38 protein-coding genes are annotated in these 42,589 nt (G+C 40.6%); 18 read left to right on the top strand and 20 right to left on the bottom strand.

Going from position 1 to position 42,589, the window contains the following annotated elements; genetic code table 11:
* Window positions 1-58: 58 nt before the first annotated feature.
* The 6 genes from Q0037_RS02665 to Q0037_RS02640 all read left to right on the top strand — a co-directional run bounded on the left by Q0037_RS02665 (window position 59) and on the right by Q0037_RS02640 (window position 3,651).
* Window positions 59-1,087: a cytochrome c oxidase subunit 3 gene (locus tag Q0037_RS02665; RefSeq protein WP_297515049.1), complete on the top strand. Its 1,029-nt coding sequence runs from the start codon at window positions 59-61 to the stop codon at window positions 1,085-1,087.
* Window positions 1,088-1,104: 17 nt separating this feature from the next.
* Entirely contained in the window at window positions 1,105-1,455 is a 351-nt protein-coding gene (locus Q0037_RS02660) for a cytochrome C oxidase subunit IV family protein (RefSeq protein ID WP_287784528.1), read from the top strand.
* A 74-nt stretch (window positions 1,456-1,529) separates the two neighbouring features.
* Window positions 1,530-2,186: a hypothetical protein gene (locus Q0037_RS02655; RefSeq protein WP_297515045.1), complete on the top strand. Its 657-nt coding sequence runs from the start codon at window positions 1,530-1,532 to the stop codon at window positions 2,184-2,186.
* Between the two features lies 1 nt (window position 2,187).
* Entirely contained in the window at window positions 2,188-2,880 is a 693-nt protein-coding gene (locus tag Q0037_RS02650; protein ID WP_297515043.1) for an SCO family protein, read from the top strand.
* A 2-nt stretch (window positions 2,881-2,882) separates the two neighbouring features.
* Window positions 2,883-3,428, top strand: coding sequence for a DUF420 domain-containing protein (locus Q0037_RS02645; protein ID WP_297515041.1), 546 nt, complete (start codon window positions 2,883-2,885; stop codon window positions 3,426-3,428).
* Between the two features lie 64 nt (window positions 3,429-3,492).
* A complete protein-coding gene (locus tag Q0037_RS02640; RefSeq protein ID WP_367274072.1) occupies window positions 3,493-3,651 on the top strand; it encodes a FeoB-associated Cys-rich membrane protein in 159 nt (52 codons plus the stop codon).
* On the opposite strand, the gene Q0037_RS02635 is transcribed toward Q0037_RS02640, so the two are convergent.
* Complete coding sequence (locus tag Q0037_RS02635; RefSeq protein WP_297515034.1) at window positions 3,648-5,036, bottom strand: DUF4403 family protein; 1,389 nt, start codon at window positions 5,034-5,036, stop codon at window positions 3,648-3,650. The two genes, Q0037_RS02640 and Q0037_RS02635, sit on opposite strands and share 4 nt — an antisense overlap.
* A 129-nt stretch (window positions 5,037-5,165) precedes the next feature.
* Between Q0037_RS02635 and Q0037_RS02630 the strand changes: the two genes are divergently transcribed.
* From Q0037_RS02630 to tsaB, 3 genes are read left to right on the top strand one after another with little or no spacing between them, the layout of a single operon-like run.
* Complete coding sequence (locus tag Q0037_RS02630) at window positions 5,166-6,608, top strand: TolC family protein (RefSeq protein ID WP_297515031.1); 1,443 nt, start codon at window positions 5,166-5,168, stop codon at window positions 6,606-6,608.
* Between the two features lie 5 nt (window positions 6,609-6,613).
* On the top strand, window positions 6,614-7,903 hold the full coding sequence (locus Q0037_RS02625; protein WP_297515029.1) for an efflux RND transporter periplasmic adaptor subunit: 1,290 nt from the start codon (window positions 6,614-6,616) through the stop codon (window positions 7,901-7,903).
* 6 nt (window positions 7,904-7,909) lie between these two features.
* On the top strand, window positions 7,910-8,569 hold the full coding sequence (gene tsaB, locus Q0037_RS02620; protein ID WP_297515026.1) for a tRNA (adenosine(37)-N6)-threonylcarbamoyltransferase complex dimerization subunit type 1 TsaB: 660 nt from the start codon (window positions 7,910-7,912) through the stop codon (window positions 8,567-8,569).
* Here tsaB and Q0037_RS02615 read toward each other — a convergent pair.
* The 10 genes from Q0037_RS02615 to Q0037_RS02570 form a co-directional block, all read right to left on the bottom strand.
* Window positions 8,566-9,396 (bottom strand): mechanosensitive ion channel domain-containing protein, encoded by an 831-nt coding sequence (locus Q0037_RS02615; RefSeq protein WP_297515023.1) that lies wholly within the window; start codon window positions 9,394-9,396, stop codon window positions 8,566-8,568. The genes tsaB and Q0037_RS02615 overlap by 4 nt on opposite strands.
* Window positions 9,397-9,400: 4 nt before the next feature.
* The gene (locus tag Q0037_RS02610) at window positions 9,401-10,237 is read right to left on the bottom strand and encodes a pseudouridine synthase (RefSeq protein WP_297515020.1); all 837 of its coding nucleotides are present in this window, start codon (window positions 10,235-10,237) and stop codon (window positions 9,401-9,403) included.
* Between the two features lie 52 nt (window positions 10,238-10,289).
* A complete protein-coding gene (gene murI, locus Q0037_RS02605) occupies window positions 10,290-11,069 on the bottom strand; it encodes a glutamate racemase (RefSeq protein WP_297515018.1) in 780 nt (259 codons plus the stop codon).
* Between the two features lie 60 nt (window positions 11,070-11,129).
* Window positions 11,130-11,627, bottom strand: a complete 498-nt coding sequence (locus Q0037_RS02600; RefSeq protein ID WP_297515054.1) for an OmpH family outer membrane protein — start codon at window positions 11,625-11,627, stop codon at window positions 11,130-11,132.
* Window positions 11,628-11,660: 33 nt separating this feature from the next.
* Window positions 11,661-12,671 (bottom strand): OmpH family outer membrane protein, encoded by a 1,011-nt coding sequence (locus Q0037_RS02595; protein WP_297515015.1) that lies wholly within the window; start codon window positions 12,669-12,671, stop codon window positions 11,661-11,663.
* A 34-nt stretch (window positions 12,672-12,705) separates the two neighbouring features.
* Window positions 12,706-15,360 carry an outer membrane protein assembly factor BamA gene (gene bamA, locus Q0037_RS02590; protein ID WP_297515012.1) on the bottom strand — a complete coding sequence of 885 codons (2,655 nt, stop codon included), beginning with the start codon at window positions 15,358-15,360 and terminating at the stop codon, window positions 12,706-12,708.
* A gap of 1 nt (window position 15,361) precedes the next feature.
* Entirely contained in the window at window positions 15,362-16,108 is a 747-nt protein-coding gene (locus Q0037_RS02585) for an isoprenyl transferase (RefSeq protein ID WP_297515010.1), read from the bottom strand.
* A 2-nt stretch (window positions 16,109-16,110) separates the two neighbouring features.
* Window positions 16,111-16,791 carry a DUF6089 family protein gene (locus Q0037_RS02580; protein WP_297515007.1) on the bottom strand — a complete coding sequence of 227 codons (681 nt, stop codon included), beginning with the start codon at window positions 16,789-16,791 and terminating at the stop codon, window positions 16,111-16,113.
* A 161-nt stretch (window positions 16,792-16,952) separates the two neighbouring features.
* A complete protein-coding gene (locus Q0037_RS02575) occupies window positions 16,953-17,837 on the bottom strand; it encodes an NAD kinase (protein WP_297515004.1) in 885 nt (294 codons plus the stop codon).
* A 4-nt stretch (window positions 17,838-17,841) separates the two neighbouring features.
* Window positions 17,842-18,504 carry a CBS domain-containing protein gene (locus tag Q0037_RS02570; RefSeq protein WP_297515051.1) on the bottom strand — a complete coding sequence of 221 codons (663 nt, stop codon included), beginning with the start codon at window positions 18,502-18,504 and terminating at the stop codon, window positions 17,842-17,844.
* Window positions 18,505-18,596: 92 nt separating this feature from the next.
* Here Q0037_RS02570 and Q0037_RS02565 point away from each other — a divergent pair, with 92 nt between their 5' ends.
* Window positions 18,597-19,310 carry a pyridoxine 5'-phosphate synthase gene (locus tag Q0037_RS02565; protein WP_297515000.1) on the top strand — a complete coding sequence of 238 codons (714 nt, stop codon included), beginning with the start codon at window positions 18,597-18,599 and terminating at the stop codon, window positions 19,308-19,310.
* 9 nt (window positions 19,311-19,319) lie between these two features.
* Window positions 19,320-20,093 carry an alpha/beta fold hydrolase gene (locus Q0037_RS02560; protein WP_297514997.1) on the top strand — a complete coding sequence of 258 codons (774 nt, stop codon included), beginning with the start codon at window positions 19,320-19,322 and terminating at the stop codon, window positions 20,091-20,093.
* A 47-nt stretch (window positions 20,094-20,140) separates the two neighbouring features.
* Here Q0037_RS02560 and Q0037_RS02555 read toward each other — a convergent pair whose 3' ends face one another.
* Window positions 20,141-21,034 (bottom strand): T9SS type A sorting domain-containing protein, encoded by an 894-nt coding sequence (locus tag Q0037_RS02555; protein WP_297514995.1) that lies wholly within the window; start codon window positions 21,032-21,034, stop codon window positions 20,141-20,143.
* Window positions 21,035-21,129: 95 nt separating this feature from the next.
* Between Q0037_RS02555 and Q0037_RS02550 the strand changes: the two genes are divergently transcribed.
* The 4 genes from Q0037_RS02550 to clpX all read left to right on the top strand — a co-directional run bounded on the left by Q0037_RS02550 (window position 21,130) and on the right by clpX (window position 25,206).
* Window positions 21,130-21,477, top strand: coding sequence for a phage holin family protein (locus Q0037_RS02550; protein WP_297514992.1), 348 nt, complete (start codon window positions 21,130-21,132; stop codon window positions 21,475-21,477).
* A gap of 94 nt (window positions 21,478-21,571) precedes the next feature.
* Entirely contained in the window at window positions 21,572-22,906 is a 1,335-nt protein-coding gene (gene tig, locus Q0037_RS02545; RefSeq protein WP_297514989.1) for a trigger factor, read from the top strand.
* Window positions 22,907-23,236: 330 nt separating this feature from the next.
* Window positions 23,237-23,893, top strand: a complete 657-nt coding sequence (clpP, locus tag Q0037_RS02540) for an ATP-dependent Clp endopeptidase proteolytic subunit ClpP (protein ID WP_297514986.1) — start codon at window positions 23,237-23,239, stop codon at window positions 23,891-23,893.
* Window positions 23,894-23,976: 83 nt separating this feature from the next.
* Window positions 23,977-25,206 carry an ATP-dependent Clp protease ATP-binding subunit ClpX gene (clpX, locus tag Q0037_RS02535; protein ID WP_297514984.1) on the top strand — a complete coding sequence of 410 codons (1,230 nt, stop codon included), beginning with the start codon at window positions 23,977-23,979 and terminating at the stop codon, window positions 25,204-25,206.
* 51 nt (window positions 25,207-25,257) lie between these two features.
* On the opposite strand, the gene Q0037_RS02530 is transcribed toward clpX, so the two are convergent.
* Both Q0037_RS02530 and Q0037_RS02525 read right to left on the bottom strand, forming a co-directional pair.
* On the bottom strand, window positions 25,258-27,471 hold the full coding sequence (locus Q0037_RS02530) for a TonB-dependent receptor (RefSeq protein WP_297514982.1): 2,214 nt from the start codon (window positions 27,469-27,471) through the stop codon (window positions 25,258-25,260).
* A gap of 209 nt (window positions 27,472-27,680) precedes the next feature.
* Complete coding sequence (locus tag Q0037_RS02525) at window positions 27,681-29,210, bottom strand: GH3 auxin-responsive promoter family protein (protein ID WP_297514979.1); 1,530 nt, start codon at window positions 29,208-29,210, stop codon at window positions 27,681-27,683.
* A gap of 208 nt (window positions 29,211-29,418) precedes the next feature.
* On the opposite strand from Q0037_RS02525, the gene Q0037_RS02520 reads away from it, so the two are divergent.
* Entirely contained in the window at window positions 29,419-30,213 is a 795-nt protein-coding gene (locus Q0037_RS02520; RefSeq protein ID WP_297514976.1) for a DUF2797 domain-containing protein, read from the top strand.
* Window positions 30,214-30,267: 54 nt separating this feature from the next.
* Here the strand turns inward: Q0037_RS02520 and Q0037_RS02515 are convergent, their stop codons facing one another.
* From Q0037_RS02515 to sppA, 3 genes are all read right to left on the bottom strand, one after another.
* Window positions 30,268-30,846 (bottom strand): porin family protein, encoded by a 579-nt coding sequence (locus Q0037_RS02515; protein WP_297514973.1) that lies wholly within the window; start codon window positions 30,844-30,846, stop codon window positions 30,268-30,270.
* 32 nt (window positions 30,847-30,878) lie between these two features.
* Entirely contained in the window at window positions 30,879-33,452 is a 2,574-nt protein-coding gene (locus Q0037_RS02510; RefSeq protein ID WP_297514970.1) for an AsmA-like C-terminal region-containing protein, read from the bottom strand.
* Window positions 33,453-33,592: 140 nt separating this feature from the next.
* Window positions 33,593-35,350, bottom strand: coding sequence for a signal peptide peptidase SppA (sppA, locus tag Q0037_RS02505; RefSeq protein WP_297514967.1), 1,758 nt, complete (start codon window positions 35,348-35,350; stop codon window positions 33,593-33,595).
* A 135-nt stretch (window positions 35,351-35,485) separates the two neighbouring features.
* On the opposite strand from sppA, the gene folK reads away from it, so the two are divergent.
* Window positions 35,486-36,622 carry a 2-amino-4-hydroxy-6-hydroxymethyldihydropteridine diphosphokinase gene (gene folK, locus Q0037_RS02500; protein WP_297514964.1) on the top strand — a complete coding sequence of 379 codons (1,137 nt, stop codon included), beginning with the start codon at window positions 35,486-35,488 and terminating at the stop codon, window positions 36,620-36,622.
* Here folK and Q0037_RS02495 read toward each other — a convergent pair.
* From Q0037_RS02495 to Q0037_RS02485, 3 genes are read right to left on the bottom strand one after another with little or no spacing between them, the layout of a single operon-like run.
* Entirely contained in the window at window positions 36,611-38,635 is a 2,025-nt protein-coding gene (locus Q0037_RS02495) for a T9SS type B sorting domain-containing protein (RefSeq protein WP_297514961.1), read from the bottom strand. The genes folK and Q0037_RS02495 overlap by 12 nt on opposite strands.
* Window positions 38,636-38,639: 4 nt before the next feature.
* Entirely contained in the window at window positions 38,640-39,170 is a 531-nt protein-coding gene (locus Q0037_RS02490; RefSeq protein WP_297514959.1) for an RNA methyltransferase, read from the bottom strand.
* 56 nt (window positions 39,171-39,226) lie between these two features.
* A complete protein-coding gene (locus tag Q0037_RS02485) occupies window positions 39,227-39,694 on the bottom strand; it encodes a DUF1573 domain-containing protein (RefSeq protein WP_297514956.1) in 468 nt (155 codons plus the stop codon).
* A gap of 146 nt (window positions 39,695-39,840) precedes the next feature.
* Here Q0037_RS02485 and mutS point away from each other — a divergent pair, with 146 nt between their 5' ends.
* A complete protein-coding gene (gene mutS, locus Q0037_RS02480) occupies window positions 39,841-42,441 on the top strand; it encodes a DNA mismatch repair protein MutS (protein ID WP_297514952.1) in 2,601 nt (866 codons plus the stop codon).
* Window positions 42,442-42,589: the final 148 nt, after the last annotated feature.

The raw sequence follows: 42,589 nt of genomic DNA, 5'->3' as shown, positions 1-42,589 counted from the left end.
TATTTCTTTAAATAAGAAAAAAATGTAAATTTGGAAACTTTTTAACTATTACGTATTTATGGGATCGACAGTTACTACAAACAATGGTGTAGCTAATGTTTGGAATGGCGGAGGCGCCGAGCCGTTAGGAGCGAGTTATGGAAAAATGATGATGTGGTTTTTCATCCTTTCTGATGCATTAACCTTCTCTGGATTCGTTGCGTCTTACGGTTTTTCAAGATTTAAATTTATTGAAACATGGCCAATTGCGGATGAGGTATTTACCCACTTCCCGTTCATGCACGGTGTATCCATGCCGATGTATTATGTGGCTTTCATGACTTTTGTGCTTATTTTCTCTTCCGTAACTATGGTTTTGGCAGTAGATGCTGGACACCAAATGAAACAAGGTAAAGTAGCTATTTACATGTTTTTAACCATTATCGGAGGTTTAATCTTCGTGGGATCTCAAGCTTGGGAATGGAAAAACTTTATCAAAGGAGAATACGGTGCTATCGAAACCAAAGGAGGAAGTATTCTACAGTTTGTCAATGCCGAAGGGAAGCAAATTAAATTAGCTGATTTTGCCGCTACTTTACCTGAAGAGCGCGAGCAATTAACGCGTAGCCGAGCTACTTGGTTTATGTCTGAACCTTCTTTACCAACGTATTCTGTCAATGAAGTAATTGAAGGCTTTAAAAAGAATCCAGATATCTTAATTCGCACGGAAGTAATTTATTCAAATGAAACCGCGAAGCACTCTGTTGGAGCTCACCCAACTTTAAATAAAATTAAGCATAAAACTATTTTGACGCGTGAAGAGTCGTTAAGACGAATTAATGAGGCAAAAATAGTTATTGAAGGGGCTAATTTACACCGCAATGAATACGGAAGTAAATTGTTTGCTGATTTCTTCTTCTTTATCACCGGTTTCCACGGATTCCACGTATTCTCTGGGGTTGTCATCAATATCATTATTTTTATCAATGTATTGTTGGGCACCTACGAACGAAGAAGAACTTATGAAATGGTTGAAAAAGTTGGTTTATACTGGCACTTTGTAGACTTAGTTTGGGTATTCGTATTTACCTTCTTCTATTTAGTATAATTAATTAAAAGCGAATCATGGCACACGAGCATACATCAAATACAAAACGCATCTGGGTTGTTTTCGGTATTCTTTCCATTATTACCATTGTCGAAGTATGGTTAGGGATTGAAAAGCCAAAATCATTATTCCACTCGAACTTTTTATCCATGAATTTATTGAATTGGATTTTCATCATCTTAACCCTTGTAAAGGCATACTATATTGTGTGGGCTTTCATGCACATGGAAGGTGAAACAAAAGCTTTGCGAAGAGCGGTAGTTTGGACAGGTATTTTTTTGATTCTCTATTTAACATTCATTCTCTTAACTGAAGGATTCTATGTATTCACTGTGTTTAGAGATGCAACGATTAAATGGAATTTTTAACAGCATATTAATTACAGTTGAAGGTACGCAATAGCGTACCTTTTTTTTAATTTTGTAAGCAATTTGTTTAGCTCATGAAAAAGAATTTAGTGCTCTTCGTCCTTTTTGTTTTGCCCATCGTGGCTTACTTGTTCTTTGCCTCAGGCGTCAACAGTTTTGCGAAGTTGCCTACAATTACCCCTACTATTCCTGATCTTAACGAATGGAAAACCTCAGACGGTAAAACGGTCACCTTAAACAATAAAATCACTATTTTAGGTTTTATCGGTTATGATGTCGAACATCATAAAGGCGGTTTTTTCAATTTATACGAAAAAATATATGCCCGTAATAAAGAGTTTAAGGACTTCCAAATGGTGATGGTCTTTCCAGAAGGTACCGAGGCTGAGGTGTCCAAGTTGCAAACCAGTTTAAAGAAGTTAGGGCCTCAGCAAAATTGGTGGTTTGTTTTTGGATCTCCTGAATCGATAAAAAGCTACTACAGTAAATTGCAATTGATGGGTAGCCTTAATGAAAAATTAGGTACTCCCAATGTGTATATTGTAGATAAGAAACGCAATTTAAGAGGGCGAAAAGGGAAAAATAAAAAAGGCGAGGAGGAATACCAAGAAGGCTACAACACGTTTAAAGTTTCCGACCTTTATAATAACATGATCGATGATGTAAAAGTTATTCTTGCAGAATACCGTTTAGCTCTTAAAAAGAATAACAAAGCCAATCGAAAAATCTAGTATGAAGAATAAATCGTATATCGGGATATCGTTTATTGTTTTGATTTTCGGGATAATTTTTATACCAAAAATCGTTAATCGCATTCAAAAAGGAGAGACCGTTCAAAACGACCGAATGAGTTTGTCCAATGAAATCAAAGATGAGGCTGCCAAAAAAACCTTGGTTGTGATGGGGCAAGTCCCCCAATTTTCACTAACAAATCAAGACAATAAAAACATAACACAGGATTCATACAAAGGGAAAGTGTATGTTTTGGAATTCTTTTTCGCAAGCTGTCCCAGTATTTGCCCAGTCATGAACAAAAATATGCTGAAATTACAACAGCTATATGGTAAGAATCCTGATTTTGCCATTGCTTCGATTACCATTGATCCCGATAAAGATACTTCGGAAGTTTTGAAAGAACATGCACAATCCTTAGGTATCACCATGAAAAATTGGCATTTTTTAACGGGAGATAAAGCAACCATTTTTGATTTGTCCAACAAAGGGTTCAACATTTATGCGGGTGAATCCAAAGACAAAGTCAATGGCGGTTTTGAGCATTCGGGTTTGTTTGCTTTGGTCGATAAAAAAGGAAATATTCGATGCCGTCGAGATAACCAAGGGAATCCAATACTATATTACGATGGTTTGGAAGCTCCCGGCATTAAAGCAATCAGTGAAGATATACAACGATTATTAAACGAATAACTATGGATGTTAAACCTACTTTAGAAACAAAATTTAAAACTCCAATCATTGTAGTTTCAATTCTTATCCCCATTGTTGTAGCGATATTGTTTTCTTTTAAGTTGAAGGACTTTGGAATCAATGTAGAACCGCTTTCTTTTTTACCTCCCATTTATGCGGGAATCAATGCGGTTACTGCAGTGTTGTTGATATGGGCGGTGATCGCGATAAAAAATGGAAATCGCAAGACACACGAGCGTTTGATGACTGCCGCAATTGCTTGCTCCGTCGTGTTTTTGGTGATGTATGTTGCCTACCACCTTACTTCCGAATCGACTAAGTTTGGCGGCGAAGGGGCCATTCGCTATGTTTACTTCTTTATCTTGATAAGCCATATCGTTCTGTCGGTAGCGATTATTCCTTTGGTCTTGTTTACCTACGTTCGTGCCTTATCTCAACAGTTTGATCGCCACCGAAAATTAGCTAAAATCACTTTTCCATTGTGGTTGTATGTGGCGGTGACCGGCGTTATTGTATATGTAATGATTGCTCCGTATTATGCGCATTAATCGGATATTTCCCATACTTTTTCTGCTCCTATTCGCATCTTCAAAAGCCATAGGTCAATGTGCCATGTGCCGAGCATCTCTAGAAAGTTCAGGAAATGTGGTCAAAGCCGAAGCGGTCAATGACGGTATCGTATACCTCATGGTGTTCCCTTACATCCTTGTGGCTGTAGTGGGGTATGTGGTATACAGTATGTTTCGCCGAAAAAAGGTCAAAACGACTTAATCCATTCCGTCTACCCGAACATTCATTTTTCCACTTCCATTGATAAAAGCAATGATAAAATCGTCGGTGAGTTCTATCTTATCAAAGTCCAACTCAAGAATCGATCCATTCACAAACACGCCTTTCATGGGCGAATAGTTGTTTAGGTAAGGCAAAAGATTCTTTTTTCCCTCCTCCATGTTAGGTTGTATCGAGTACCGGCATTGCGCTTGTATTTTGCGTAAAATGTATCCTTGCAACAACCAATTTGCAGTTTTGGTTAGAATCCCTTTCGTGTTTAACACATAGTCCATATCTTCAAAGTAAATTTCTTTGGAAACCGCATCATATTTGGGTATACCACTCAAATAAATCGTCCCGTTGAGACTGCCCGCTAAGTCCAGTGCAATAATCATACGTCCGTCTTTGCCCCATAATTCAACATTTTGAACTGTGATCACACGTGAACCTGACTTAAATTCTTGCCCTTTAAAATTAGTAGTCATAACTTTTGACGCATTGTCATAGGTTGTAATCGCGGCAATACTGACCACGGTTTTTTCCCCCACAGTACGCGCCGATTTAAATCCGATGCTTTCGCGATCAATCCCTTTCTTCGGTTGCTGTCCCACCCAGGTCGTCATGCCGCATTTTAATCCCAAGTTCATGGTAATTTTCGTTTTATCCAACACGGCATCGGTAACTTGAACTTCGTTGGGTTGTAATTTAAACCAAGCTTGGTACGTTTCACTCGTGAGGATGGGATTGCTAAGGGTTTCCAACACATTCAGGACATAGGGTTTAAAATCACAGGATTTGGTAATGGCTTCGTCGATTTTCAGGGCTATTTTTTTCTTAAACAACGATAAAGCAGGACTAATCAAATACGTAATCGGAACCTTTTTACCTGCCACAGTCATCGTGGGACTCTCTTGCCAGGTGATGTCCTCAATTACCGATTGAGTGGTCAATTTCCAGTTGGAAAGTTGCATTTGACTGCTCAGGGTTATAACGCCGGTTAAATCAAATTCTTTGGTGTCATTTAATCCTAGAAAATCAGTACCATATTTGTATTTGACCCAAATCTTTAGGGGAAGCACCGATTTGATTTTTCCCTGATTTTCTTGTAAGCGAATAGGTGCCGTTTTCCAAATCTTCATTTGAATGTTGTCGTCTTGTAAATTAGGGTCTTCATACACCAGTTCGGCAAGGGTTTTATTCAGTTGTTTTTCAATTTCAGTAAGCGTGACTTCTAAGGGCATGCTCACCATTGAACTCGTTGTTTTGTAAGCAAAGTCAGGATTATTGGTGCGAACAGGTTTTTCTGCTAAAATTTTTTGGGGACCCGAGCAAGAGGCTGTAACCAGACTTAAAATAAGCGTCAATAAGAGGCAGCGTAGTTTCATGAAAAACAAAATTAATTTGGATGTGAATGTAACAAAAAAAGCGGAATGACGTCTGATAGGCAAACAAAATTGGATAGGAATTAAAGCAGTTCTTCTACTTTTGCTGTTCCAAGAAATCTACAGAGGTTTATGAATAAATGGATTTTAAAAACCGGGCTATGGGTGTTATTGTGTTGCGCCTTTGAAGGGTGGGGACAAACCAAAACCTGGACGCTTCGTGAGTGTGTTGATTATGCACTAAAGAATAACATCTCTATCAAACAATCGGAACTGGATTTACAAAATGGACGTGTCGCTAAAAAAGACGCGATTGGTAATTTTTTACCTACCCTAAATGCCAGTGCTTCACATTCGTGGAATATTGGTTTGAATCAAAATATCACAACGGGTTTGTTGGAAAATCAAACCATTCAATTTACGTCGGCTGGACTTAATTCAAGTGTGGCGATTTATAATGGTTTGCAAAATATGAATCAATTGAAGCGTGCCCGATTAACCATTTTGGCCGCACAATATCAGTTGAATAAAATGCAGGACGATGTGGCATTGAACGTGGCTAATTCCTATTTGCAAATCCTTTTTAACAAAGAAAATTTAAAAGTGCAACAGGAGCAATTGGCCAATGATGAAAAACAGTTGCTGCGCGCGAGTGAAATGGTTAAATCGGGGATGATTCCTCGAGGCGACCTACTCGATGCAGAAGCGACCGTGGCTGCCGACCGCCAACGGGTAATTGCAGCACAAAACACCTTGTTTTTATCCAAGTTAAGTTTGGCGCAATTGCTGCAATTGGATGATTTTCGCAATTTTGATATTGCTGAGGTAAACTATGAGCCGTCGTTGAGTCCAACACTCGCAGAAAGCCCAGAAACTATTGTCAAAAAAGCTTTGGGGGAACGCGTGGAATTAAAAATTGCACGTACCAATTTAGAAGCTGCCGAACGCGATTTAAAGATTTCCAAAGGGGCCCTACAACCTAGTATCAACGGTTTTTATAGTTTCAGTACCCGTGCTTCCAATCAACGTCGTATTTCCAATTTTGTAGTTGATCCCAACAATCCTACCAATACCATCGGATTTGTGCCGAGTACTGGGGAAGCGGTAGTGGCTCCCAATTTTATTCCAATTCAAGGAAATCCATTGCCCTATTTTGATCAGTTTAGCCAATTTAAAGGGAATAGTTTTGGCGTTCAAATGACGATTCCCATCTTAAATGGATTCCGGTCTTCCAATGCGGTGACAAGGGCACGAATCGCTTTAGAACGCGCCCGAACCAATGAAAAACAAACTTCCCTCGACTTGGAGCGAACTGTTTATACAGCCATCACGGATGCCAAGGGAGCTTTGCAAGCGTATGAATCGGCGCAAACGGCCTTGAATGCACGAAAATTGGCCTTTGAATATGCAAAAGAGCGCTTTAATGTCGGACTTTCTAATAGTTTTGAATTGAGTCAAGCGCAAACCTTATTTACCAATGCGCAATCCGATTTGGTGCGTACCAAGTATGACTATATTTTTAAAGTTAAAGTTGTCGAATTTTATTTTGGAATTCCCATCGTGGAGAAATTATAACAATCATGAGTAGAAAAAAAATTTTTTTGTGGGGTGGTATTGTCTTTGGAGTAATCATTGTATTGATGGTTTTGTCCTCCAAAGGTGTTTTTGGAAGCCGTGAAGAATTGAAAGAAGTGGAAGTAGCCAAAGTAGATGAAATAACGATTATCGAAACCGTATCGGCTACTGGAAAAATACAACCCGAAATAGAAGTAAAAGTTTCTTCTCAAGTGTCAGGAGAAATCATTGCTTTACCCGTAAAAGAGGGGCAAATTGTAAAAAAAGGGGATTTGTTGGTCAAAATTAACCCCGATATTTATACTTCTGGGTTAAACCGTACCGTTTCTAATTATGCAGGAACCAAAGCGGGGTTGTCGCAGGCAGATGCTTCTTTTAAAGAGGCTCAAGCCAGTTATGAGCGCAGCAAATCCTTGTTTGAAAAAGGAATTATTTCTCGCGCGGATTGGGATAAAGCGATTGCGGCGTTTGAAGTAGCCAAAGCCAACAAACAATCGGCGTATTACAACGTTCAGAGTGCTAATGCATCAGTAGTTGAAGCCAAAGATAACTTAGGCCGTACCACTATTTATGCACCCGCCGATGGAACAATTTCGGTACTCAATGTTGAGTTGGGGGAAAAGATTTTAGGAACCCAACAAATGGCAGGAACCGAATTGCTTCGTGTGGCCAATTTGAATAACATGGAAGTAGAAGTGGATGTTAATGAAAATGATATCGTTAAGGTCAACATCGGAGATGAAACCAATATCCAAGTGGATGCGTATTTGAAAAAAGAATTTAAAGGTGTTGTCACTAGTATATCAAACTCAGCCAGTACCGGAACGACCGCAGATCAAGTGACCAATTTCAAAGTAAAAGTACGTATTCTAAAAGAGTCGTATGAAGACTTATTAGAAGGCAAACCCGCTACGTATTCTCCTTTTCGACCGGGAATGACAGCGACTGTTGATATTATTACCAAACGTAAAGAAAAAATTATAGGCGTACCGATTAGTGCGGTTGTAGTTAAATCAGATACACTACCCAAATCTATTCTGGATGTTCCCGAAGATGAGGAAGCTGCCAAAACGGAAAAAGTAAAATCGAAGTCGGATAAAAAGCTGGAATGTGTTTTCGTTAAGGTAAAAGACAAAGCGCGAATCCGTGTGGTTAAAACCGGCATTCAAGACGATACCAATATTGAAATTCTTACGGGATTGAAAAAAGGTGATGAAGTCATTATAGGGCCCTACAATACCGTTTCCAAGGACTTAAATTCGGGCGACAAAGTGAAGCTTAAATCAAAAGCCTAATTCCTCATGGGCTTATTGTTATGTTTGGAAACCGCTACCCGAAATTGTTCGGTAGCCTTAGTCCGAAACGGTCATGTAATCGCTTTGCGAGAACACGCTGAAGAAGGCTATACCCATGCTGAAAAGCTCCATGTCTTTATAGAAGAAGTGCTCCAAGAAGCGAGCGTCTTGGTATCCGAATTGGATGCCATTGCCGTGAGTAAAGGCCCCGGGTCGTATACTGGACTTCGTATCGGTGTTTCGGCCGCCAAAGGTTTGTGTTACGCCTTGCAAATTCCATTGATTAGCGTGTCTACTTTACAAATTCTCGCTCATGCTACTCCAGTAAATGAAGGTTATATCATTCCTCTTATCGATGCGCGTCGCATGGAAGTATATACTGCGGTTTTTGATGCGTATGAGAAACCGTTAAGTGCTGTAGAAGCGATGATTTTAAGTGAAACATCTTTTGATGCATGGCCAGGTCCTTGTACGTTTGTAGGCGATTGTTTGCCCAAAGCCAAAACCGTACTTACCCAGTCGCGTTTTCAATTTTTGGAAACCATTACATTTCCTTCTGCTCAAACCATGGCTGAACTCGCAGCAACCCTTTACCAAGAAAAACAGTTCGAAGATGTGGCGTATTTTGAACCGTTTTACCTTAAAAACTTTATGGTAAATTCCTAAGCTGGATTTTCACGAACAAAAGGCTGAATGGTAATATTTTGCGCGTCAAAAGCCGCTTTACATTGCTCAAGGATATCGGAACACACTTCTCCAAAATTATCATTAAGGGTCCAAGGACGAATTCCTAAGTGAATTGCACTATCGGATAAGTCTTTAACAATCACTTCTGGAGCTGGATCTTTTAGCACTTTTGGATGATTTTGCATGACTTGTAAAACGGTTTCTTTGGCTGCTTTGATGTTGGTTTCATACGAAAGCGAAAACACTAAGTCTGCTCTTCTTTTTCCCGCAATCGAAAAATTAGTAATAATTCCGTTGGATAAAATTCCATTGGGAATCATTATGGTTTGGTTATTTCCCGAAATAAGTTTGGTAACAAATATTTGTATTTCGGTCACCATGCCACTTACGCCTTGTGCTTCAATCACATCGCCTACGCGAAAAGGTTTAAATAGAATGATCAGTACACCCCCCGCTAAATTAGCCAATGACCCTTGAAGGGACATTCCAATAGCTAAGCCAGCTGCTCCTAGAATGGCAACAAAAGAGGTGGTTTCAATGCCAAGGCGGGAAATAAAGGTTACAAAAAGCAAGGCCCGCAGTCCCCACAAAAGGCAACTCGATAGAAACTCAGCCAAAGTGACTTCCATTTCTTTTCGGGCCATGATTTTTTTGGCCAAACGGGTTATAAAACGAATTGCATAGAGTCCTAAAACCAATACAACTAAGGACGAAACTAGGCGAGGGGCATAGTCAATCAGTACGTTGTAAAATTCAATAGAGTAATCTTTTACAGATGAAACATAAAGTGCTCCCACTGTACGCATGGTATTAAATGTTTTTTAGGTTGATAATCTCCTGTTCGGTAAGGGGGCGGAAAAATCCACGGGGTAAGTTCTTTTTTGTTAATCCTGCAAACGAAACGCGATCCACTTTGAGAACATCGTATTTTAAGGCTTCAAAAAGCGAACGCACCACTTTTACATTGGCTGTGCGGAGTTGGATACCGATTTCAGTTTTGGGTTGGTTTTCTATATAACTAATCTCATCCACATGTACACGGTGGCCTTCCAAAGTAATGCCTTTAGCGATCGATTCTAAATCTTCATACTTAAGGTTACGGTCCAAACTCACTTGGTAGATTTTGGTCGCTTTGGGTTGGGGTTTAGAAAACTTTAATATGATATCACTATCATTGGTCAACAATAACAATCCTGTCGTGTTTTTGTCCATACGTCCCACAGGTTGTAATTTAGCGCGGGATACTCCTTTTAAAAGTTCCAAAACATTGCGTGAGTTTGTGTTATCATCCCCTGAGGTCGTGAAGTTTTTGGGTTTATTGATGAGGAAATACTCTTTTTTTTCAGGACTAACTTCAGTGCCATCAAAATTTACTACATCACCGGGTTTTACTTTGTGTCCCATTTCAGTAATCACTTCTCCATTTACTTTCACATTGCCAGAGCGGATATAAATATCAGCATCTCTACGGGAGCAAATCCCTGAGTTGGAAATGTATCGATTTAGGCGGATCTCATCGGGATTGCTTTTGGGGGCCGGCGCTGCTTTTTTAGGTGCAGCCGTTTTTCGTGGGGGTTTTGATTCCCGATTAAATTTTGAATTTGAAGACGGTTTTTTACCAGATCGGTTAGAATTCGAACGTTGCATGCACTTACTTTTTGGCAAAGATACTTCTTTTCCCGCGTTATGAGGGTACGGATTAAAAATCAGTGGGTATTACGGGGTATTTATGTTGTAAAATACCTTCCAACACCTGTGGATGGGTATTGGTATAAAAACGTTGTGTTGATGGGGTAGAAGGATTACGTAAGCCCACAATTTGTTCTAAAACCCGTTGCGTTTGACGCGCTACAGCCTCTCCCGAGTCGATAATAGTAATATGTGGGGGTAAAATCTTTTGAATTTGCGGAATTAAATAGGGGTAATGACTGCATCCTAAAACCAAGTAGTCGATGTTGGCGGCCATCATCGGACTTAAATATTGATGTAAAAGGTGTTCCATTACGGGGCTATCGATTTGACCATTTTCAATAAGTTCTACTAATCCGTGTCCAATTTGCTCCACAAAAACCACATCTCGGTACTGTTGCATGCTTTGGTGAAATAAAGCACTATTTAAGGTGCCTTGTGTAGCAAGAATTCCAATTTTATGGGTTTGAGAATGTAACGCTGCAGGTTTGATGGCGGGTTCAATACCAATAAAAGGAACGTTGTAGCTAGCACGCAATTCCTGAATCGCATTGGTGGTCGCGGTGTTGCAAGCCACGACGATGATTTTACAATTATGGTCAAGTAAGAATTCGGTGTTCTTGCGACTCAAAGCGATGATTTCAGCTTTGGATTTAATGCCATAAGGAGCATTTTTACTATCGGCTAGGTACAGTGTGTCCTCGTGTGGTAAAAGTTGGTGAATGGCTTTCCAAATGGACGTTCCCCCAATTCCCGAGTCAAAAAGGCCGATAGGTTGATTATTCTCCATACACAAAGGTATAAAAAAACCCGAAGGGTTATCTTCGGGTTATATTGTAAAAAGACTGGATTAAAACCCTAAATCTTTTTTTACGTCAGCAGTAATGTCTGGACCATCAGCCAAAAGCAAGCTGGATACATCCATAACATATTGGTATCCTTTTGCCTTTCCTACTTTTGAAATAGAAGCTTTGATTTTATCCACTAACGGTTTCATCAACTCTCCTTCTTTCTTTTGCAAATCGTTTTGTGCATTTTCTTGAAAATCGCTAATGCGTTTTCCCATATCTTGCATTTCTTGTTGACGCGTTTGGTTTACAGCATCCGATACAGTACCCACTTCAGCTTCATATTTTTTGGCTTTTGCTTGATACTCTTCCACTAAGGTTTTGTATTCTTTACTGTAGTTTTCGCCCAACTTTTCCAATTGTTTACGGGCTTCGATCATTGCAGGCATTTTCGACGTAATATCATTGACATCCACATGAGCGGTTTTGGCCTGTGCTTGAGCAGTTTGCATTCCTAATACAGCGACTACGGCTAAAAGGGCATTTTTGAATAATTTCATCATTTTGAATTTAATTTAGTGAACAATTTTATTTTAAGGTTTTGCAGTTTTAACACTGTCTTTCGCTTTTTTAGCAGCTTCACGTGCTTCTAACTGTTGTTTGCGTTTTTCTTCGGCTGCTTTTTTACGCTCATCAATAATTCTTTTACGCTCTTCCAAAGATTTGTTGCGTGCTTCATCGCGTTTTTCTTTATCAGCGGCCGCAGCTTCTATTTTTTCTTCTTTTTTCTGTGCGGCATTAGTGTCTTGAGCAGCAGTTGGTTTGGCTGTATCAGAAACTGTGCCATTTTTTTTATTGTTTTTTTCTTCTAATTGTTGTTTGCGCTTTTCATCCGCTTCTTTTTTGCGGGCTTCCGCTGCTGCTTTCTTGTCTTCAATCAATTTCAATCGAGCCGCTTTACGTTCTTCCATTTGTTTTTGACGTTCCGTCATTTCGGGATTGTCAGCCATCATGTCTTCCAATTTTTCTTTGGCCTCTTCCTCCTTTAACTGTTTTTTCGACATTTGTTGGCGACGTTCAGCTCGGGTTAATACACTGATTACTCTATCGCTTAAGTCGTGCTTTTTGGCCGCAAACAGCATTGTTAGGTCCGATGATTTATCAAATACATAGTCATATTTTCGGGCTTCTGCCAAATCTTGAACGGCGTTAAAAACTTGATCCTGTATGGGTTTTACCAATGTTGCCTTCTGCACAATTAAATCCCCGTTAGGACCAAAACGTTTTTGTTGGTAGTCAATTAATTCTTTTTCTTGAAAAGCAATTTCTTCTTCACGCTCATCAATTAGTTCTTTTGTCAATAAGACGCGTTCTGTTTTTAAGGCTTCTTTTAACTTGGCAATGTCATTTTTTTTGGTTTCAATTTCTTGCTTCCACTTTTCAGCTTTTTGTTCCAATTGATTTTTTGCTTCAGCATACGAAGGGACTTTATCCAGGATATATTCCATATCGATATAGCCCACTTTGATTCCACGGGATTGTGCAGAAATGAGTTGTGTGGCGGATAAAAGCACCCAAAAAAGAAGCGAAAACTGTTTTTTCATAACCGTTTGTGTTAGCATAGCCTAAGCAAATATACTAAAATTGTTGTCCAATAATAAAATGGGTCTGCCAACCTCCTTTTTGTGTGGTTCCTGGAATAAAATCGAATCCTTGGGCAAAGTCAATTCCCAATAATCCGAAGGCAGGCATGAACACACGAATACCGAATCCGGCCGACCGTTGTATAGCAAACGGATTAAAGCTTCTAAAATTGTTGAAAGAGGCACCTCCTTCTAAAAAAGTTAGTGCATAAATCGATGCAGCAGCTTTCAATGTGATGGGATAACGTAACTCCAACGTGAATTTATTGTAAATACTTCCACCAACATTGGACGATAATGATTGATTTGGATACCCTCGCAACTGGATAATCTCACGGCCATCAAGTGCAAAGTTGGCCAAACCATCTCCCCCAACAAAGAAACGTTCAAAAGGAACAACCCCGCGTTCTTGGTTGTAAGCCCCCAAGAAACCAAACTCAGTTAAACTGCGCAACACTAAGTTGCCTTGAAGTTTGGTATAGGCATCGGCTTTGAATTTGATTTTGTAGTATTCCAACCAGTTAAAACGCTTTTGATCTACTTTAGCTTGATCGACATCGGCTTCTTGGAAGGTATCTACACGAGTGTATAGTCCTGTATTCGGATTCTGGGTCACAAAATCACCAATGGCAGGAAGTACATTGACATTAGGATCCGCTGTCATGGTATTGGGATCAAAACGTTTCTTATATTCCGCTTGATTCGGCAGGTTTCCATAATCAACTCCATTCCACAAAGAGTAAGGAGGAGAAAACTTGGCATTGATACTAAATTCTGCTCCGCGTACAGGATAAATTGGATTGATAGCCTTGTTGTTCCGCGTTAGTCCAACACTAATACCAAAATTTCGAGAAGTTCCGTTACCAAATGTGAAAAGTCCGGTATTGTAATTATTTAAGTTGTAATACTGAAAACTCAAATTGCTGGAAAGGATGAAAAAGTCATCAGGAATGGTAAGTCGTTTGGCCAATCCAATAGTTACCGAGGTTATATCGAAACTTCGCGAGCGGTCAATGCTATTAAATGAACCTGAGAAGAGATACTGTTTACTTTGTGAAACAGAAGCTGAGAAGCTCACCGGTTTTTTTCCGCCAAACCAAGGCTCAGAGAAGGAAAAACTGTAGGTTCTAAAGAAGGTACTCGCTTGTAAACGAAGGGCTAATTTTTGACCGTCACCCATGGGTAAGGGTTTGTATGCCGATTTTTTAAAAATATTGGCTATAGAGAAATTGTTGAATGAAAGTCCTAACGTTCCAATAAATCCACCACCACCATAACCGCCTTGGAGCTCGATTTGACTCGATCCACGTTCGACCAAATTATATTCAATATCTACTGTTCCTGCTGTGGGGTCAACGTTTTTGAATTTTGGGTCGATGGCTTCTGGGTCAAAGAATCCCAATTGTCCAATTTCACGAACGGTACGAACTAAATCTTCTTTACTGTATTTTTCACCGGGTTTGGTGCGTAATTCGCGATAAATAACCTTATCATTCGTTTTGTCATTACCCACAACAGTAATTTTGTTAAAGTAGGCTATAGGTCCTTCCACAACGCGAATTTCAAAATCAATGGAGTCTTTTTCCGTTTTTACCTCTACGGCATTGATCGTAGAAAAGAGATATCCATTATTTTGATACAAATTGGTAATATCATCGCCGTCGGGTTTGCCTTTGTCAGAAATGCGTTTTTCCAATAGCACACCATTGTAGGTGTCTCCTTTTTTAATGCCCAACATGCCGGCCAATGCCTGGTCAGAGTACACCGAATTTCCTAGGAATTTGATGTTGCCAAAATAGTATTTTCGTCCCTCTTCAACTTTAATATTCAGCGCAAGTTTTTGCTTTTTAGTATCTAGCCAAACAGAATCCGAAACGATTCGAGCATCACGATAACCTTTCTCTTTATATTTTTCGACAATCGCCACTAAATCTTCATTGAATTTACTGCGAATAAATTTAGAGGCTTTGAAAATTCGGATGGGGTTTTGTTGCTTAGTACCTTTCATGGCTTTGCGCAACTTTTTATCAGAAAACTTCTCATTTCCTTCAAAAGTAATCCGGTTAATTTTGATTTTTTCCCCTTTATCAATACCCACAATCATATTCACTTGGTTGACTGTAGAGTCGACAGGTGAGGTTTTAACGGAAACTTTTGTATTAAAATACCCTTCTTTTTTGTACTTGTTTTCAAGGTAGTTTCGAGTGGTAGTAATCAAGTTCTCGTTTACAATTTTTCCTTTTGTCAACGCATTTTCTTTGATTAAGTCTTCGATTTTATTCTTCTTAACACCGTTAATTCGAACGTCATTCAGCTTTGGAAGTTCCGTAATGTTCAACTCCAAATCGATAGTGTCTCCCCGAATTTCACTGGCATAGAAATCAATATCACTAAAAAGGCCTAATTTTCCAAGTTTTTTAATGGCATTACTAATTTGTTCCCCAGGCACTGTAATTTCTTGCCCTTTCTCTAAACCAGCAAAGGTTACCACCGTAAGTTCGTTGTAACTAATTTTTCCGGTAACATTTACTTTACCTAAAATATATTTTTTTCCTTGATCGAAAGGAATTCGTTCGGTGTTCTGGGCATTAAGGGATTGAAACACTCCTAATAGTAGGATAGCGGTCCATAATAAGTAGCTATTTTTCATATTAGGAAGGGTTAATCTGTTCGCTGGTTTTTCCAAATCTGCGTTCTCTTTTTTGATAATTGATAATGGCTTCATACAAATGCTCGTCCGTGAAGTCAGGCCACAATACATCGGTAAAAAATAACTCTGCGTAAGCAATTTGCCACAACAAGAAATTACTGATTCTGTGCTCGCCACTGGTTCTAATTAATAAGTCAACATCGGGTAAATCATGGGTGTAAAGATGTTGATTAATAATGGATTCGTCAATAGCCTCAATTGAAATTATACTATTTTTAACTTTGTCACTGATGTTTTTAACAACTTGAATTAACTCCTCTCGAGAGCCATAACTTAAGGCTAAGGTGAGGGTCATATGGTTGTTGTTTTTGGTTTTATCCATCACTTCCATTAACTCACTGCGCGTGCCTTTGGGTAATAAATCAAGGCATCCGACCGCATTAAGTCGAATGTTGTTGGATTGTAACGTTTTGAGTTCGGTTTTAAGCGATTTAACCAAAAGTTTCATTAACGTTTCTACTTCTATTTTGGGGCGGTTCCAATTTTCGGTTGAAAAAGCATACAACGTAAGGTTTTGTATCCCTAAGCGCGCACAGGTTTCTACGGTAGTTTTAACCGATTTGGTGCCACGCTCATGGCCAAAAGTGCGTAACATACCTTGTTTTTTTGCCCACCTTCCGTTGCCGTCCATGATGATGGCAATATGCTTGGGTAGATTGTCGGTATTTACGTGTTGTAGTAAACTCATAGTTAGTCTGCACAAAAGCAGGGTTTATTTCCAAAGGTATACGTAAGGGTTACTCCCGTAAACAGATACCAATCATTACTTTCTAAATTGCCATAACGAAGCGCCGCATATCGATCGTTTTTGGGTTGACTTCCATCAAGGTTGTCAGAAAACGTGTAACGTGCACCCACTTCAACGCCGAAAATCCAATGGTCAGCAATATTCGTTTTTATACCCACCACCATGGGAATCGCAAGCGTTGAACTGCTCTTGTCGGTTCGGGTTTCGCGATTAACGGTATACAATTCATCATAAAAGGTATACGTTAGTCCCGTAAAAACATAGGGCGTAAACTGGCGGTCCATTTCGTGTAAGTCGAAATCAAAAAAATTGAATTCCATCCCTACGGCCAATTCGCGCACTGAATTTTCAAAACGATTCCCTCTTCGTTGCCGTCCAGGGACATCGGAGTCCAAATCGTTGGCACTAATTTTTCCCCAATTGAATGCGAAGCGGTAGGAATGACGCGGACTTCTATTCCACTTATACAAAAAACCAAAAACGGGTTCGTTTGGGTTGATATAATTTGTTTTACCTACCTCTCCAATGTAATTTGCTCCCCCTGCAAAAACGCCAACTTCATGAATTTGCGCTTGTAATCCAGAAAAAGTCAATACCAATAACGCGATATATATTCGTTTCATTCAATGGAAAATAGCGTGCAAATATAATAATTATCAGTAGTAGATAAACATCCCTTTTGAATAATAAAAATTATATTTTATACGGTTAAACCTTCTTTTATGAACTATTCACTGTTCGAAGGGTTTAACGGTAAAAGAAAGGGTGTAGTGTAATATAGGTGTTAATTTCGTTTATCTTCTCCCCAAAGAAGTTTGTTGCGAAGGGTTTTTAAGAAGCTTTCCTCTTGAATTTCGACCATTTTAATGCAAAAATCATTTTTTCGTATGGTTAGAACATGATCTTTAGTGAGCGTAATTAAACGGGAATCTAGGGAAACTAAAAATTGATCTTCTCTTCCTGAAACCCGCAAGCGAATGGTGGTGTGGTCGGGAATTACTAAGGGTCTTGCATTAAGATTGTGTGGGGCAATAGGGGTGATCACCCAGCAATTGGCATTGGGTGTCAATACGGGTCCTCCACAGCTCAACGAATATCCTGTCGTGCCTGTAGGTGTAGCCACAATGAGTCCGTCAGCCCAATAGGAGGTAAGATATTCATTGTCCAAATGAGTTTCAATGGTAATCATCGAAGTGGTGTCTTTACGGCTTACCGTTACTTCGTTCATGGCGAAATTGAGGGCTGGGATTTGTCCTTCGTCAGGAGTAATTTGAAGTGCCAACAAGGTCCGTTCAGAAATGGTATAGTGTTTTTCCAATACCAATTGTAAAAAAGCGTTGATGTTTTCCTTTTGTACTTTGGCCAAAAATCCCAAACGACCGGCATTTATGCCTAAAATCGGAATGCCCAAATCACGAACAAAAGTGGCGGCACGCAAAATTGTTCCGTCCCCACCAATACTAATCATTAAATCAAATCCCGACTTTAAATCTTCATAAGATGAAAAGGTTTTATAGGTTTTTTTAAGTAATTCTTGCTCATACAAAATTTTCAGAAAATCAGCTTCAATGACCAAATCGACTTGATTTTCATTTAAAAAAAGAAAAATATCACGAATGATAGGACGGGTATCGTTTTGATAGTACTGTCCAAAGATGGCGATTCTCATAAGATTAGATGTTCAGAAAGCGATCCAAATATTCAGAACGTTCTTTCAAGTTATTCAAAAACATATCATCGTGATGCTCAGAAACAATACTATAGTTGTAACGTCTGAACGTTTGTATGATATCGTTCATAGGACCTATGGCAATTTTCACCGTGATTTCTACTTGGTCTCCTATTACATCCGAAATGAAAGCGCCGAGCATTTTGGCATTATTGCTTTCAACGATTTGGGCAATTTGACTCATTGCATAATCGTTTATTCCTTTTTGCACGACGATAATTCCCCCCTGCTCTTTTAAAAAAGGCGTTTCATGGAAAAATTTAATGATATCTTCCAGTTCATAATACCCTAAATACTGGTTGTTTTCATCGTCCAATACAGGAACAATATTGGTGTGATTTTTCGCAAATACCTCCAAAACATCTAGCCACATCATACTTTTGCGCGCAAAAAATCCTTCCAAAACATAGCGGTAATCTGAAAGTGGCTTGTCCATGTCAAAGGTTTCTACATCTTCTGCAGAAATACAACCTACGTAAACACCTTCCTGGAGTACAGGGAAATTGGAAAAAGGAACCTCCAAAAAAAAGTCTTGCGCGTTAGCAACGGTTTGTAAACTGCCTAAGGCAGCATGATCGTTGGTGATGTAATCATTGATGGCAGTCATACGGGAAGGATATTTCATGCAAAATAATCAATTTTTTCGTTCGGGTGTGCCGATTTTAACTTGTATTTTTGCATTATTAATCCACAATAAAAATGACTAAACTAAGTGTCAATATTAACAAAATAGCAACTTTACGCAATGCCCGTGGTGGAAATGTTCCCAATGTAGTTGAAGCGGCTGTAGCTATTCAGCGTTTTGGAGCCCAAGGGATAACCATTCACCCCAGACCCGATGAACGTCATATTCGGTACCAAGATGCACGCGATTTACGCGATGTCGTTATTACAGAATTTAATATAGAAGGTAATCCACAACATAATTTTATCGACTTGGTTCTTGAATGCCAACCCGAACAAGTAACCTTAGTGCCCGATGCCATTGGAGCAATTACTTCTTCAGCGGGTTGGGATACGGTGCGTCATCAATCGTATTTGCAAGAGGTGATAGCCCTCTTTAAAGCGCAAGGAATTCGTACTTCAATTTTTGTAGATCCCAACATTAAAATGATCGAAGGAGCCAAAGCAACGGGAACCGATCGTATTGAATTGTATACAGAAAATTTTGCCCACCAATACGCTTTGGGGAATGAACACGCCATTGCTCCCTATGCAGCAGCAGCGCAACGAGCAGTAGATTTGGAATTGGGTGTGAATGCGGGTCACGATTTAAGTTTGGATAACATTCAGTTTTTTAAACAAAATATACCCGGTTTGTTGGAGGTATCTATTGGTCACGCCCTTATTTCAGAAGCGTTGTACTTAGGACTTGAAAATGTGGTAAATATGTATTTGCAAAAATTGAAATAAACCATAAAGATGGCACCAATCTTACATTCAAGAATTGAAGGTGAAGGCTTTCCTTTGTTGATTATCCATGGATTTATGGGAATGTCTGACAATTGGAAGTCGTTTGCGCCTCAATATGCATCGCTGGGCTATCAAGTACATGTGTTGGATTTGCGCAATCACGGAAAAAGTTTTCATTCGCACGAGTTCAATTATGACCTTATGGTTCATGATGTGCTCAACTACATGCAAAGTTACCAACTCTCACAATGTGACATCATTGGCCATTCCATGGGTGGTAAAGTCGCCATGTTGTTGGCAGTGAAGCATGCCCATTTAATTCGAAAAATGGTAGTGGCGGATATCGGGCCTAAATACTACGCGCCCCACCATCAAGATATTTTGACGGGTCTTAACGCTGTCGATTTTTCCATTCAACCCGATCGGGCACAGGTAGAGGAAATGTTGTATCCCTTTATCCCAGATTATGGTACACGACAATTTTTAATGAAAAATGTATATTGGAAAACTCCAGGCCAACTGGCTTTTCGTTTTAATCTCGAGGCTTTCAATGTTCATATTAAAGAGGTGGGAAAAGCATTGCCCGAAAACACCCTATTTAATGGAAAGGTTTTGTTTATTCGTGGCGGTCGATCGCAATATGTCTTAGATGCTGATTGGGAAGCGATTTTGAAACACTTTCCATACGCTCAATTGCAAACGATACCCAATGCAGGACACTGGTTGCACGCCGAAGATCCTCAATCATTTTTTTCACAAACTACATCTTTTTTGCAAGCATAAAAAAAAGGCTTCTGTTGGGAAGCCTTTTATTATTTATCAAAACTAGATTAGTTTTTGATTAATTTTTTTACTGCTAATCCTTCAGCAGAAGAAATGTTTAAGAAATAAACACCTGCATTTAAGTCGCTTACATTGATTGATGTAGACGATGTAGCTTCTGCGTTGAAAGATTTCACAATTCTTCCATTAATATCAGTGATTTCAACTTTGTCAATCAAAATAGCTTCGTCTGAAGAGATATTCACGATGCTGTTAGATGGATTTGGATACAAATTGAATTTGTTCGCCAAAAACTCACTGTTAGATAATGTACCAGTAACAGTGATGTTGTCTAAAAACATTACATATTGGTCATCTCCGTCATTTTGGAAGGCAATACGGAAAGATGTTCCCGCTAAACTAGCTGGAAGCGGAACTTGTCTGTAATTACCTGTATTCAATTCATTATTAACATCAATTAATAATGAAGTGAAATTTGCCACAGCACTACCTCCAGTAGGAGAAATCAAAACGCGGTAGTCTTCTAAGAAGCTAGAATTACCCAAACTAACGGCAGCCCAATTAAGACTTAAACCAGTAGTTCCCGCTGGGACAGTGATGATTGGTGACACAAGCCAGTCATTAGCAACGCCGATAGGGTTATACCAAGAATTACTTGCAATGATATTGCCATCCATTCCTGTAGCGGCTGTAGGATAACCTGCATAATCAGGATTAGCACCTTGAATATCAGCAAGCGATAATACAGTCCAAGCATCCTGAACTAGGAAAGATAGAGGTTCGCCACTAGTTCCGTCAGGTCCCACAGGGGTTCTGTTGTCTAGGTTGTATAGAATCCATCCGCTAACCCCAGGACCGTTACCGTCCCAATTTTCTTGGAAAATTTGTGCTGATCCCATTGAACCAGCCAATAATGTTAAAGAAAGTAATAGTTTTTTCATGTACATAAATTTATTAATTACAAAGCAAATCTAAGTAATTTTATTTTATCACACAATTTTTTTACCTTTAAACCCAATAATTAAGTATCGTTTTTATGAAGAAACTTCTTGTGCGTGTGATAGTTACCGCTCTATTAGTTATGATTATCCCTTATTTTTTGAAGGGGATTGTTGTTGATGCCTTCACCACAGCCTTGACTGTAGCGCTGGTTTTAGGGGTTTTAAACCTTTTTGTCAAGCCTATTTTTGTGCTTTTTACCTTGCCAATTACCGTATTTAGTTTGGGATTATTTTTGTTAGTTATCAACGGGATGATGATCATGCTTTGTGATTATTTTGTCGATGGATTTGACGTAAAAAATATCGGTTGGGCCATGCTTTTTAGTGTAGTACTTTCGCTCTCGCAGTCACTAGTTTACAAGTTGACCGAACTCAAAAAATAAGACTTTAAAAATCAATAAAATAAAACTTGGACGGGTTGCAGAAAAATTATACTTTTGCAACCCGATTTTATATACTAAAAATTAGTACCATCTTATGAATATTACAAGAAATAATGTGGACGCTTTGAATGCAGTTGTAACTGTAGAAGTGAACAAAAGCGATTATGCAGACAAAGTACAGGAAGTGTTAACCAACTACCGCAAAAATGCAAGCATCCCCGGATTCCGCAAAGGGGCTGTTCCGATGACTTTAATCCAAAAACAATACGGAAAAGCGGTATTGTTGGACGAAGTAAATAAATTGTTGCAAGAGAGTTTGAACAACTATTTAGTAGAAGAAAAATTGGACATCCTTGGGAATCCACTACCTAAAGTTACTGAAGATTTCAATTGGGATACTGACGATTTTAAATTCGAATTCGAATTGGGTCTTGCGCCCGAATTTACGGTAGATTTAGGAGCTAAAACTAGCGTAGTAAAATACAATGTAGTGGCTGATCAGACTATGCTAAACGGTCAAATCGCGCGCATCCAAAAACAATATGGGAAAGTAATTGCCAAAGATAAAGTGGAAGAAGGAAACGATGTAGCGGGAATTTTTGCCAATGAAGAGCGCGGCATCAACAACCGTACAACATTAGACCTTGAAGATTTAGCCGATAAAAAAGCCATCAAATCTATTTTAGGGAAAAAAGTAGGCGATGTAGTCACCTTAAAAACCAAAGGGCTTTTCAACGACGATCATAAATTAATGGACGTACTCAACATTGGTCACGATGATGTCCACGGTTTGGATATCGAAGTTACTTTCACCATCGATGAAGTAATCGGTTACGAGCCCGCTACCTTAGATCAAGAATTGTTTGATCGTTTGTTCGGACCCAAAGCGGTGACTTCAGTAGACGAACTGAAAGCGAAAATCAAAGAAGATGCTGAGCGTCAATTTGCCCAACAAGCCGACCAAAAGTTTCTAAACGATGTGACGGAGTTCTTGGTAGAATCAACTAAATTCGATTTGCCTGCTGAATTCTTGAAAAAGTGGATTCAAACCACGGGCGAAAACCCAATCTCTGCCGAAGAAGCCGTAACAGAATACGAGCGCTCTGAAAAAGGATTGCGTTACCAACTCATCGAAAGTAAAATCATGAAGGACAACAACCTACAAATTACGTTCGACGAATTAAAAGACTATACCTCAGGATTGATCAAACAACAAATGGCCCAATTCGGTCAAATGGATCCTTCCGACGAGGATGTACAAGGCATCGTGGCCCGCGTAATGTCCAACCAAGATGAAGTGCGTCGCTTGTCCGAACAAGTGATGAACCAAAAAATGTTGGATTTGTTCAAAAACAGCGTGAAGGCCAAAACCAAAGAAGTAAACTACGAAGACTTCGTGAAAGCGATGTACGGCGAGTTGAAACACTAATTCAAATAATATTGCTATATTTGAGCGTCAAAGTCTCCTCGATTTTGACGCTTTTTTTTAAATACGTTCTTACGGTTTTTTAGGCAGCTCTTCCGGCTTTTGTTTCGGTTCCGTCGAGCCGCTCGGTTCTTGTTCGGCCCCTCAGGCGCTTCCTTCGGTCGCGCTGCGGTTCCCACAACAACACGACCGCCACTTCCGGGGACCTTCACGACAATCCGGGCTGTATTTCCTTTAAACCGTCACTTTGGCATTTCTATGAAAAGCGGTACAACCTTTGTACTCCTTTTTGCATCTAGTAAAAAAGAATATTAATTCATTTCATCACAACCTATGAATTTCGGAAAAGAATTTAAAAAATTTGCGACGAAAAAGCACGGGGTCAACAGCCTTTATTACGACAAAATCGTAGCCGGTATGACACCCTATATTATTGAAGAACGTCAATTAAACGTTTCGCAACTCGATGTGTTCTCTCGTTTGATGATGGACCGCATCATCTTTTTGGGCACGGGCGTTGACGATTATGTGGCCAACATTATCCAAGCGCAATTACTCTTCTTGGAAAGCGTCGATGCTTCCAAAGACATCCAAATCTACATCAACTCGCCAGGCGGTAGCGTATATGCCGGATTAGGAATTTATGATACCATGCAATACGTCAAACCCGATGTGGCCACCATTTGTACCGGTATGGCCGCGTCTATGGGGGCCGTATTATTGTGTGCCGGTGCCGAAGGAAAACGCTCGGCGTTACCGCATTCTCGTGTCATGATTCACCAACCTTCAGGCGGAGCACAAGGGGTAGCCACCGATATGGAAATCAATTTGAAAGAGATGTTGAAATTGAAAGACGAATTGTACCAAATTATCGCCAATCATTCGGGACAAACGTTTGATAAAGTATACAAAGACTCCGAACGTGACTACTGGATGATTGCCGACGAGGCCAAAGAATACGGTATGATCGACGAAGTATTACGCAGATAATTTTAAATATGCTACTTTGAAACTGAGCCACGAAGCCTCAACCGCTCAGTAGTTCAGTTTCTCAGTAGCTCAGCAGCTTACTTATGGCTAAAGAAGTTTTAGAATGTTCCTTTTGCGGACGTAAAAAACCCGAAACCAATTTGTTGATTGCCGGTATTAGCGCGCACATCTGTGACCGCTGTATCGAGCAAGCGCATGGCATCGTATTGGAAGAAATTCGAACGGGAGCAAGCGCCAAATCGGCCGCCGACTTGGTATTGAAACACCCCAAAGAAATTCGCTCCTTTTTGGACCAGTATGTCATTGGTCAGGAACAAACCAAAAAAGTACTTTCCGTAGCGGTTTACAACCACTACAAACGGTTAATGCAACCCCACGCCGCCGATGAAGTTGAAATCGAAAAGTCGAATATCATCATGGTCGGCCAAACAGGTACGGGAAAAACTTTAGTAGCCAAGACCATTGCCCGTATGTTGGATGTGCCTTTAGCTATTGTAGATGCCACCGTTTTAACCGAAGCCGGTTATGTGGGTGAAGACGTGGAAAGTATTCTCACGCGTTTGCTTCAAGCCGCCGACTACGATGTGGCCAAAGCCGAGCGCGGGATTGTTTTCATTGACGAAATTGATAAAATTGCACGAAAAAGCGACAATCCTTCCATCACTCGCGACGTGTCGGGTGAAGGGGTGCAGCAAGCCTTACTCAAATTGTTGGAAGGAACCGTGGTCAACGTTCCCCCCAAAGGTGGACGAAAACACCCCGATCAAAAATTTGTGGAAGTCAATACCCAAAACATCCTGTTTATCGCGGGCGGTGCTTTTGACGGTATCGAACGCGTGATTTCAAAACGTTTAAATCGACAAGCCGTTGGGTACAGCAACCAAAAGAAAGAAGCGGTAGATAAGGATAATTTGTTGCAATACATCATCCCAAAAGATTTGAAAGATTTTGGTTTAATTCCCGAAATCATTGGTCGTTTACCGGTATTAACCCACATGGACCCACTCGATAAAGCAACGTTACGTGCGATTCTCACCGAACCCAAAAATGCCTTAATCAAACAGTATGAAAAATTGTTTGCCATGGATCATGTTGCCTTAACGGTGACCCATGAAGCACTCGATTATATTGTAGAAAAAGCATTGGAATACAAATTGGGTGCCCGAGGATTACGCTCCCTCTGTGAAGCCATCCTCACCGACGCCATGTACGAATTGCCCGGCTCCGACGAGCGAAATCTAGAAATAGACCAAGCGTATGCCGAGCAAGCTTTGAATAAAAATTTACTGAAACGATTAGAAATTGCTTCCTAATACAACAAAACCCGATCGACAGATCGGGTTTTTTATGCACTAACCTCAAATTTATTTCAATAAGCCGCCTCCAGCATTTACTTTCTCCGTTTGAATATCGGTGTTTTCTTTCTCAAGTTTTAGATTACCGAAATTGTACGTCAACGAAATCCGGAAAACGCGCGAGTCAATCTTTTCTCGGAATCGTGTATCCAAATTTTCACCAGCTACCAAAGCAATGATGTTATTTTGATTGAATACATCCATCGCATGGAGGCCGACTTTTAGTTTTTTATCCATAAACTCCTTGTGGAACGAAATGTCAAATTGCTGAATGGGTTTGGTAATGCGGTAGATTTCCCAGTTTCCATTGCCCGGCAAAATGAAATAATTCATCACATTCTTAATGCCCCAAGGCAAAATAATTTGTGCCTGTGCCCCATAATTGAACAGCCCCTCCGTCCCGTAAGGCAGGGAAACTCCTCGTAATTCCGACTTGATGTAGTTTACATTCACAAAAATGTAATTCATTTGGTCCATGTTGTTCATGCGTTTTTGAAATTCTTCTTTTCCTTTAAAAAAATAATCCAACGGAATAGGAAAACTTGCAAAAGCACTGAAGGTTCTAAACTCCTCAAACTGACGGAAAGTGGCATTGCTAATAGGTGTAGTGGCGTTGGGGTCGGCGCTGAAAACAAATAAATTGTTGTCTTTACTAATCGTATAATTGGCGCCTAATTGTACAAATTGGAAGGCCGTAAATTTCAATTCAAAATTATCCAAAAACGTCGGATTCAACAACGGATTCCCTTGCGAAGCATTAAACTGGTCAAAATTGGAGCTGTTGTTTGGATTTAAGGAGAAATAATTCGGTTGATTGATTTTTTTAGCATACGAGGCCGAAACATTCAATTGGTCCGTGAAAGCATAAAGCGCATTTACATTGGGGAACAGATTTCGATTGGTGAACGTTACTTTCTGCGCTAAAGTGTTCGTCAAACGTTCAATATGAAAGTTTTCATAGCGTAATCCAGCGGTCAGACTCAATTTTTTAAATTGTTGGCGCGCTTCTACATAAAAGGCCAAATTATCCTCGCGATAGTCGAAGGTGATGACTTTGGGGGTTGTGCTGTTTAAAAAGTAATTGCCATCTTGTACCACCGACAAATAATTGTATTTACCTCCCGTGGAAAGGGTCAACTTCCATTTGGGGATAGGAAACACAAAGTCGTATTTCAAATAATGATTGTCCAAGTGGAAAACCGAATTACTCATGTTAGTAAACGTGTTTGACGATGCCAAATCAAAAGCAGAAGCCGACGATATGGGTTTTTGATCCAAGAAATTAGAGTAAGCTGTAATATCAAAAGAGGATCCAATGGTGTCTAATTTTTGTTTAAACTGTACACTCAACTCGTGATTGTAACTCTCGTTTTTGGACAAACCATTGTTGCGGTAATCAATATTTTCGCCCAACGTGCTGTTTTCAAAACGACTGCGTTCATTGGCGGCATTTACATTGTAATTTAACAACAAATTTGAACGCTCATTAAAACGGTAATTGGTGCCCCCACGGAAATAAAAGTTTCGGTAAATGTTTACCCCAAAATTTTCTTGATCCAAAAATTTATCAGGCGTAAAAGCGGTAAAGGTTTGGGTGATACGACGGCGATTTTCACCTTCAATATAGTTGTAGCCCGTCATGGTTTGCCAACTCAATTTACCGGATTTCCCATTTACCAAAACTTGTGGGCTCGGTTTTTGGTATTTGTTGAAGTTGTAATTGATGTTGATACTGGCATTGATTCCCGCTTTGCGCTTGGCATTGGTTACAATATTAATGATTGAACCACTCGCATTGGCGTCATAAGAAGCGCCGGGATTGTAAATCAATTCTACTTTTTCAATGGCATTGGCGGGGAGTGAACTCAGGTAGTTTTGCAAATCGGTTCCCGCCAATGAGGTGGGCGCACCATCGATAAAAATTCGGACTCCACGTCCGTTCAGCGAAATTTCTCCCGTAGGCGATGTAATCACACCGGGTAATTTTTTGATCGCATCCAAACTGCTGCCGCTACTGACCATCGGGTTGTCTTTGATGGAAACCGTCGTTTTATCAGATTCGACTTTAATGTACTTCCGTTTTTGCGAAATGGTCACTTCGTCAAGCGTAGTAACTGTTGTTTTGACCGAATCGTTGGCTTGGGTTTTTTCTGGGTTGTTTGGTGCTTGCGCAATGGCGCTTAATCCTACTAAAAGCATTAGGGCGAAACAAGTTGATTTCATGATTGTGATTGATTGATGATTAATGGTAAGACTCTCTTGTCGTAAATTTGTTACATATCAATCACAAAAAAATGGTAAGCAGAAAGTTTTTTAGCTGGGGGATTGTAGCGGTTGAACTTCGATAGTGACACAACGTCGGCCATAACATTTCATCCGTTTTGGGCCACACGCTACAAAGCTTAACGCCAAAAGAAATAAAACGACTTTTCTCATAAGAAGTGCGATGTTTGTTGCAACACCAAAAGTTGTTCCAAATAATCACGTTGGTTGGATAAACGAGGTATCTTATTTTGTCCCCCCAATTTATTGCGTTCTTTCAACCAATCGTAGAATAAATTCTCCCGTGCCACATTTACTTTCAAGGGGTTTAAGGTCATATTGTTGTATCGTTTGGCTTCGTAATCGGAGTTTAACGATTGCAAAGTCTCGTCTAAAAGCCTTGCAAATGCCTCTATCGATTCGGGTTTTTGGGCAAATTCGATCATCCATTCATGTGCGCCTTTTTCTTTTCCTTGCATAAAAATGGGTGCCACGGTATAATCTTTAATCTCACATTGTAACCGTTTACAGGTTGCAGCCAAAGCGCGATCGGTGTTTTCCACCATTATTTCTTCGCCAAATACATTGATGAAATGCTTGGTACGTCCCGAAACGCGAATACGATACGGGTTTAAAGAAGTAAAGCGCACAGTGTCCCCAATCATATAGCGACACAAACCCGAGTTGGTAGTGATGACCACGGCGTAGTTTTTGTCGCGTTCTACTTCGGCCAACCGAACGATTTTCTCTTCCGAAGTGCCAAAAGTGTCCATTGGAATGAATTCATAAAAAATGCCGTAATCCAACATCAACAATAAATCACTGGAATAATTTTGATCTTGAATGGCAAAAAAACCCTCGCTAGCATTGTAAATTTCGTAATACTTGAATTCTGTCTTCGGTATAATTTTTTGGTATTGTTCACGATACGGTTCAAAACTGACCCCGCCGTGAAAATACACCTCCAAATTAGGCCAGAGTTCCAATAAATTGGTTTTTCCTTCTTCCTGCAACATACGGTTGATCAAGACAAGCATCCAAGAAGGAACTCCAGCAAAACTGGTGACATTTTCATTTTTGGTTTCTTGAATAATGGCTGCCAATTTGGTTTCCCATTCGCTCATCAACGAAGTTTTATTGCTTGGGGTACTGCTAAATTCGGCCCAAAGCGGCATGTTTTCAATGAGTATCGCCGAAAGGTCTCCAAAATAGGTGTTGTTGTTGGCATAGATTTGCGAACTACCTCCGAGACGTAAACTTTTTCCCAAAAACAACTCCGAATCGGGATTATTATGCAAGTACATCGCCAGTAAATCTTTGCTCCCTTTGTAATGACAATCTTCTAAGGCTTCGTTACTTACGGGGATGAATTTACTTTTGGCATTAGTCGTTCCGCTCGATTTGGCAAACCACTTAATCGGAGAATGCCAAAAAATGTTTTGATACCCTTTGCGGGTTTCTTCAATCATCGGTTCCAAATCCTCATAGCTGGATACCGGCACCCGATCAATGAAGGTTTGGTAACTTTTAACCGATGCAAAATCATATTTTTTACCAATCACCGTTTCCTCACAATTCCGGATGAGGTTCAATAATAAATCTTCTTGAACTTCATTGGGGTATTTTAAAAACAACTCAATTTGGTGAATCCGTTGTTTTAACACCCAAGAGGCGATGGAATTGATAATGGGAAATGGCATAAAAAAAGGTTTAAAATCATTGGATTGCAGGGGATAGAAAAACGTACTCGTTTAGAATCAACCGCTAATTTTATGATTAGTATAGCTAGTTAAAAGTACTAAAAATTGCTTTTGCGCCCAAAGAAATGGTGAAAAAAGATGAAATTTTATCCCCAAAACATTGTAGTTCTTTTATCTTTACGTTGAAATAATATCTAAGCGACTGACGATGTCTTACGAAGGTGTATTGACCAAAATGCAAACCGAATTTCAAGATCCCATTCAATACTATTTGGTTTTTGAAAACAGTTTTTTACACATGAACCAATTATTGGGGAAGCCTCTCGCAATACACCATACGGGCTACCAATGTTTGCATTGTAGTAAAGCCAAGAAAATTTTTCGACAAGGATTTTGTTACGATTGTTTTATGCAGAGTCCGTCGGCAGGCGATTGGATTATGAAGCCCGAATTGAGTACCGCCCATTTGGATATTGAAGACCGGGATTTGGCTTACGAAAAACGAATCCAATTACAACCCCACATTGTTTATTTGGCCCTTTCGAGTGAGGTCAAAGTGGGTGTTACCCGCAAATCGCAAGTGCCTACGCGCTGGATAGATCAAGGAGCGGTTCAAGCGCTCCCCATAGTGGAAGTGCCTAATCGCTATTTGGCAGGAATTACCGAAGTAGCGTTGAAACAGTATTTCGCCGATAAAACCAATTGGCAACGGATGTTGAAGAATGAGGTGCCCGCCGCCGATTTGCCCAACATACTAGCAACACTTGCCGAAAAACTTCCCGAAGAAGTGCTCCCTTATTTTGCTCAAAATGCCAACAATCTATGGGAATTACACTATCCCGTACTTCAATATCCTTCAAAAGTAGTGAGCCTCAATTTGGATAAATCGCCTCTCTATGAGGGAAAACTTATAGGAATTAAAGGGCAATACCTGATTTTTGAAGATCAAACGGTGTTTAATGTGCGCACCTATGAAGGCTATGTGGTAAAAATTGAAGTATAAAAAAACGACCAAGGTGTACTTGGCCGTTGTATTTATAAGGTATGAGCCTCAATTTTATAGTCGTACAACACACCCTAAGTTAAGACTTCCTGCAACATTTCGAACATCAAACCTTGGGTCTTTTGAAATATCTGTCATTCCAGAAAAAGCCTGATAATCAATTAGTAATCCTGTTCGTTTGTTTAAGAAGATTTTGTATCCAATACCAAACGAAAGTCCGATTTGAGTCCCTTCAACTTTTTCAGAAAAATCTTCACCATCGGCTTTCGCTGAGGTCAATACCCCGCCCGTCAATCCAAAGTTCAAATTCCAAGCCCGACTGGATCCAAAGTGCCAATTGGCATTCACTGGGATTTGTATATAATTTAATTTTTCATCAAAGCCAAAAACTTCAACCCCCATGGTTTGCGATTGCAATCCTGTTCGAATACTCCAACGATTGTTAAAATAAAAATCGCCTAGTACTCCAATTTGCACCGTGTTTAAGGTGTTTGTACTGGTAGAATTATCCGAGCTATATGTTGACGAATGATACCCGATATAAGGGGTAAGTTCAACATCGCCGCGAACGCGTTTTTGGGCAGTGGCGCACAATCCTGTGGCGAGTACTGCGATAAGAATGATTTTTTTCATGGTAACGTATTAGAGATATTACTGCGAAGATACTATTTCTTTTTCCCCAACAAGCCTTTTAACAAATCTCCCGCTTTATTTTTTACCGTTTCTTTTGAAGATGCTTTGGCAGTGTCCCCAGGTTTTGTATTTCGATCAATGATTCGTCCAATTTCGTTCTTGGTTTTGTCGACCAATTTATTCTTTTGTTGTTGCGCCAATCGGTTGGCGAGCGTGGTAGTTGCTGCTTTTAAGTCCGTTGTTACTCTTGGGTTGTTAAAATTTCCGGCAATGGTAGCATTGATAGGGAGTGTGCCCAAAGCATTGATTTCTGCAGGGGATAGTTTTGCCAAAAGCGCATTGGCTTCCCGACCTAAATATTTCGCGGGAACATCAAGGGTCAAACCATAGCGCATCGTTTGGTCAAAACCGTGTGAACCAGTGACGCTTACTTTGATATCTTGGTAATTGAGGTCAAACGGTTTGATTGTGACGCGACCATTCTCAAAATGAAGGGCCGTTTTGAGGTTGTTAAGGTTTAAGTTATTCAAATCAATGAATTTGAGTTGCCCATCCAGTGCTTGCAAGAGTTTGGAATTGTTCGAATTTACCGTGGTTGACACCAATTGCCCCATCAAATCGCCGCTGAGACTTTTTAAATCTGGCGTCATTTTGGTAGCATTTAAGGATCCTTTCAACTGCACTGAGGAATTGAATTTTCCATTGATAACCCCAGCAATAGGAGCCAGTTTTTTAAATAGTTCCAGTTGGGTAAAGGTTTGAGCGATGTCTACTTGATTCATCCCCAAATCCATGGCAAACGTGGGTACTTTCGTTTTCGTTGAAACATCGCCATTAAAGGTAATTTGCCCTCCGAAAATATTTGTTTTTACATTCTCTAGTGTTACTTTTTGATCTTTAATAATTAATTTTCCTGCACAGTTTTTCAATGTTAAATTGTCATACAAAACCGTATTGGCTTTGGCCGTGAGTGTACAGTCTAAGAAGGCTGGAATTTTAAGCGGTTCTTTATTTTTAGAAGTTTCGCTTTGAGCCGCTTTTTCGGTAGTCATAAAATCACTCACGGCAATTTGATTGGAAGTCAGTGTAAAGTTGCCTTCCAAGTTCTGGTTGCGAAAGAGGTAGCCGTAAAAATTTTCCAATACGCCACTCACGCCCAAATCACTTTTCCCCGTTTTTGCTTTAAATTCTTTCAACACGACGCGACTTGGATTGAAAGCAACCCATACTTTACTGATGTCCATCGTTTTGCCACTTTCATCGGTATAGCGAAATCCGGCAAGGTCAATTTCTCCTGCGTTTTTAATACGCGCATAGTCACTTTTTTCCACGGCGGCCATGTCAAATTCGGTGGTCACATCGGCTCTGATAATTCCCGACAAGGGTTTGTCTAGGGCGATAGGGTAGGCTTTTGAAAAATTGGCCAAGTTGACAACACCCTTTAATTGAGCATTTACTAAAGCATTTTCAACAATGTTTTTGATGGTGGCTTTGGCATCAAATACATCTTGGTCTACGGCAAACGACAATCGATTGATGTTGACATAGGTATCGTTGACTTGCCCCGTTTCATTCACAATTTTGGTGTCTATATGAATGTTTTTAATCGCTTTGGGCAAGTTGGGATATTGGAAGGAAGCATTATTTGAGGCAATAGCCACGGAAAATTGAGGAATCGACGTTTCTGTTAATTGTCCTTTGGCAAATCCTTTGATACTACACTGCCCCGCCGTTTTTACTTGATTGATATTGCTACGGTAGGCCGCCGGAATTAAGCCAAGGAAATTTTTAAAGTCGGAAGTGGGCGTTTCAAACGTCAGGTCATATACTTGGGCTTTTTCCAAAAGCTGAATAAACCCATTAAATTTGAGGGGTAAATCATTGATTTTGGCTTCGTTCTTTTTAAAGCTGTATTTGCTTTGTTTTAAATCCAACCCCAAAATGGCATCCAAGCGCACGGGAATGTCACGCATATAATTGGCCTTATCCATTGAGAGTGAAACCTTTGTTGCGGTATGGGTGTCTAAATCCAAGACTTCATTGCTAAAATCACCTACTCCGGTATGCTGAATGCTGTCGAGTAAAACCTTCATATTTGAGGCTTGATCGGTAAAACGAAAGCGGTAATTTTCAATTTCATAGGATTTAATTTTGAAAGACAGCGGTTTGCTCTCTTCAGTAGATCCTTTTTCATCCGCCTTTTTCAACGCAATGTCATAGTTGCCGACACCTTCTTTGTTTACAATAATATTGATGAGTCCATTTTTGGTCGCAATCGCGTCTACTTGCATGGGTTCGGTTTTATCATTGAATAATTCCATGACCGACAATTTCAGCGCTAATTCTTCAAAAGCTACTAAGGTATCGCCTTCGAAAGGCGCTTTATTGATGATTGCCATTTTCTCGATACTTACCGTCGCTTTTGGGAAATTTCGGAAAAGACTTACCTCAGCATCAGCAAACGATACCTTGGCATTGACATTTTCATTGAGTGCTTTTTCAATGCGCGCTTTAATTTGATCTTTGAAAAAATAAGGAATAGCAAAAGCAGCTAAAAGGAGTACTCCCAAAGTGATTCCAGTAATTTTGGCGATTTTCTTCAACATGACAATAGGGTTTTAATAGTGCTCGGCAAAAAGCTTGCCTAAAACTAGATGCTCCCAAAAATAATCTTTTCTAGCGGAGTCTTTCTTTACGAAAATGCTAAAAAAAATAAAAAACCGCCTAGAAGAAGGCGGTTTGTAGCTTATTGAATTTCTAGTTCATAAGGAACGCGTGCCATGACGCCGCGTTGACGAGCCAGCACTTGAATACGTTGGAAAACGGCATAATTTTCAGCTCCCATGGTCTCTTTCAATAGTGATTCCCGACTTTGGATTAGTCCCATTTCTTCAAAGAAGGCAAAGACTTCACGTTCGTACTCAGGAAATTCTTGGGTGCGGTATTTTTTGATTTTAGCCAATTTGGCCGCTTCCGCGAGGGCTTCATCCATGCCGCCAATAGCATCTACTAAACCAATTTTGATAGCATCCGCTCCGCTCCACACACGACCTTGACCAATGGCGTCTACTTGGGCAGGGGTTAACTTTCGTCCGTCGGATACCCGTTTTACAAATGTGGCATACACTCGTTCAACACCTTGTTGCGATACAGCTCGGAAGCTCTCATCCATAGGGCGAAACGGACTGTACCCGTTGGCTTGTGCGTTGGTTTGTACTTGGTCAACCGTAAGGCCGATACGTTTGCTTAATTCGGCAAAATTGGGAATCACGCCAAAAACGCCAATCGACCCCGTAATGGTCGTTTCTTCGGCAAAAATTTTATTTGCATTACAAGCAATGTAATACCCTCCCGAGGCGGCGTAATTCCCCATCGAAACGACTACGGGTTTTACTTTTTTGGTGAGTTCAATTTCACGCCAAATCAAGTCCGATGTCAAGGCATTCCCCCCGGGACTGTCCACGCGCAAGACAATCGCTTTTACATCCTCATCACGACGAGCGGCACGGATAGCTCTGCGCATAGCACCATCGCCTATGATATTGACATCACCTTCGCCTTCCGCAATTTCTCCTTGCGCATAAATCACCGCAATTTTATCAGAACTTTCCAAATCCATCGCCGACGTCGCATTGGCTTCGGCATAATCGACAATTGAAACGGTATTGTAACCTGTATCTTTATCTACATCCAATGCTTTACGAATTACATCGTGGTAATGGTCTTCATAGGTAATACCGTCAATCAAGCGGCTGGCTTTCGCCATTTCTGGCGTTCGGGCTCCCAAATTGTTCGCGATAGCATTCAACTGTTCGACCGAGAGTTTACGACTGGCACTAATGTCTTTCAACATAGACGTCCAAAGCGATTGAATCAATTGATTGGTTTGCTCACGGTTGGCCTCACTCATTTTTTCCTCCAAAAAGGGTTCCACAGCACTTTTGTATTTACCGTGGCGAATGACTTCCATTTTCACTCCCGATTTTTCTTGCATATTCTTAAAGAACATCACTTCGGCTGAAAGTCCTTTAAAATCCATTTCCCCCACCGGATTGATATACACTTTATTGGCAACGGAGGCGAGGTAATAGTCTTTTTGCGAATACACATCGGCATACGCATACACAAATTTCCCTGATTTTTTAAAATCGGTAAGGGCATCCCGCAACGCTTTGGTTTGCGCCATACCTAGGGCAGAATTGGAATTAATAATCGAAATTCCTTTGATGTCCGTATCGCCTTTTGCATAGGATAAGGCATGAATAATATCCATCAAACCGTCATGGTTTTCGGTATATTGTCCGATATCGGTAAAGTTGATTTTCCCTGCATAATCGAGGGAAACTTTGGATAAATCCAATTCGATGACTGAATTGGACTCTACCGCAACGGTCTCTTCATTCCCACCAAACAGGGCGGCAATAATGATAAGACCGAAAAATGAAATCATAAAAAACAAAAACAGTCCCACTAAGGTGGCCAACACATTACTTAAAAATCGCATAACTTTTTTTTTCTAATTAGTTATCAAAACATTAAAAATGTTACGTTTTCTTTTTTAAAATTTTCTAAGAAATAGTTATCAACACTGCCCGCAAAAATAAGTTAATCTGAGCAACTTTTACTTATTTTGCGCTTCATGAATGCACAACATACCATTGTAGTGGCTTTAGGGACCAATATGGGGAATAAACCCGAGAATTTGGCACAATGTGTGGCGCAAATCCATCAGGAGATTGCCACGGTTGTCTCTATTTCTTCTGTGTATGAAAGTGATTCATGGGGATTTGAAAGTGCCTCGTTTCTCAATTGTGTGCTTGTGGTTCATTCGTACAAATCGCCTCAAAAATTATTGAAAGCATTGCAACGGTTGGAGCAAACGATGGGACGAAAAGTAAAATCAACATCGGAGTATCAAGACCGCATCATCGATATTGATATCATCAGTTACGATGAGGAGTGTTTCACTTCAGAAACCTTGACCTTGCCCCATCCGCATTTGTCGGAACGGTTGTTTGTGTTGCGCCCTTTGCAGGAAGTACTCCCGTATTGGAAAGAGCCTCGCACGGGAACCTCGGTAACGGCTTTACTTAGCGCTTGTACCGACAAGGGACGTTGTGAGCGTGTGGGTTCGATGCCTCAACCCTTGGCCAAAATCACCTTAGATAAGTTCAATTATATTGCCATCGAGGGGAATATCGGCGCTGGGAAAACTACGTTAGCTTCCAAAATTGCAGAGGACTTTAATGGGAAAACGGTCTACGAACGCTTTGCCGACAACCCGTTTTTACCCAAATTTTACAAAGACCAAAGTCGGTATGCTTTTCCGTTGGAAATGTCGTTTTTGGCCGATCGCTACCAACAAATTTCCGACGATCTCTCGCAATTTGATTTGTTCAAAGACTTTGTCGTAGCGGATTACCACATATTCAAGTCGCTTATTTTTGCCAAGGTTACCTTAGCCGATGATGAATATCGATTGTACAAAACGCTTTTTGATATCATTTATAAGGAAATGCCCAAGCCCGATTTGTATATTTATTTGTATCAAAATACAGCGCGTTTGTTGGCCAATATTCGCAAAAGAGGTCGCAGTTATGAGCAAGAAATTCCCGCCGATTATTTGGAACGAATCAACAGTGGGTACTTGGATTTTATCAAAACCCAACAAGGCCTTAATGTATTAGTCATCGATGTTTCTGAATTGGATTTTGTAAAACATCAATCAGACTATGTTTTTATTCTCGATAAAATTCAGGAAAGTCTAGCGCTTTAAACTAAAATGGCCCAATTGAGGTGCAGCAGATTCGTCGGCTTGAAAGCGAAACCAATAATCATCCGCAGGGGCCAACTGACCCATGAAAAGACCATCCCAGCCCGGAGTATTGGCATCCAAGACTTTTACTATTCTTCCAAAACGGTCGAAAATAACAATAGAAGTTTGAGCATTCCAGTCGAGCCCTTTTGGCGTCCATTGATCGTTGATGCCATCGCCATTAGGGGTAAAAAAGGCACTAAAAAAAGTGGCATTAAAAGGATAAACCACCAATCCACAGCCGTGCACTTCACGAACCGTTGCTACATAATTCCCTCCAGTAGGTATAGTAAAAAAGGGGGTGTCTTGAAAATTTAAGCCGTCTATGCTGTATTCGTAATCTCCGGGATTAACCGTAAAAAGGCTAACGTCCAAGCCATTTACCAATACCGAAGCGATTTGAGGAATAGCGTATGTGTTGACGGTAAAGGTTTTGCTATCCGTGCACCCTTCGGGAGTTGTTACCGTAACCGTGTAGGTTCCCGCTTGTGAAACGGGAATCGCATTGGAAGTACTCCCATTCGACCAAAGGTAGGTTCCGTTGGGAAAAGATACACTAAGGGTGCCCGATTGATTTTCACACCAAGCCAAGACTTCATCATTACCCAAGTCGGGACTCGTAAACAAAGGTAGGACAATAGGAATTCGTCCGGAACGACAGCCATTGTTATCGGCCTCTACATAATACATCGCAGCTGCGGTTAATGGTGGTGTGGTGAAAGTTGTACCCGAAGCCAAAGCAACTGAGGTGGTGGGATCGTCATACCAGCGAAGAATTCCAGCCGTGGTGGTGGCGCTCAAAAGTTGCGTATTTCCGGCACAAGCCGTAGTTGTTGGCCCAACCGTTACCACGGGAACATCATGTATCAAAGCGACCAAGGGCGTTCGTGGGGTGTTGGGACAATCGACCAAAGCGGCAAAATACACCGTAGTTGATGATAGAATTGGGGTGGTAAAAGACGGTCCCGAAGCAATAGGTGTTCCCCCAACCGCACTTGTATACCAGGCAATCGGATTTCCTAAAGCATTGACCGATAGGGTTACACTTCCAGTACCACACGATTCTCCCTCGATGATGCTATTGATTTGTACCATATACACCGAGGTGCTCGTTGATAATTGCAGTATTGGGTCATTGGGCATCCCGCCAAATTCGACAATATACCCTTGCGGTTGATAGGGGCCGCTAGAGTCTCCTGTATTGGATAGATCATTCCAAGAACCGGGGATACCTATACCCGGTGCGGTGATATGCGCATAATCTTCATTTCCCATATTGTTGGGTTCCCCTGAATTCCAAAAAGCATAGTAGAGTAAAGTGCCCATTTCAGGTCCCGACATCCAGCGCCATTGTCCTTCGGTTTGTTGGTCGCTTGCGCCAATCCAACCCGTGCCAGAAGCTTGATTTCCCGCAAAGGTTGCTTCCTCCGCCGAGGTAAGCGTAGCCAAATACCCTTGTAGCCCAAAATAGTTGCTGGCCGAGGCTAACGTTAGGGCATCGCTCCAGGTAATCCCTACGTTGGGTACAAAAAGATAGTAATGTCCTGTAGAGGGTAGATAATTGGCATCACCCACTGCAATGGCAAAAGTTCGTGTTCCCGTAGGAGTAGGATGGTTACTTTGATACATAACCCCTACTATAGCGGCTTGCAATTCGGCATAAGAAGGTTGAGCAGTAATTCCCGTTAGTGTAAGCTTTCCCGAAGCGGCATCCCACGAACTGCTGATGTTGGGGTGAACTCCCGTAAGAAACAAAATATCCTGCCCTAAAACATATCCTCCCGAAATTTGCACTGTCACTTGATGGGTTCCCGTATCATCGGGGTCGATAAAAGACATGGAGGTAGCAATAGGAAGGGCAGTGCCGGGACAATAGGCTTGATTGCCTGTAGCTTGCAAAATAGGGGCAACGTTGGCAGTCTGCGCCCGAAGGGTACAACTTAGAAACAAAAAAAGTACGAGTAGGCGACACATACGGTTATTGTTTCATTTTTTGAAAAACATCCCAAACCACTATACCGGCACTAACGGCGATATTGAGGGAATGTTTGGTGCCCAATTGGGGAATTTCAATACAACCATCGCATTGTTCAATTGCTTTTTGTGATACACCGTAAACTTCGTTTCCAAAAATTAAAGCATAGTGTTCGTCAGGTTGTGGGTGAAAGGTATTCAGGAATGTAGCGCCTTCGACTTGTTCGATAGCATAAATTTTCCAGCCTTCTTGCTTGAGCTTTTCGACCGCGGTTACCACCTCTTTTTGGTATTCCCAGGCTACAGTTTCGGTGGCACCTAAGGCTGTTTTTTGGATTTCTTTGTGCGGTGGAGTAGCCGTGATGCCACAGAGGTAAATTTTTTCGATCAAAAAGGCATCAGCGGTTCGAAAAACAGACCCAATGTTATGGAGGCTCCGAATGTCGTCAAGGATGAGTATTAAAGGTGTTTTTGCCGCCGATTTAAAGTCGGCTACCGTTTTTCGTTCAAGTTCGTTATTGGCTAATTTTCGCATGGTACAAAAATAAAAAAAGCCCCAGAAAGGAGCTTTTATCGTTTCATAAAGTATTATTAACTTTTCACAGGTGCTGTTCCTTCGGGTTGCGGGGCTTGGAGTACATTTCCTTTTATGGTCAATACTTTAACTTCATTGCCCAATGCATTGGAGCGCACAGTTACATTTTTGGTAAATTGGCCTACACGGTCGGTGGCATAACGAACTCCAATTACCCCGCGTTGTCCGGGTTGAATTGGGTCTTTGGGCGTAGTTGGTACCGTACATCCACAAGAACCCTGAGCGCTTTCAATAATCAAAGGCTTGTTGCCTGTATTGACAAAAACAAATTCACGATTACCGTCGGCATTGTGAGGAATCGTTCCGTAATCAATCGTTTCATTCTCGAAAGTGATTTGCGGACCATCCACTTTTTGAGCCGGTTGTGCAGGTGGAGGTGTTGCCGGTTTTGCATTCGCGTTGGGCGTTTGTGCATGGGTTACTCCAATAATCGACAAAGCAGCTACTAAAAGTATTTTTTTCATCGTATAATAAATTTAAATTAGAGAAGCAAATCTAATAAAAATTCGTAAACCTCTTGTTTTTTCTTCAAATTGTTAGTCAATTCATGCTTACGATTTCTGAAGAAATTAGCTATTTTCGTAGTTCTTAATTTTTAAATGAAAACGAAGTGGCTACAAAAGAAAAAAGTTTCAAAGAAACCCCTTTGATGAAACAGTACAACGAAATAAAGTCCAAATATCCGGACGCTTGTTTGTTGTTTCGTGTAGGTGATTTTTATGAAACATTTGGTGAAGATGCCATTCGTGCTTCCAAAATTTTAGGGATTATCTTGACCAAGCGAGGCAATGGTTCGGCTTCCGAAACGGCATTAGCCGGATTTCCGCACCATTCGCTTAATACGTATTTGCCCAAATTGGTTAAGGCCGGACTTCGGGTGGCGATTTGCGACCAATTGGAAGATCCAAAAATGACCAAAACCATCGTAAAGCGCGGGGTCACTGAATTGGTTACGCCAGGAGTCGCTTTAAATGATGAAGTGTTGCAAACCAAGTCTAATAACTTTTTAGCAGCCATTCATTTTGGCAAAAAGTTCCACGGGATTGCTTTTTTGGATGTATCTACGGGGGAGTTCCTCACAGCCCAAGGCAATGAAGAATATTTGGATAAACTGTTGCAAAACTTTGCGCCTGCAGAGATTTTAGTACCCAAATACCAGAAAAAAGAGTTTTCAGAAACCTTTGGAGAGCACTATACTACTTTTTTTCTAGAGGATTGGATTTACAAAGCCGATTATGCTTTTGAAAAACTAACCACCCATTTTCAAACCAATTCTTTAAAAGGTTTTGGTATTGAAGAGGTGTCGGAAGGAATTGTAGCTTCGGGAGCCATACTGTATTATTTATCAGAAACGCAACATCATAAATTACAGCACATTACGCAAATCCAGCGCATAGCCGAGAGTGCCTATGTGTGGATGGATCGATTTACCATTCGGAATTTAGAACTATACCACAGTTACAATCCCAATGCGGTCACGCTCTTGGATGTTATTGATAAAACGATTTCTCCCATGGGGTCGCGTTTGTTGAAACGTTGGTTGGCTTTGCCTCTCAAAGAAATTTCTAAAATTAGAGAGCGACATCAAGTAGTAGCCTATTTGCAAAGTCATCCCGAGGTAATGCAACAAATGCAACGACAAATACGCTTAATTTCCGACTTGGAGCGCTTAATTTCCAAAGTGGCAACTGGACGAATCGGGCCTAAGGAGCTGGTGGCCTTGAAAGAGTCGTTGGATGCGATTCTTCCCATCAAAGAAAAGGCACTCGCAAGTACCCAAGAAGCCGTCCGTGTTTTAGGTGATAGTTTGCATGCTTGTGATGTGTTGCGCGAAAAAATAGCCACCACCTTACAATCCGAACCTCCGGTTTCTATCGCCAAGGGGAATGCTATTCGCACAGGGGTTCATGAAGAGTTGGATGCCTTACGGACGATAGCGTATTCGGGGAAGGAATATTTGGAGGGGATTGAAAAACGCGAATCGGAGCGTACAGGAATTAGTTCTTTAAAAATCGCATTCAATAACGTTTTTGGCTATTATATTGAAGTTCGAAACACCCATAAAGATAAAGTTCCCCAAGATTGGATTCGCAAGCAAACTTTGGTCAATGCCGAGCGGTACATTACTGAGGAGCTAAAAGAATACGAGACCAAAATATTGGGAGCAGAAGAGAAAATCCAACATATTGAATCGCGCTTGTTTGAAGAATTGGTGAGTTGGGTGGGGAGTTATATCAAGCCCGTCCAAACGAATGCGCAGTTGATTGCTCAATTAGATTGTTTGTTGTCGTTTGCGCAAATGGCCGTGGAACACCATTATGTTTGTCCCGAATTGGACGACTCGTTTGATTTGGAAATTGTCAACGGGCGTCATCCCGTTATAGAAAAGCAATTGCCTGCAGGAGTGCCTTATGTGTCCAATGATGTGTACCTCGATCGAACCAATCAGCAATTAATGATGATTACAGGGCCGAATATGTCGGGAAAATCGGCAATACTGCGGCAAACCGCACTTTTGGTATTGTTGGCTCAAATGGGAAGTTTTGTGCCCGCAGAGCGCTTGCGAATGGGGGTTGTCGATAAAATTTTCACCCGAGTGGGCGCCAGCGACAACATCTCGATGGGCGAATCTACCTTTATGGTCGAAATGAATGAAACGGCCTCTATTTTGAATAATATTTCGGAGCGGAGTTTGGTGCTTTTGGATGAAATTGGTCGTGGGACAAGTACCTACGATGGAATTTCGATTGCTTGGGCGATTGCCGAGTATTTGCATGAACATCCTTCGCGCCCCAAGACATTATTTGCTACGCATTATCATGAATTAAATGAAATGGGCGAGTCTTTTGAACGGATCAAGAATTATAATGTTTCGGTGAAAGAACTCAAAGACAATGTCTTGTTCATGCGTAAGTTGGTCGTTGGCGGGAGTGCGCATAGTTTTGGAATCCATGTTGCGAAAATGGCTGGAATGCCGCAGACCGTGGTACAAAAAGCACAAAAAATGTTGAAGAGATTAGAAAAGAAACATTCGTCAGAGGCGTTGCTCGATATGAAGTCGGATACCGATTTACAGCTCAGTTTTTTCAATTTAGACGATCCATTACTTGAGGAAATACGAGAGGAAATACAACGATTGGATATAAATACCTTGACTCCGGTGGAGGCGTTAATGAAGCTCAATGAAATTAAAAGAATGCTAGGGCAGTAACGATAGTTTGGTTATCAAGGGTTTACTGAAGTAGTCTAATTTTTTTCAAATTTTCCCTTGCAAAATACATTTAATGTATTACATTTGCATCCGCAATCGCAGTTAATGCGGTTGGTTCTAAAGTTTACTTGCGAAAATAGCTCAGTTG

This window comes from Flavobacterium sp. (assembly GCF_027482425.1).
Lineage (GTDB): Bacteria > Bacteroidota > Bacteroidia > Flavobacteriales > Flavobacteriaceae > Flavobacterium.
This window is presented reverse-complemented; position numbering and strand designations above follow the sequence as displayed.

Coding starts and splice junctions, on each gene's coding strand:
- Q0037_RS02665 (WP_297515049.1), top strand. CDS start 59: ATGGGATCGACAGTTACTACAAACAATGGTGTAGCTAATGTTTGGAAT.
- Q0037_RS02660 (WP_287784528.1), top strand. CDS start 1,105: ATGGCACACGAGCATACATCAAATACAAAACGCATCTGGGTTGTTTTC.
- Q0037_RS02655 (WP_297515045.1), top strand. CDS start 1,530: ATGAAAAAGAATTTAGTGCTCTTCGTCCTTTTTGTTTTGCCCATCGTG.
- Q0037_RS02650 (WP_297515043.1), top strand. CDS start 2,188: ATGAAGAATAAATCGTATATCGGGATATCGTTTATTGTTTTGATTTTC.
- Q0037_RS02645 (WP_297515041.1), top strand. CDS start 2,883: ATGGATGTTAAACCTACTTTAGAAACAAAATTTAAAACTCCAATCATT.
- Q0037_RS02640 (WP_367274072.1), top strand. CDS start 3,493: ATGTGCCGAGCATCTCTAGAAAGTTCAGGAAATGTGGTCAAAGCCGAA.
- Q0037_RS02635 (WP_297515034.1), bottom strand. CDS start 5,036: ATGAAACTACGCTGCCTCTTATTGACGCTTATTTTAAGTCTGGTTACA.
- Q0037_RS02630 (WP_297515031.1), top strand. CDS start 5,166: ATGAATAAATGGATTTTAAAAACCGGGCTATGGGTGTTATTGTGTTGC.
- Q0037_RS02625 (WP_297515029.1), top strand. CDS start 6,614: ATGAGTAGAAAAAAAATTTTTTTGTGGGGTGGTATTGTCTTTGGAGTA.
- tsaB (WP_297515026.1), top strand. CDS start 7,910: ATGGGCTTATTGTTATGTTTGGAAACCGCTACCCGAAATTGTTCGGTA.
- Q0037_RS02615 (WP_297515023.1), bottom strand. CDS start 9,396: ATGCGTACAGTGGGAGCACTTTATGTTTCATCTGTAAAAGATTACTCT.
- Q0037_RS02610 (WP_297515020.1), bottom strand. CDS start 10,237: ATGCAACGTTCGAATTCTAACCGATCTGGTAAAAAACCGTCTTCAAAT.
- murI (WP_297515018.1), bottom strand. CDS start 11,069: ATGGAGAATAATCAACCTATCGGCCTTTTTGACTCGGGAATTGGGGGA.
- Q0037_RS02600 (WP_297515054.1), bottom strand. CDS start 11,627: ATGAAATTATTCAAAAATGCCCTTTTAGCCGTAGTCGCTGTATTAGGA.
- Q0037_RS02595 (WP_297515015.1), bottom strand. CDS start 12,671: ATGAAAAAACAGTTTTCGCTTCTTTTTTGGGTGCTTTTATCCGCCACA.
- bamA (WP_297515012.1), bottom strand. CDS start 15,360: ATGAAAAATAGCTACTTATTATGGACCGCTATCCTACTATTAGGAGTG.
- Q0037_RS02585 (WP_297515010.1), bottom strand. CDS start 16,108: ATGAGTTTACTACAACACGTAAATACCGACAATCTACCCAAGCATATT.
- Q0037_RS02580 (WP_297515007.1), bottom strand. CDS start 16,791: ATGAAACGAATATATATCGCGTTATTGGTATTGACTTTTTCTGGATTA.
- Q0037_RS02575 (WP_297515004.1), bottom strand. CDS start 17,837: ATGAGAATCGCCATCTTTGGACAGTACTATCAAAACGATACCCGTCCT.
- Q0037_RS02570 (WP_297515051.1), bottom strand. CDS start 18,504: ATGACTGCCATCAATGATTACATCACCAACGATCATGCTGCCTTAGGC.
- Q0037_RS02565 (WP_297515000.1), top strand. CDS start 18,597: ATGACTAAACTAAGTGTCAATATTAACAAAATAGCAACTTTACGCAAT.
- Q0037_RS02560 (WP_297514997.1), top strand. CDS start 19,320: ATGGCACCAATCTTACATTCAAGAATTGAAGGTGAAGGCTTTCCTTTG.
- Q0037_RS02555 (WP_297514995.1), bottom strand. CDS start 21,034: ATGAAAAAACTATTACTTTCTTTAACATTATTGGCTGGTTCAATGGGA.
- Q0037_RS02550 (WP_297514992.1), top strand. CDS start 21,130: ATGAAGAAACTTCTTGTGCGTGTGATAGTTACCGCTCTATTAGTTATG.
- tig (WP_297514989.1), top strand. CDS start 21,572: ATGAATATTACAAGAAATAATGTGGACGCTTTGAATGCAGTTGTAACT.
- clpP (WP_297514986.1), top strand. CDS start 23,237: ATGAATTTCGGAAAAGAATTTAAAAAATTTGCGACGAAAAAGCACGGG.
- clpX (WP_297514984.1), top strand. CDS start 23,977: ATGGCTAAAGAAGTTTTAGAATGTTCCTTTTGCGGACGTAAAAAACCC.
- Q0037_RS02530 (WP_297514982.1), bottom strand. CDS start 27,471: ATGAAATCAACTTGTTTCGCCCTAATGCTTTTAGTAGGATTAAGCGCC.
- Q0037_RS02525 (WP_297514979.1), bottom strand. CDS start 29,210: ATGCCATTTCCCATTATCAATTCCATCGCCTCTTGGGTGTTAAAACAA.
- Q0037_RS02520 (WP_297514976.1), top strand. CDS start 29,419: ATGTCTTACGAAGGTGTATTGACCAAAATGCAAACCGAATTTCAAGAT.
- Q0037_RS02515 (WP_297514973.1), bottom strand. CDS start 30,846: ATGAAAAAAATCATTCTTATCGCAGTACTCGCCACAGGATTGTGCGCC.
- Q0037_RS02510 (WP_297514970.1), bottom strand. CDS start 33,452: ATGTTGAAGAAAATCGCCAAAATTACTGGAATCACTTTGGGAGTACTC.
- sppA (WP_297514967.1), bottom strand. CDS start 35,350: ATGCGATTTTTAAGTAATGTGTTGGCCACCTTAGTGGGACTGTTTTTG.
- folK (WP_297514964.1), top strand. CDS start 35,486: ATGAATGCACAACATACCATTGTAGTGGCTTTAGGGACCAATATGGGG.
- Q0037_RS02495 (WP_297514961.1), bottom strand. CDS start 38,635: ATGTGTCGCCTACTCGTACTTTTTTTGTTTCTAAGTTGTACCCTTCGG.
- Q0037_RS02490 (WP_297514959.1), bottom strand. CDS start 39,170: ATGCGAAAATTAGCCAATAACGAACTTGAACGAAAAACGGTAGCCGAC.
- Q0037_RS02485 (WP_297514956.1), bottom strand. CDS start 39,694: ATGAAAAAAATACTTTTAGTAGCTGCTTTGTCGATTATTGGAGTAACC.